General features: G+C 37.2%; 50 protein-coding genes, 2 pseudogenes and 2 riboswitches (2 of these 54 running past the window's edge). Of the genes and pseudogenes, 32 read left to right on the top strand and 20 right to left on the bottom strand.

Annotated features, from left to right (window positions below; genetic code table 11):
- The 4 genes from thiE to AB3I42_RS09420 form a co-directional block, all read right to left on the bottom strand.
- Window positions 1-31, bottom strand: the 5' portion of a protein-coding gene (thiE, locus tag AB3I42_RS09435; protein WP_081125480.1) for a thiamine phosphate synthase. 608 nt of this gene lie to the left of the window's left edge; the window shows 31 of its 639 coding nt (coding positions 1-31); its start codon is at window positions 29-31; its stop codon lies beyond the left edge, outside the window.
- Window positions 15-836, bottom strand: a complete 822-nt coding sequence (gene thiM, locus AB3I42_RS09430; RefSeq protein ID WP_010737298.1) for a hydroxyethylthiazole kinase — start codon at window positions 834-836, stop codon at window positions 15-17. The genes thiE and thiM overlap by 17 nt, the downstream gene beginning before the upstream one ends.
- A 4-nt stretch (window positions 837-840) precedes the next feature.
- The gene (thiD, locus tag AB3I42_RS09425) at window positions 841-1,644 is read right to left on the bottom strand and encodes a bifunctional hydroxymethylpyrimidine kinase/phosphomethylpyrimidine kinase (protein ID WP_010737299.1); all 804 of its coding nucleotides are present in this window, start codon (window positions 1,642-1,644) and stop codon (window positions 841-843) included.
- A gap of 75 nt (window positions 1,645-1,719) precedes the next feature.
- Window positions 1,720-1,818: riboswitch (TPP riboswitch) on the bottom strand.
- A gap of 113 nt (window positions 1,819-1,931) precedes the next feature.
- A complete protein-coding gene (locus tag AB3I42_RS09420) occupies window positions 1,932-2,879 on the bottom strand; it encodes a sugar-binding transcriptional regulator (RefSeq protein ID WP_010737300.1) in 948 nt (315 codons plus the stop codon).
- A gap of 246 nt (window positions 2,880-3,125) precedes the next feature.
- Between AB3I42_RS09420 and AB3I42_RS09415 the strand changes: the two genes are divergently transcribed.
- The 6 genes and pseudogenes from AB3I42_RS09415 (at window position 3,126) to AB3I42_RS09390 (ending at window position 8,468) form a co-directional block, all read left to right on the top strand.
- Window positions 3,126-3,659 (top strand): PTS glucitol/sorbitol transporter subunit IIC, encoded by a 534-nt coding sequence (locus tag AB3I42_RS09415; RefSeq protein WP_010737301.1) that lies wholly within the window; start codon window positions 3,126-3,128, stop codon window positions 3,657-3,659.
- Between the two features lie 24 nt (window positions 3,660-3,683).
- A complete protein-coding gene (locus AB3I42_RS09410; RefSeq protein ID WP_010737302.1) occupies window positions 3,684-4,721 on the top strand; it encodes a PTS glucitol/sorbitol transporter subunit IIB in 1,038 nt (345 codons plus the stop codon).
- A 15-nt stretch (window positions 4,722-4,736) separates the two neighbouring features.
- Window positions 4,737-5,810: a zinc-binding dehydrogenase gene (locus AB3I42_RS09405; protein ID WP_010737303.1), complete on the top strand. Its 1,074-nt coding sequence runs from the start codon at window positions 4,737-4,739 to the stop codon at window positions 5,808-5,810.
- Window positions 5,807-6,802 carry a 2-hydroxyacid dehydrogenase gene (locus tag AB3I42_RS09400; protein ID WP_181933662.1) on the top strand — a complete coding sequence of 332 codons (996 nt, stop codon included), beginning with the start codon at window positions 5,807-5,809 and terminating at the stop codon, window positions 6,800-6,802. The genes AB3I42_RS09405 and AB3I42_RS09400 overlap by 4 nt, the downstream gene beginning before the upstream one ends.
- 40 nt (window positions 6,803-6,842) lie before the next feature.
- Window positions 6,843-8,090: pseudogene (locus tag AB3I42_RS09395) on the top strand (NAD(P)H-dependent oxidoreductase).
- 15 nt (window positions 8,091-8,105) lie between these two features.
- On the top strand, window positions 8,106-8,468 hold the full coding sequence (locus AB3I42_RS09390) for a PTS glucitol/sorbitol transporter subunit IIA (RefSeq protein WP_368022459.1): 363 nt from the start codon (window positions 8,106-8,108) through the stop codon (window positions 8,466-8,468).
- A 155-nt stretch (window positions 8,469-8,623) separates the two neighbouring features.
- On the opposite strand, the gene AB3I42_RS09385 is transcribed toward AB3I42_RS09390, so the two are convergent.
- The 8 genes from AB3I42_RS09385 to celB all read right to left on the bottom strand — a co-directional run bounded on the left by AB3I42_RS09385 (window position 8,624) and on the right by celB (window position 16,091).
- Window positions 8,624-9,625 carry a DUF916 and DUF3324 domain-containing protein gene (locus AB3I42_RS09385; protein ID WP_202605293.1) on the bottom strand — a complete coding sequence of 334 codons (1,002 nt, stop codon included), beginning with the start codon at window positions 9,623-9,625 and terminating at the stop codon, window positions 8,624-8,626.
- Between the two features lie 10 nt (window positions 9,626-9,635).
- The gene (locus AB3I42_RS09380) at window positions 9,636-10,049 is read right to left on the bottom strand and encodes a WxL domain-containing protein (RefSeq protein WP_256870114.1); all 414 of its coding nucleotides are present in this window, start codon (window positions 10,047-10,049) and stop codon (window positions 9,636-9,638) included.
- Window positions 10,050-10,289: a hypothetical protein gene (locus AB3I42_RS09375; RefSeq protein WP_368022458.1), complete on the bottom strand. Its 240-nt coding sequence runs from the start codon at window positions 10,287-10,289 to the stop codon at window positions 10,050-10,052.
- Window positions 10,265-11,623 (bottom strand): adhesive domain-containing protein, encoded by a 1,359-nt coding sequence (locus tag AB3I42_RS09370; protein ID WP_306690486.1) that lies wholly within the window; start codon window positions 11,621-11,623, stop codon window positions 10,265-10,267. The genes AB3I42_RS09375 and AB3I42_RS09370 overlap by 25 nt, the downstream gene beginning before the upstream one ends.
- 458 nt (window positions 11,624-12,081) lie before the next feature.
- Window positions 12,082-12,690, bottom strand: coding sequence for an alpha/beta hydrolase (locus AB3I42_RS09365; RefSeq protein ID WP_193797468.1), 609 nt, complete (start codon window positions 12,688-12,690; stop codon window positions 12,082-12,084).
- Between the two features lie 63 nt (window positions 12,691-12,753).
- The gene (locus AB3I42_RS09360; protein ID WP_034867486.1) at window positions 12,754-13,728 is read right to left on the bottom strand and encodes a VOC family protein; all 975 of its coding nucleotides are present in this window, start codon (window positions 13,726-13,728) and stop codon (window positions 12,754-12,756) included.
- 157 nt (window positions 13,729-13,885) lie between these two features.
- Complete coding sequence (locus AB3I42_RS09355; RefSeq protein ID WP_010719615.1) at window positions 13,886-14,605, bottom strand: GntR family transcriptional regulator; 720 nt, start codon at window positions 14,603-14,605, stop codon at window positions 13,886-13,888.
- Window positions 14,606-14,819: 214 nt separating this feature from the next.
- Window positions 14,820-16,091 carry a PTS cellobiose transporter subunit IIC gene (celB, locus tag AB3I42_RS09350; protein WP_368022457.1) on the bottom strand — a complete coding sequence of 424 codons (1,272 nt, stop codon included), beginning with the start codon at window positions 16,089-16,091 and terminating at the stop codon, window positions 14,820-14,822.
- Window positions 16,092-16,244: 153 nt separating this feature from the next.
- On the opposite strand from celB, the gene AB3I42_RS09345 reads away from it, so the two are divergent.
- From AB3I42_RS09345 to thiD (AB3I42_RS09330), 4 genes are all read left to right on the top strand, one after another.
- A complete protein-coding gene (locus AB3I42_RS09345) occupies window positions 16,245-17,642 on the top strand; it encodes a glycoside hydrolase family 1 protein (RefSeq protein WP_368022456.1) in 1,398 nt (465 codons plus the stop codon).
- Window positions 17,643-18,114: 472 nt separating this feature from the next.
- Complete coding sequence (locus AB3I42_RS09340; protein ID WP_258924857.1) at window positions 18,115-18,702, top strand: hypothetical protein; 588 nt, start codon at window positions 18,115-18,117, stop codon at window positions 18,700-18,702.
- A 75-nt stretch (window positions 18,703-18,777) separates the two neighbouring features.
- Window positions 18,778-19,218: a universal stress protein gene (locus AB3I42_RS09335; protein ID WP_010719609.1), complete on the top strand. Its 441-nt coding sequence runs from the start codon at window positions 18,778-18,780 to the stop codon at window positions 19,216-19,218.
- A gap of 280 nt (window positions 19,219-19,498) precedes the next feature.
- On the top strand, window positions 19,499-20,347 hold the full coding sequence (gene thiD / locus AB3I42_RS09330; RefSeq protein WP_010737316.1) for a bifunctional hydroxymethylpyrimidine kinase/phosphomethylpyrimidine kinase: 849 nt from the start codon (window positions 19,499-19,501) through the stop codon (window positions 20,345-20,347).
- Window positions 20,348-20,541: 194 nt separating this feature from the next.
- Here thiD (AB3I42_RS09330) and AB3I42_RS09325 read toward each other — a convergent pair.
- Window positions 20,542-21,288, bottom strand: a pseudogene (locus AB3I42_RS09325) (MurR/RpiR family transcriptional regulator).
- Window positions 21,289-21,465: 177 nt separating this feature from the next.
- Between AB3I42_RS09325 and pfkB the strand changes: the two are divergent.
- The 9 genes from pfkB (at window position 21,466) to AB3I42_RS09280 (ending at window position 30,128) form a co-directional block, all read left to right on the top strand.
- Window positions 21,466-22,404: a 1-phosphofructokinase gene (gene pfkB, locus AB3I42_RS09320; protein ID WP_010737318.1), complete on the top strand. Its 939-nt coding sequence runs from the start codon at window positions 21,466-21,468 to the stop codon at window positions 22,402-22,404.
- A complete protein-coding gene (locus tag AB3I42_RS09315) occupies window positions 22,401-23,825 on the top strand; it encodes a PTS fructose transporter subunit IIC (RefSeq protein ID WP_010737319.1) in 1,425 nt (474 codons plus the stop codon). Before pfkB ends, AB3I42_RS09315 begins: the two co-directional genes overlap by 4 nt.
- Window positions 23,826-23,836: 11 nt before the next feature.
- Window positions 23,837-24,295, top strand: a complete 459-nt coding sequence (locus tag AB3I42_RS09310) for a fructose PTS transporter subunit IIA (RefSeq protein WP_010737320.1) — start codon at window positions 23,837-23,839, stop codon at window positions 24,293-24,295.
- A complete protein-coding gene (lacD, locus tag AB3I42_RS09305) occupies window positions 24,296-25,273 on the top strand; it encodes a tagatose-bisphosphate aldolase (RefSeq protein ID WP_010737321.1) in 978 nt (325 codons plus the stop codon).
- Between the two features lie 359 nt (window positions 25,274-25,632).
- Entirely contained in the window at window positions 25,633-25,944 is a 312-nt protein-coding gene (locus AB3I42_RS09300; RefSeq protein ID WP_010737322.1) for an LPXTG cell wall anchor domain-containing protein, read from the top strand.
- A complete protein-coding gene (locus tag AB3I42_RS09295) occupies window positions 25,941-26,600 on the top strand; it encodes a WxL domain-containing protein (protein WP_306690482.1) in 660 nt (219 codons plus the stop codon). The genes AB3I42_RS09300 and AB3I42_RS09295 overlap by 4 nt, the downstream gene beginning before the upstream one ends.
- A 28-nt stretch (window positions 26,601-26,628) precedes the next feature.
- Window positions 26,629-27,339 carry a WxL domain-containing protein gene (locus AB3I42_RS09290; RefSeq protein ID WP_010737324.1) on the top strand — a complete coding sequence of 237 codons (711 nt, stop codon included), beginning with the start codon at window positions 26,629-26,631 and terminating at the stop codon, window positions 27,337-27,339.
- A 13-nt stretch (window positions 27,340-27,352) separates the two neighbouring features.
- A complete protein-coding gene (locus tag AB3I42_RS09285) occupies window positions 27,353-28,366 on the top strand; it encodes a DUF916 and DUF3324 domain-containing protein (RefSeq protein WP_010737325.1) in 1,014 nt (337 codons plus the stop codon).
- A gap of 13 nt (window positions 28,367-28,379) precedes the next feature.
- Entirely contained in the window at window positions 28,380-30,128 is a 1,749-nt protein-coding gene (locus AB3I42_RS09280) for a hypothetical protein (RefSeq protein WP_368022455.1), read from the top strand.
- A gap of 197 nt (window positions 30,129-30,325) precedes the next feature.
- On the opposite strand, the gene cls is transcribed toward AB3I42_RS09280, so the two are convergent.
- Window positions 30,326-31,777 carry a cardiolipin synthase gene (cls, locus tag AB3I42_RS09275; protein ID WP_368022454.1) on the bottom strand — a complete coding sequence of 484 codons (1,452 nt, stop codon included), beginning with the start codon at window positions 31,775-31,777 and terminating at the stop codon, window positions 30,326-30,328.
- A 350-nt stretch (window positions 31,778-32,127) separates the two neighbouring features.
- Between cls and AB3I42_RS09270 the strand changes: the two genes are divergently transcribed.
- The 3 genes from AB3I42_RS09270 to AB3I42_RS09260 all read left to right on the top strand — a co-directional run bounded on the left by AB3I42_RS09270 (window position 32,128) and on the right by AB3I42_RS09260 (window position 38,772).
- A complete protein-coding gene (locus AB3I42_RS09270; protein ID WP_010719606.1) occupies window positions 32,128-34,794 on the top strand; it encodes a cation-translocating P-type ATPase in 2,667 nt (888 codons plus the stop codon).
- A 384-nt stretch (window positions 34,795-35,178) separates the two neighbouring features.
- The gene (locus AB3I42_RS09265) at window positions 35,179-35,907 is read left to right on the top strand and encodes a class I SAM-dependent methyltransferase (protein WP_034867499.1); all 729 of its coding nucleotides are present in this window, start codon (window positions 35,179-35,181) and stop codon (window positions 35,905-35,907) included.
- 639 nt (window positions 35,908-36,546) lie between these two features.
- Complete coding sequence (locus AB3I42_RS09260; protein ID WP_228012152.1) at window positions 36,547-38,772, top strand: putative mucin/carbohydrate-binding domain-containing protein; 2,226 nt, start codon at window positions 36,547-36,549, stop codon at window positions 38,770-38,772.
- A gap of 207 nt (window positions 38,773-38,979) precedes the next feature.
- Here AB3I42_RS09260 and AB3I42_RS09255 read toward each other — a convergent pair whose 3' ends face one another.
- The gene (locus AB3I42_RS09255) at window positions 38,980-40,131 is read right to left on the bottom strand and encodes a hydroxymethylglutaryl-CoA synthase (protein WP_010737331.1); all 1,152 of its coding nucleotides are present in this window, start codon (window positions 40,129-40,131) and stop codon (window positions 38,980-38,982) included.
- Window positions 40,132-40,316: 185 nt separating this feature from the next.
- Here AB3I42_RS09255 and AB3I42_RS09250 point away from each other — a divergent pair, with 185 nt between their 5' ends.
- The 3 genes from AB3I42_RS09250 (at window position 40,317) to AB3I42_RS09240 (ending at window position 45,388) form a co-directional block, all read left to right on the top strand.
- Entirely contained in the window at window positions 40,317-42,758 is a 2,442-nt protein-coding gene (locus tag AB3I42_RS09250) for a hydroxymethylglutaryl-CoA reductase, degradative (RefSeq protein WP_010737332.1), read from the top strand.
- A gap of 219 nt (window positions 42,759-42,977) precedes the next feature.
- Window positions 42,978-43,145: riboswitch (M-box (ykoK) riboswitch) on the top strand.
- Window positions 43,146-43,426: 281 nt separating this feature from the next.
- The gene (locus tag AB3I42_RS09245; protein ID WP_368022453.1) at window positions 43,427-44,566 is read left to right on the top strand and encodes an FtsW/RodA/SpoVE family cell cycle protein; all 1,140 of its coding nucleotides are present in this window, start codon (window positions 43,427-43,429) and stop codon (window positions 44,564-44,566) included.
- A gap of 45 nt (window positions 44,567-44,611) precedes the next feature.
- Complete coding sequence (locus tag AB3I42_RS09240; RefSeq protein ID WP_010737334.1) at window positions 44,612-45,388, top strand: phosphatase PAP2 family protein; 777 nt, start codon at window positions 44,612-44,614, stop codon at window positions 45,386-45,388.
- A 249-nt stretch (window positions 45,389-45,637) separates the two neighbouring features.
- Here AB3I42_RS09240 and AB3I42_RS09235 read toward each other — a convergent pair whose 3' ends face one another.
- The 3 genes from AB3I42_RS09235 to AB3I42_RS09225 all read right to left on the bottom strand — a co-directional run bounded on the left by AB3I42_RS09235 (window position 45,638) and on the right by AB3I42_RS09225 (window position 47,712).
- Window positions 45,638-46,354 carry a hypothetical protein gene (locus tag AB3I42_RS09235; RefSeq protein ID WP_081122892.1) on the bottom strand — a complete coding sequence of 239 codons (717 nt, stop codon included), beginning with the start codon at window positions 46,352-46,354 and terminating at the stop codon, window positions 45,638-45,640.
- Window positions 46,355-46,585: 231 nt separating this feature from the next.
- The gene (locus tag AB3I42_RS09230) at window positions 46,586-46,840 is read right to left on the bottom strand and encodes a hypothetical protein (RefSeq protein WP_010719598.1); all 255 of its coding nucleotides are present in this window, start codon (window positions 46,838-46,840) and stop codon (window positions 46,586-46,588) included.
- A 20-nt stretch (window positions 46,841-46,860) separates the two neighbouring features.
- Window positions 46,861-47,712 carry an aldo/keto reductase gene (locus AB3I42_RS09225; protein WP_034700247.1) on the bottom strand — a complete coding sequence of 284 codons (852 nt, stop codon included), beginning with the start codon at window positions 47,710-47,712 and terminating at the stop codon, window positions 46,861-46,863.
- A gap of 171 nt (window positions 47,713-47,883) precedes the next feature.
- Between AB3I42_RS09225 and AB3I42_RS09220 the strand changes: the two genes are divergently transcribed.
- From AB3I42_RS09220 to tuf, 4 genes are all read left to right on the top strand, one after another.
- Window positions 47,884-48,888, top strand: a complete 1,005-nt coding sequence (locus AB3I42_RS09220) for a nucleoid-associated protein (RefSeq protein WP_368022452.1) — start codon at window positions 47,884-47,886, stop codon at window positions 48,886-48,888.
- Window positions 48,889-49,229: 341 nt separating this feature from the next.
- Window positions 49,230-49,610 carry a VOC family protein gene (locus tag AB3I42_RS09215; RefSeq protein ID WP_010737337.1) on the top strand — a complete coding sequence of 127 codons (381 nt, stop codon included), beginning with the start codon at window positions 49,230-49,232 and terminating at the stop codon, window positions 49,608-49,610.
- Between the two features lie 44 nt (window positions 49,611-49,654).
- Entirely contained in the window at window positions 49,655-50,059 is a 405-nt protein-coding gene (locus AB3I42_RS09210) for a GNAT family N-acetyltransferase (protein ID WP_010737338.1), read from the top strand.
- Window positions 50,060-50,322: 263 nt separating this feature from the next.
- Window positions 50,323-51,510, top strand: coding sequence for an elongation factor Tu (tuf, locus tag AB3I42_RS09205; protein ID WP_010719593.1), 1,188 nt, complete (start codon window positions 50,323-50,325; stop codon window positions 51,508-51,510).
- Between the two features lie 105 nt (window positions 51,511-51,615).
- Here tuf and mprF read toward each other — a convergent pair whose 3' ends face one another.
- Both mprF and AB3I42_RS09195 read right to left on the bottom strand, forming a co-directional pair.
- Window positions 51,616-54,201: a bifunctional lysylphosphatidylglycerol flippase/synthetase MprF gene (gene mprF, locus AB3I42_RS09200; protein ID WP_131773189.1), complete on the bottom strand. Its 2,586-nt coding sequence runs from the start codon at window positions 54,199-54,201 to the stop codon at window positions 51,616-51,618.
- A 21-nt stretch (window positions 54,202-54,222) separates the two neighbouring features.
- Window positions 54,223-54,939: an alpha/beta fold hydrolase gene (locus tag AB3I42_RS09195; RefSeq protein WP_010737340.1), complete on the bottom strand. Its 717-nt coding sequence runs from the start codon at window positions 54,937-54,939 to the stop codon at window positions 54,223-54,225.
- 211 nt (window positions 54,940-55,150) lie between these two features.
- Here AB3I42_RS09195 and AB3I42_RS09190 point away from each other — a divergent pair, with 211 nt between their 5' ends.
- The 3 genes from AB3I42_RS09190 to AB3I42_RS09180 form a co-directional block, all read left to right on the top strand.
- Complete coding sequence (locus AB3I42_RS09190) at window positions 55,151-55,783, top strand: lysozyme family protein (protein ID WP_010737341.1); 633 nt, start codon at window positions 55,151-55,153, stop codon at window positions 55,781-55,783.
- 144 nt (window positions 55,784-55,927) lie between these two features.
- The gene (locus tag AB3I42_RS09185) at window positions 55,928-56,710 is read left to right on the top strand and encodes a DUF368 domain-containing protein (protein WP_223603424.1); all 783 of its coding nucleotides are present in this window, start codon (window positions 55,928-55,930) and stop codon (window positions 56,708-56,710) included.
- A 167-nt stretch (window positions 56,711-56,877) separates the two neighbouring features.
- Window positions 56,878-57,671: the 5' end (the start) of a cation-translocating P-type ATPase gene (locus tag AB3I42_RS09180; protein WP_010737343.1), read on the top strand. The gene runs 1,528 nt beyond the window's last position; the window shows 794 of its 2,322 coding nt (coding positions 1-794); it begins with the start codon at window positions 56,878-56,880; its stop codon lies beyond the right edge, outside the window.

Below are 57,671 nucleotides of genomic sequence, written 5' to 3'. Positions count from 1 at the left end.
GGTAGAGCCGGTAATCAATCATCGAATGCAATATAGTCACCTCGTTCTGATAAGGTTTGATCAGTTAGTTTACTTATTTCATCTATTAAATGAGTACGTAAACTACCTGTTCCGTTGGTTTTTGCCTTTTCAAAAGCTAATTCACCAGCAACACCCATTGCAATCACGCTACTTACGGTTGCTTCAAAAAAATCATCGGAATAACCACCACAAAAAGTAGCAATTAGGGAATCTAACATACAACCAGTACCAGTAACATGGCGCATTGCAGCACAACCATTTTTTACCTGCATCGTTCGAACACCATCTGAAACGATATCGATTGCGCCGGTTATGACGATGATACAGTGAAAAGAAGAAGCTAGTGTTCGTGCAATATTGATGACTTCAGTTTCTTTTTTTTGATTCACAAGCGAAGTGTCTACTCCTTTAGCTGAAGTTTGAATACCTGCTAGACAAAGGATTTCTGAATAATTTCCACGAATGACTGTAAAATGGATACTGTTTAATAACTTTTTAGTCACATCCATACGAAATTGAGAAATACCCACACCGACTGGATCGAATATGACCGGAATTCCATGCTTGTTCGCTTCTTTGCCAGCAAGAATCATCGAATCAACGGTTTGTTCATTCAAGGTTCCTATATTGAGAACGAGTGCATCCGTTTTAGCTGTTATTTCTGCTACTTCTTGAATCGCATCAGCCATTATCGGAGAACCACCAATAGCTAAAGTAATATTGGCACAATCATTGACTGTTACATAGTTCGTTAGATGGTGAACCAACGGATTGCATGCACGAATTTGTTGGATAATAGTTTCGAATGATGACATAAAATTACTCCTCTTCAACGGTATTTTGGTAAAGCGAGTAGAAATGATTCGTAGGACCATGTCCTTGACCGATCGCCAACGAATGTTGGATTGCAAGTGTAACGTATTTCTTTGCTTCACAGACAGCCTGCTCTAAGGATTTTCCTAGAGCTAATTCAGAAGCAATAGCAGAAGATAACGTACACCCTGTCCCATGAGTATTTTTGGTTTCGATTCGTTCTGCAGTAAAATGATAGACTTTCTTTCCATCAAAGAGCACATCGGTAGCTTCACCAGATTTATGCCCACCTTTGATTAAAACAGCTGTTCCACTATTTTCGTAGATGGTTCGTCCGACTTGTTCCATATCTGCTATTGATGAGATCGTACATTGTGCAATTTTTTCTGCTTCTGGGATATTAGGTGTAATCAAGTTAGCTAAGGGAAGAACTGTCTGGATCAGTGTATCAATCGCAGTTGGCTCCATCAACGCATTGCCGTTTTTAGCGTACATCACTGGGTCTAAAACAATATTTTGTGGTTGCCATTTTTTTAAACTTTCGGTCACTGCAAGCATTGTTTCTTGGCTAGAAAGCATCCCAATTTTTACAGCGTCGGGAAAAATGTCTTCAAAAACCGCATCCATTTGATCTTTGATGATTTGAGGGGAAATATCTTGGTAGGTCAATACACGAACCGTATTTTCAGCTACGACTGAGGTGATAACCGACATTCCATACACTCGATGAGCAGAAAAAGTCTTTAAATCGGCTTGTATACCCGCACCACCACTACAATCTGATCCTGCAATACTAAGCACTTTTTTCATCTGTGATCCTCCTTAAAATAGAAAAAGACATTCCCCTAGAAAGAAGAATGTCTTGTTTGTTTTGATTTCGCATCAACAAAAAGGACATTTGCTCCCTACGCTGGTATCAACCAAACAGGTTCAAAGGGTCAGGTTTTACCTTCTCAACGCAACAGCGTCCCCCTGCAAACAAAATCATATTTTATTACTTTTTAATCATAGCGGAAATAGTTAGGAGATTCAAGAGCAGATAAAGGAAACAGGTGAGAAGCGGAACTGCTCTTACGTAACTTCCGTTTTTGTCATTGCTAAATATCCATATGAATCAAGTGATCCGCAATGGTGTCGGTAGTAATGATGGAGTCAACCAGTTGATTTTTACAAGCATAATAGATTCCTTGCCATTTCGCATCATCATAAGCAATAGCGATGGTTTCAGGAATCGCTTTAAGCTCTTCAAGACTTAGGCCAACCACATGCTTATTGATTGGATGATTTACTTCTTGCCCATCTTTATCATAAAAACGGGAGTTGATGTCCCCAACTGCACCAATCCCTCTTAATTGTGCCATTTCTTTTTTATTAGTATACCCGATTTCTTCCATCGTGTTGAAATGATCAGGGGAGGAGATACCGACAAGTGCTAATTCGACTTTTTTGGCTTCAGAGAGAATTTTATCAATGTAGATATTACCTTCAAATTCTTGACGGATTATCTCATTAGAAACCAGTGCTGGAGTGTAAAGATATTTTGAAGAACCACGCGTCTTTCGAGCAAATTCATGGCAAAGTTGATTGGAGTGGATATCAAAATGATCATATCCCATGCCGCCAATTAATGGAATGAATGTTGTATCAGGATAATTCTCAAATGGAAATTGAGTAACTAAGCTTTTGATTGACTTTCCCCATGAAATCCCGATTGTTTTCGCAGCTGCAATCTTATCTTTTAAAGAAATTGCTGCAATTTGTCCAACCATTTTCTCGATTTCTGGATAAGATAGATTCGTTGTGTCCACCACTTTAACAAAAGATAAGGCAAATTTTTTCTCTAGTTCGGTTTCTAATTCAATGGCATAGATATTTTCACTATTAATAAAAAATTCAATGAAACCTGCTTTTCGAGCATCAATTAACCATTTAGAAATGAGTGAACGAGAGACTCCCATTTTCTTAGCAATCTGTGCTTGTGTCAGACCTTCTTTATAATATAAAGTTGCTACTTTCACCATGTTTCTTTCTTCAGACTTACTCATTTTTTCCTCCAATTGATCGTTTCACTCCAGTTATTCACTTCACTTAAATAGATCAAGTCGATCGGGTAATCATAACTGTCATACATTTAATAAAAAACATTTCCATTTTTAGTGTACTTTATTTTTTCAAAAAAATCAATTGACATTAATTTTGTCAAATGATATATTCTTGGTGTGGTATCATATGACAAATGAATTGTCTTTTGATAAAAGCGCGCAATTTGATCTTAAAAGGAGGAATGGGATTTGAATTTTCTGGTGAAGTTGTCAGATGGCTTTATGGGAATGTTTCAAGCTGGAGCAGATACTTTTGTTGGATTTTTAACGACGATCGTTCCGCTGTTGATTTCTTTGATTCTTTTTGTAAACGCTCTAATAAAAATTATCGGAGAAAAAAGAGTATTTGGATTCATGCAACGATGTACGAAATTCACGTTATTACGTTATACATTGATTCCGTTTTTAGCGTGTTTCTTTTTAACAAATCCAATGTGTTATACATTTGGACGATTTTTAAAAGAAGAACACAAGGCAGCTTACTATGATGCAACGGTGTCAATGCTTCATCCCATCGTGGGATTATTTCCTCATGCAAATTCAGCTGAACTATTTGTTTATCTTGGTGTAGCAGCTGGCTTTGGTAAAGTGGGAAATCAAAGTGAATTAGGTCTAAGGTATTTATTGGCTGCTTTTATGATTATCTTAGTACGAGGAATCATTACAGAAAAAATTGCTCGTTTCTTAACACAAAGAGAAGCAAAAAAAACAACAGAGGCATAGACGAAACTGAGAATGGAGGTAGAGATGGAAGCGAAAAAACTAATTATCCATAAAGGAAATGGAGGCTGGGGAGGACCATTAACCATTCCGTTAAATGATGAACGTAAGAAGTACGTTATCAGTGTAACCGGTGGTGGTATTCATCCCGTCGCTGAAAAGATTGCGGAATTAGCTGGGGTAACAGCGGTTGATGCATTTAAAAATCCAGTGGAAAAAGAAGAAACCTTGTGTGCAGTCATTGATTGTGGCGGAACAGCACGCTGTGGAACGTATCCAAGAATGAAGATCCCAACAATCAACGTAAAATTGCAAGCGCCTTCTGGGCCGTTGGCGAAATTTATGACAGAAGATATTTTTGTTTCAGGAACAACGATTACAAACATAGAAATTATTAGTGAAAGCGAAGCTGCACAAGTACATAATAAAGAAGATAAGAATGAAAAAACATCAAATATCAACACAAATAAACCGGAAACAACTACAGAAATAACAAAAGAAACCACTGAAAAGAAAAATCATAGCAATAAAAAAGGTGGGATTTTTGGCTTGATCGATACCATCGGACGTGGTGCGGGGAGCTTTATCAATATCATGTATCAAGCAGGGCGTGAAACGATCGATACCGTGCTAACAAATATTATTCCATTTATGGCTTTTGTTGCAACTTTGATTGGTATTATCAACTATACAGGAATTGGGGATATTATTGCGAAGTTTTTGTCACCTTTAGGCGGTAGCTTACTTGGCTTAGTTCTATTAGGTGCTATTACTAGTTTGCCGTTTTTATCTCCTTTATTAGCACCAGGGGCGGTGATTGCTTCGGTGATTGGTTTATTGATCGGAACAGAGATCGCTAATGGTACAATTCCGCCACATTACGCTCTACCAGCACTGTTTGCTATCAATTCACAAGTTGGCTGTGATTTTGCACCCGTAGGAATGACTTTGGGAGAAGCAAAACCAGAAACGATTTCTAATGGTGTGCCAGCTGTGTTGTTTTCGCGAATTTTAACTGGGCCGATCGCAGTTATCATTGCGTATGCCTTTTCAATTGGATTATAGAATAGGAGTGAAAAAATGCAACCTAAAAACATAACGTTTGGCTATTTAGCTGAGAAGAAGAATGCAAAGATCAAGGAAATACCGATGCCTGAATTGGCAGAAGATGAATTGTTAGTAAAACAAGAAGCTTGTAACATTTGTACAACTGACTATCAACAATGGTTAGGACTTAGAGAACATCAAGGCTATCCTATGGCTGGCGGACATGAATGTTCAGGAATTGTCATAGCAAAAGGCAAAGCTGTCGGCGATACCTACCAGATCGGCGATCGAGTCAGTGTACTTTATGATTATTGTGGTTACTGTGATGAGTGTAAATTTGGTGAAATTACGAATTGTGAAAACAAACGGCAATTTGGAAAGAATTATTCAAAAGAGTTTTATGGGATTTTTGGATTTGCGAATTATTTTGTTCGTAAAGCCAAGAGCTTCGTCAAGATGAGACCAACTTTATCTGCCTCAGAAGCTGCTTTTGTCGAACCCTTATCCTCCGTCGTTCAAAATATGAAAAAATTACGAATAGTGCCTGGGAAAGAAACGATCGTGATCATCGGTGGAGGAACAATGGGACTTCTTAATGGACTAACAGCACGAGCAATGGGCGCAAGGGTCATTATTTCTGAGGTCATGCCTAAAAAGTTAGCTCTGATCAAGGAATTAGGGTTTGAAGCGATTGATGCAAGTCAAAACGATCCAGTCCAAAAAGTCAAAGAACTCACAAATGGGAGAGGGGCTGACAGCGTCATTGTCGCAGTTGGATCAACTTTGGCGATGAATCAATCCCTTGAGATGGTGAAAGAAAAAGATGGGAAAATCTCGATTTATGCTGCGGGTTATCCTGCGCCTGAAATGGCTATCCAGCCAAATACGATTCATTATATGCGTCTCGAAGTGATCGGTACGTATGCTTCCACATTAGAAGATTTTTATGACGCAGCTACACTCCTAAATGAAGGGCGTGTCGATGTATCAAAATTGATCGAAACCAAAATTCCATTAATGGATATTCAAAAAGCATTCGAGATCGCTAGTACCCCAGGAAGCTACCGGGTATCAGTTGTATTAAATGAGGAGGGGAATAAAGAATGATCAAATGTTTAGCAATCGCAGATTTATTTATTGATCGAGAAATGATGGAAGAAGGCTTAAAAGATTTAGCGACAAAAGGAATTTCTGTAGACATCAAAGAATGGCGGCATTCTGATTTAGATAGTCTGCAAAAAGGTAATATCAAGATTGAAAAACATGGGTGTGATGCAGTCGAATTACCAGAGTATCTCTTAGAAAATATTGAAGAGTATCAGTGGATCATTACTCAATTTGCACCGATTGGTAAAAAAGTGATCGAACGGGCGGAAAATTTGGAATTAGTTGGCGTACTGCGAGCAGGTACAGAAAATGTCGCTGTTAGCTATGCCGAAGAAAAAGGAATTGCTGTTTATAATACTCCTGGCAGAAGTAAGACTAGTGTGTCGGAATTTACTGTTGGTTTGATTTTGACAGAAATTCGAAATATCGCACGAGGAAATCAAAAATTAAGAGAGCATCAGTGGCAAAAGTACTATCCTAATGGGCTATTAGCACCTGAATTAAAAGAGTCAACGATTGGGTTAATTAGTTATGGCGAAATTGGCCAACGAGTTGCTCATTTGTTGCGACCTTTTGGATGTAACATTCTTTTCTTTGATGATTATTTTGATGGTACGTCCCCTGATACTCAAGTTAGCTTAGAGGAACTGGTGGAAAAAGCAGATATCTTTTCGATGCATTATCGATTGACTCCTCAAACAAAACATATGATCAATGAGTCGCATTTCAAGAAAATGAAACCTTCTGCTGTTTTCATCAATAGTGCCCGTGCTGGATTAGTCAATGAGCAAGATTTGATTCAAGCATTAAGAAACAAAGAGATTACGGGAGCGGCAGTGGATGTTTTTGAACAGGAACCATTACCCGCAGACCATCCTTATCTAACATTAGATAATCTCACGATCACTCCTCATATTGCGGGCTCGACAATTGGTAATTTTGCCAATTCGCCTAAAATATTAGTGAACCGAATCTTTAGAGAATATTTATAAAAAAACATAAAAAATTGAATGAGTGGAGGAAATACATAAGATGACTTTATATGGTGAATTACAATTAAGAGAAAAAACAGGAAATCCAATCAAAGTGGGTGTAATTGGTGCAGGACAAATGGGCAGGGGAATGATTGCACAAATAGCGTCAATTCCAGGGATGATCGTAACAGGGATCAGTGACTTGTCCCTTGATTATGCACAAAAAGCGAAAGAAGCGTATCTAGCTTCGGCAAAAGTTAAAAATGATGTCCTTATTTCAACAGATGCTAAAGAAATTATTCACTCTGATTGGAATGAAGTAATCGTAGATGCTACTGGTGTACCTGAAGCAGGAGCAAAAATTGCGCTTGAAGCGTTATTAGCAAAAAAACATCTTGTCTTATTAAATGTTGAAATCGATATCACTATTGGACCTTTGATGCATAAACTCTATGATTCAGCAGGGTTGATCTATACAGGATCAGATGGCGATGAACCTGCAGCAACCACCGAATTATTTGAATTTGCTTCGTCTATGGGGATGGAAGTCTTAGTTGCGGGAAAAGGCAAAAATAATCAATTGAATATTTCCGCAAATCCGGCAACTGCTGAAAAAGAAGCTCAGAAATAACAAATGGCTCCTCACATGCTAGCTGCTTTCCAAGATGGAACAAAAACAATGGCTGAAATGAATCTTTTATCAAATGCGATTGGCTATATCCCTGACAAGGTAGGTATGCATGGTTTGAAAGGGGATCTAGATTCTGTCATTACTTCGTTAGATTTAAAAGAAAATGGTGGTGTCTTATCTCAATTTGGTGTAGTGGAATATGTGGATGGTTTAGCGCCAGGCGTCTTTGTTATCGTTAAGGGGCAAAATAGCGAAGTAGCTGAAGAAATGAATTACTTGATGAAGAAAGGGGAACGGGATCATCATATCTTATATCGCCCGTATCATTTAGCAAGTTTAGAAACACCAATTACGATTGCAAAAGCTGTCTTACAACAAGATCATGCCATTGTTCCATTAGGCGCCCCAATTTCAGAAACCGTTGCGGTAGCGAAAAAAGATATTCAACCTGGGGATCATTTAGATGGAATCGGTGGTTTTTGTGTCCGAGGAGTACTTGAGACCCACGAAGAAATGAAGCGAGAGGGACATATCCCGATCGGACTGATCTCTGGAGAAGTAGTAGCAAAACGTTTTATACGGGCGGGTTCTTTCTTAACTGAAGATGACGTTGAACTAGATGCCAGTACCACTGTTTGGCAGTTACGTCATTTACAAGATACGACGTTATCATAGAAGGAGGAGAAAACCATGCACACAACAAAGATTGTTGAGGTTGGTTCTTTAGTGGAAGAATTTGCGGCAGAGTACTTAATGATTCTTTTCGGACAACAGGTACCACCTGAATTAAAAGACATCTGTGTGGTCCATGACAATCATGAAACGGCTAAAAATGTCATCAAAACAGGGGATATACTGACCATCGGCAACCAAGAATATGAAATCAAAGAAGTTGGCAGTGAAGCCAATCATAACTTTGAAACCCTCGGTCATATCTCCATTTATTTCCGCACAGGAGAAAACGAAGTCTTGTCAGGAGCAATCGTTGTAGAGCCTCAAATCTTTCCAGAGTTTGCGATTGGGGATACCATCCGATTTGGAGAACCACAATAAGGAGCCGCTAGTTGTTGAAGAACGGCTGGGATTGTTCCTGATCGTAGTAAAGAACTAATGTGTTTGATAGTATATCAATAACTGCTAGATCAGAAGAAAAAAACTAACTCTGCCTCGTGAAAATTTAGGTAGAGTTAGTTTTTGTTTGATAACAGTTATCGTTTTTTCTTTTTTACAATATACAGTAAAAAGACAATAATGAGGACGAGAGCGAAAATAATACCTCCAGCTAGCCAAAGGAGCCAATTGTTTTGCGGCTCATCCTTTGTAGTAGATATATTTTGTTCATTATAAGTTGCAGCTGTTTTTTGCGAAATAGTAAAATTTATCTTTTGCTGCCAATTGATTTCCTTGTTTTTGACATTCGTCATTAGCTGATAGGTTCCTGGTTCGAATTCTTTTCCTTCTAAAAAAATCAAATAGTCCGTGCCGCTGTTAGGGGCGAACGAAATGGGTTGAGTCCCAGTTAGTACTGGGGTTTGTTGTTGTTCTTTTTTGATCTCATAGTGTATACGAGCACTAGATAGATAAGCAGCATTAGTATTTTCCAAAGTTGCTTTGATGGCATTTCTCTGGTTGATTTGGGTAGGTGCTGCTTTTTTTAGTTCTAAGTTCGGTTGGATTTTGTTTAGTTGTGTTTTAAGTAAGACAGCAATCTCCCGAGAAAAGACATGTTGGATATTTCCTTGTATATCTTTTTTTGGTTCTTCTTGGAGATAGAGCCCACCCGCAATTACTCCATCAAAATCTTTTTCTGGCATTTTGATGGTTAAAGGAATCTTTTTTTGTTCATGTCCCGCAAGAGTAAACTTTTGCTTATCAACAGAAACAATTTTCTCGATATCGATGGGCAAATTATTAGGACGATCTTGATTTCTACCAGAATATTCAACAACGCCTAGTTGATTGGTCTTTGCACGATTAAAGGACGGAATGATCGTGATCTCAGTTTCTTTTAGATTCGTGACTAAGACATTCAAAGTCGATTCCTGTCCAGGTTTTAGTTGTAGATCAAAATAATTGTCGTTTGTTGATGGTGTTGATTCATTGACTTGTATTTGTGCATCAAAACTTTGTAAGGATTCGCCGTAGATGTTAAGATTTCCCATCAGTAGAAAGAAGAAGGGTAGTATCCAAAACCACTTTTTCACGATCATTCCTCCTTTCTTAGTTGGTTGGACTGAATGAGAAAGTCCAATTTAATATAGTAGTATATTGTTCGGCTACTTTATTTGTATTCGCTGGAACAGATAAGCTGAATTGATTGATCGCTAGTGCAGTATCACCCGAGTTTTGACCTGCGGTTGCATCTAAAATCGTAGCATCTTGATTGAATACTTGGATCGCTAATTCATCGTTTTCATAGGCACTGGTAGGGGCTAATCCTAAGTTATTTGTAAGTGCGCCAAAAGATAAATTGAGCTGTGCACCTGATAGCTCAACATCATCCGCTGTTTTGAACTGGTCAGTTTGAGATAACTTAACTGTCCATGTAGCTGCAGGATTTCCTCGGTTGTCTCGAACAGCTACGGTTCCAGTAGTAGGTGTAGAGCCGGTTTGTTCACCTGTAGCAGTAGCAATCTAGTTTTCAGCAGCTGCAGTTTGCAAGGGATGATCCCCAAAGTCTAAATTAGTTGGTATACCGCCAGCATAGTCAAATTCAAGTGCGCCTTCCACATAGGCCACTTCTCCTTGGGTTTGTGAATCAGCAAAAACGAGAGAACTTGAAAACAAGCTGATCCCCAAGACAAAAAAGATAACGTTTTCTTTTTCATTTCTTCTTCCTCCTAAATAAATTACGGTGTATCCGATAAGAGCCATTCCACCATTGTTTGGTAGGTTCCCTTTGTTTTCAGACTTTCTTTGGGAACCGCTAATGAGAACTGATTGATTGCCAATTGGACTTGACCAGGATCAGTTACACCATTTAATTTGAGTAATGTTTGTTGCGTACCTATAGATAGAGGGACCATTTGATTAGCAGTACTTGTGATCCCAGTGATAGGAAAGGTAGTTGTTAAATCTGCTGTTGAGATTTGTAATTGGGACGTTAATTGATTGGTTCCGTTTTGCCAAGGACTAAGTTGTTGGACTTTTATTTGCCAATTTTTTACAACTGTCCGTGTATCAGTAATCGAAATCGATCCGGTAGTTACTTGATTGTTATTGGTGGCTACTAAGTGCTCATCCTGTTGGGTCTGGATCAAGTGCTGACCAAAGTTCAAGTGAGTCGGCAAGCTTGTGGTCTGCCAAGTGAGTGCTCCAGCTGAAAAATAAACAGGTGTTGTACCAGTAGTAGGTCCTAACTGAATCGTCGACTGATCTGTTTGAATAAAACCGCCCTTAAAATTAGCTGTTAGATCTTGGGTCAATTTGGGCGAAGATAAAAGAAATGGTAGCGAAACACTCGTATTACCTAAAATCGAAGCAGCAACCAAATTTTTACTATTATCAGAAGTTGGTGAATTTAAACTCGTAATAAATTGAGACAAAGCTGTGACAAAGGGGGACAATAATGTTCCTAAAACAGTACCAATCAGCGGTAAAGCTTGGACGATCGTTAATAAATTTTGAATCCGATTTTTTAATGTCATTGTCAGGATGGGTAATAGCCCTTGACTAATCGCTACGCCATACTGAGTGCTTGAGCGTGGGACGATAGCTAGAGTAAGATTCTGGGCACCAAAAGTTTCCGAACGTAATTCTGACAATGCCTGATTAACCGCTGTTTTATTTTGTGTGGAAACTAAAGGTGAGTTGACGATCAACGAAATCACAGAGGTTATGGTCGGCAAAATCAATTGTAAAGGGGACTGACTAAGTGGCACAGTAACAGTAGTTTGAACAGTCGCATTCCCATTAGGTTGGATATACCCGACCATTTCAGTCGGTGCTTCTAAAATGGCATATTTATCGCCAGTTGTGATAACACCAGCGCTGATGCCATTTTTTCCTTCAATGAGAAAAGTGACAGGGACATTTACTCGGTTTAAAAAAAGCGCATTTGGACTGGTTTGACTGTTATTAGTTGCGGTAGTCGTACCAAATAAATTTAACGAAACTGCTTGAACAACATTTGTTTGTGCAAGGACTGACAGAAGTGTCAATAACAGAAAGATTACTTGTTGAATCTGTTTTCTTTTTTTGTGAAGCATCGTGCCCCCTCCCTAATGAGTGAACCATATTAACTCGACAAAAAATTGGCGAACGCTAAAATGATTGCAACTCTGATTAATTAAACTATAGCAATTTTTCGGAAATCTAGCTAATCAAAAACTCATTTTTTTCTAATTTTTATAATAGAAATCCATATTCTACAGTTTTTTCAAATGAGGAATGTTTCTATTTATCTTTAATATGATGCGTTTAAAATGAGGGGGAGCCAAGAAGGATTTTCCAAAATGAAAATTAAAAGAGATGATTTGAGAAAAATGGATAGTTGGATCTAGCACTTACATCCATTTTTCTGTTTCGTGCGTAAAGGTCGAAACAAAAAAATACGCCCTAAAAATTGTCGTTTTCACGTACAACTTTTGGAGCGTACCTCATTATAGAGTCTTTGAAAAAGAGACTTTGAAAAAATAATCCGATGCATCACAACCTTCGTCCAATATTAGTTAACCGAAAGCGAAGAAAGCCAACTTTTTGCGGCAATTAATTCAGCCTTTGTTAATTGATGACCAGTAAACGTTTCTTGCAATGTGAGGTGAGCTTTTTGCATTTCAAAATCTTTGATCAGATTCGTAATCGCTATAGAGGAGACGATTGGATCGGTCTTGCTGTAAGAAAGCCAGATCTGAGTATCAGTCATTATTTTTGCTGGATAATTGACGTTTAAAGACATTGGATGAAAAAGGATTCCTTTTCGCAGCTCAGTATTTCTCGATAATAGCAAGTGAGCAGCGATATTCGCTCCATTGGAATAGCCTACGATCACCCAGTCATGTAACGAGATGTTTTCTTTTTGGCTAACTGCTGAGATTTCATGGTATAGAAGCGCTGTTTCTTCTGCTAAGCTCTGGTAATCGAATTGATTCAACCCATTCCGACGAAAGAAGCGATTCATTCCGTCTTCTTTGATTGAACCACGAAAAGAAAGAATCGTAGCATCCGGTTTAAGGAACTGGGCGGTTTCAAGTAAAGAATATTCATCGCCACCTGTACCATGAAGAAGGAGTAAATTTCTACTTGTTTGTTTTCCCGCTTGAAAAAAATATTCCATGATTTGACCTCTTTTTCTTGAAAGTTATGTTTCTTGAAAACGACTGTCTGGATAGAAAGAAGATCATTCTCGTTGTTGGTTGGCATCCTGAGTATCGAAGGGACGAATGTACGCTTCGATTTCTTCTCTTTTACTTTCGAGTTGTGGTGGGAGTGATAGTTTTTCGCCAGCTGTATCTGCTGATTCATCTCCAAAAAAACCAGGTCCATCTGTTGCTAATTCAAAGAGAACGTGGGTGGCAGCTAAGAAGTATTCTGATTGGAAGTAGAAGCGATCCACAAACCCTGAACTTGGTACGTTTATCTGATTGATCACATGGATCCAGTGACGTAAGGCTTCTTCATCAGCGACACGCAAGGCAAGGTGATGGATATTGCCGAATCCTTCGATTGCTTTTGGTAAATCTGCTCGCTGTTCAACAATGATGCTTGCTCCATTACCGCCTTGACCGACTTCAAAGAGCGAAAAAGCTCCTGTTTGATCAGTAAGTTTAAACTCTAAAGTCTGTTCTAATAGTAACTGTAATGGTTCCATTTGACTCACTCGGACAAAAACTGGACCCAAGCCTGTAATTGCATATTCTGATGGAATATTGCTGTTCTTCCAAGGAGTACCACCAGCAACACCTGTATTGTTTTCATCAGAAATCAATTGATAGAATTGATGGTCAAAGTCTTCAAACTCCAGATATTTTTTAGAAAAACGTTCCTTGATCGCAGAGTGAAGAACATTCTTTTCTTCAAAGCGTTTGAACCAATAAGTCAATGCTTCATCAGTTGGTACTCGAAAGGACACTCTAGAAATCGTATCCGTTCCTTTACTTCCTTGAGGTTGATTAGGAAAAGCGAAAAAAGTCATGTCAGTTCCAGGGGAGCCGTATTCATCTGTAAAATAAAGGTGATACGTTTCGATATCATCTTGGTTGATCGTTTTTTTTACTAAGCGCATTCCTAAAATATCCGTAAAAAAACGATAAATTTTAGTGGGACTTGAAGTCATAGCGGTAACATGGTGGATGCCTTTGATTTGAGTATCCATGGGAGTTCCTCCTTTGAACTTACAAAAAGTAAGTATTGTGTTAGTTACAGTATAGTGAGTGGAAACGTTTCTGGCAATTATTCTGTTTGACTCTGCTCTTTTGTAAACACCAAAAAATCCGTTTCACAATAGTTTCCTATTTTTGAAACGGATTTTTTTAGTTTGAACGGACATCAAGTAAGGAATAGTTGCGGACATCAAACCGATTTCTACTAGATGAATATTCGATGGGCTGACCATCTTTTAGATAAACGACTTGTTGCACATCCAAAACAGGATCTATTTCCGAACAATTCAAGTATTCCTGATCAAAGTGCGTACTTTTATCTGCTGAAATTGCTCGATAGGCGCCTGCAAAATGAAGATTTAGATCTTGGTGCAAGTAATCATAGATAGAAGAAAGCAGATGTTCTTTTTTTAGACCTGGAACTAAATGTACAGGCATAAATGTATGTTCCAAAATATAAGGTTCGTTGTCTAAAATTCGTAGACGGTGAATATTATAAACCGGTTGTTCGGCACCAATCATTAGTTTTTCTTGAATAAATGGGTTCGGAAACTCGACATCAAATTGAATGATTTGACTCGTCAGTGAACGATGACGACGCTTCATTTGATGACTGAGTCCCTCATACTCATTGGCAGGGGAGGTATCTTTCTCGATAAAAGGATGATCTAAAATTTTGGTTCCAGCCCCTCTTTGCGAATAAACTAATCCTTCCATAGCCAGAATATTGATGGCTTTTTTGATGGTCATTCGACTTGCGCCAAATTCTTCGACTAAAGTGATCTGATTAGGTAAAAAACTGTTTGGTGGATATTCTTTTGAACGGATTCTTTCCCTTAAAACATTTGCGATTTCTTCATATTTTGGCACGTTATTCACCTCGTATTGAGTATAACGAAAGTTATTTCGTTCGACAAGAAAGAAATAACGAAGTTTAGTTGTTGAATCACTCATTTCAATGAAACAAGCATGAACAAATCAATTCACATCATTCCATGTTTTGACTGTTCATGCTAGATTATAAAATTTACTTAATCTCTATTAGAAAGAAGATGATTTGCTTCACAGGTGAGTAGATAAGGCTTTACACAACGTCTAAATCAGGTTGTTTATCTAATACTTTTAAGAATGGGTACCAAATAAAAGCGACGATCACAAAATCGACTACTTGTAAGAGACCGCCTAGCCATGAATTGGTAGCTAAAACACCACTAGCAATGATCGGCACAGTCCACGGAACTGAAACACCAGTAGGCGGAGGAACGATGCCAGCTGCCATCATCAAGTAGTTGAACGTCGTCACGACCAAAGGAGCAACGACCCAAGGAATCAAAATGGTTGCGTTCAATACGATTGGTAGACCAAAAATTGCAGGTTCATTGACATTGAAGATTCCAGGTGCTAGCGCTAAACGACCAACATCACGGTATTGTTTTTTCTTCAAGACAAAAGCCATCAATAATACTACTGCTAACGTCATTCCAGAGCCACCGATACCAACGGTAAAGGTTTCCATAAATGGTTTTGTGATGATATGTGGTAGTTCTTTCCCATGCTGATAAGCTTCTAAATTATCAAGCATCAATGTATTCCAGATAGGGTCCATAACAGAATTAACAATAATTTGACCGTGAAGACCAAAGAACCACAAAAATTGAACAAAGAATAAGGCAATCAACGTGGCAGGTAAACTACTACCTAAACCAGTTAGAGGTTTTTGGATAACTTCATAGACTAAGTCATGAAGGTTCGCATTGAATACGCCAGTCATGACAGCGTTGATGATCAAGAAAACAGTCAATGTGACTACAGCTGGAATCAAAGCGGCAAAAGATTTCGTTACTGCAGGTGGTACGCCATCAGGCATTTTAATTTGCCAACCACGTTTGGTGATTCGACAGTAGATTTCCGCAGCTAAAAAGGCAGCAATCATTCCAATGAACATTCCTTTAGCACCTAGACGATCAAGTGATAGGACACCCGAAACTTCTTCACCACCAGCTGTTGTCATCACAAAAGGTGTGAGAATCAAAAAGCTTGCGAATGAAACAGCGCCACCAAAAATACCTTCTACATCATATGATTTTGATAAATAATAGCCGATACCAAATGTAACAAAAACGGACATGATACTCATCGTCGCATTTTGACCATTACCAAAAAGGGTGCTTAAAGTGCCTTTGGTACCATCACTGAAAAACGGTAGATTATTCACAACGACCACAATTGATCCAAACATTGTTAGCGGAAATGACAACATAAATGCATCCCGTAACACAGTTAAGTAACGGTTTTGCCCTAAAAGATTGGCTAAGAGCATAATTTTTTGAGAAAGTTTATCCATAAAACCATTCATTTTTTTCACCTCAAATTTATTTTGCAATCGATTACAAACGTAGTATAACGTCTGTCTGTTTAAATGTCTAGTCATTTTTATAAAAAGTATTGATTTATTTTCGGTGATTGTTTATGATTACGGTAATTACTAAAAGAATTGAGGGATTATGAAATGAAACACTACGATTTTCCAAAGAATTTTTGGTGGGGAACTGCCGCAAGTGGACCACAAACAGAAGGCAGAATCAAAGGAGATGGGAAAGGAGAAAACATTTGGGACTATTGGTATGATCTAGAGCCAGAAAAATTTTTCAATCAAGTTGGTCCTGAGAAAACCTCTCAAGTTTACACGAAATATCGAGAAGACGTTCAATTGATGAAAGAGACAGGTCATAATACTTTCCGAACATCCATTCAATGGAGTCGTCTATTCCCTAAAGGAAAAGGAGAAGTGAATCAACAGGCTGTATCATTTTACCGCTCATATTTTACAGAATTACTGGAGCAGGGAATTGAACCATTTGTCAATTTATATCATTTTGATATGCCTTTAGAATTACAACAAACGGGTGGCTGGTTGTCTCGTGATACGGTTGACGCCTATGTGGCCTATGCAAAAACCTCTTTTGAGTTATTTGGGGATTTAGTAAAGAAATGGTTTACCCATAATGAACCGATTGTTCCAGTAGAAGGCGGTTATCTCTATCAGTTCCATTATCCTAACCATATCAATCTAAAAGAGGCTATTCAAGTTGGTTTCCACGAAAATTTGGCAAGTGCCAAAGCAATTGAAGCCTATCATAAGATGGGACAAAAAGGAGAAATTGGAATCATTTTGAATTTAACTCCTAGCTACCCGCGAGACGAAACAAACCCTGAGGATGTCAAGGCTGCTAGAGTCGCTGATGCTTTTTTCAATCGTTCTTTTCTTGATCCTGCAGTAAAAGGAGAGTTTCCATCAGAGTTGGTTGCTATTGTGAAAGAATTAGCGATAATGCCAGAGATGGGGCCCGATGACTTAACGATTATCAAAGAAAATACGATTGATCTATTAGGAATCAATTATTATCAACCTCGGAGAATCAAGGCAAAAGAAACACCGCTTGATCATCAGAATGGACCAATGCCAGAAGATTATTTTGATTATTATGATATGCCTAATAAAAAAATGAATATCTATCGTGGTTGGGAAATTTATGAAAAAGGGATCTATGATATCTTGACGAATACGAGAGAGAACTATGGCAATATCAAATGTTATATCTCTGAAAATGGTATGGGTGTAGAAGGGGAAGAACGTTTCGTTAACTCGGAAGGCGTGATTGAAGATGATTATCGGATCACTTTTGTCACAGACCATCTGAAATATGTGCATCAGGCAATCCAAGAAGGAACGAATTGTGTGGGTTACCACATGTGGACTTGCATGGATAACTGGTCTTGGACGAACGCTTATAAAAATCGTTATGGACTGATTGCTGTCGATCTAAACCAAGACGGTAAACGGACGATTAAAAAGTCGGGCCATTGGTTTAAAACCGTAGCCATGAAAAATGGGTTTGAAGCCTAAAAAGTTTTGTAAATAGTTTTTAGAATAAAAACGAATGAAACTGGGACAAAAAGTTGTGAAGTACAAAGGTCATAATCGCAATAAACGATTTTATTATTTTTACCAATCTTCAGAAATTTCGGCTTATCTGCTCATTTCTTGAAAATAAAAACTTTTTGTCTCAATTTCATTGGTTTATTACATAAAAAATGGTAGGAAACAATACTAAAAAGCAGTGTGAACCGACACAGTTATCCAAACTAGTAAGAACATGGATACGAGTGATTAAAATTTGTTGCAATTTACAAAAACTGTCGATAAAGAAAAGGAGATCGAATGGAAAAAAACGAAGGTTTATTTAATGTATATTTTAAAGCAGATCGAGTGGACTATGGAAAAAATGGTTATGAATCTATCAATTTAAAGAATAACCCGAATTTGATGTCAGATAGTATTTATTTATATAATCTTTTATTCATGAATAAGCCGGCATTTGTTCCAAGGAATTGGGAACAACACCAAGTTAAGAAACCAAACGACAGTAGAAAAACAAATCTATGATTTGTATCAAGAAAGTCCAGCTTGGTGCTGTGAAAATTTACGAGCGATCCTCGTCGATTATGCTGGGTTCAAGAATATAAATTTAAACCCAATATATAGACCTGAATTATACTCTTTTCAAGCGGATGGGGATTCTGATAAATGGAGATTACTGGGTAAAACACAAAAAATAACGGATTTTTATACAGGTATCGCTTCAGATTTAAAAAAAATATTACCTAAAGAACTTCAACAAAAAGAATCAGTGGATAAGGAAAGCCAGACTGAAATATTAACAGAATCAACAGTGAGCGAGCATAAGAAGTTAAATAATAATATGATGGATTTAAAAGAGAGAGACGGAAAGAAAAGGTTATTTCCTACCACGGATCATTTTGAACCGAAAAGTAATTTAGGACAAATGAAGCCGCTAGAAAAAAAACTGCGTATGACTCAGATAAAAGAAAAAGCAAGCCAAGAAGGTCACAGCTCTAATGAAAGAAAACCGCATGAACAAGTTCAAAGACAAGCGAATCGCTAAGTTTGGTCAGTGCTAGTAAATTAGTTGTTCCCTTAAAATAATCGTGCTACACTGATTGTAAAGGAGGTGGTTTCAATGGCAGACACCTATAAAAATATATTAGTAGCAATTGATGGATCAGAAAAAGCAGAAAAAGCCTTTTCTGAAGCAGTTACAATTGCAAAAAGAAATCAGGCAAAGCTACACATTTTGTACGTAAACGAAGTAACGGGTAACTATTTCGGTGATTTTGCATTTGTTACAACGAACTTACAAGAGGAATTAGATGAAGTTGCAGAAAACCAAATGAAAGAGCATCGCAACTTAGCAATTGAAAAGGGACTAACTGATATCGAGACGTATATTTTGTATGGATATCCGAAAACATTGATTGCAAATTTCAATGAATCAAAGGAAAAAATTGATTTGATTGTTATGGGGGCTACAGGATTGAATGCCGTGGAACGTGTCTTAGTTGGGTCAACTACTTCTTATGTAGTCACACATGCACCGTGCAATGTGTTGGTAGTAAAATAACGTCACTCGCTAGTTAGTGAGAGGATGCTAGAACTGAGCAGTACACTGAAGAAGCAAATAAAAAAGTAAGCCGAAGAAGCTGAGCATCATCTCTTTTATGTCAGTATTCTTCGGTTTTTTGTCATGCTTTTTTCTTTTTGCTTTCCCTTTTTTACTAATCAGCAAATGATTAGTGGATGGAAATGCCTATTTATATACGATTTGATTCCTTAAAGTAAGAAGTGGTATAGTTGTGTAGAATAGGGAATGAGTTGGAAAAATAAAAAAGGGAATGAAGCGTATGAACGACCAATATGTACAAGTCATGACGATCGCGGGATCAGACAGTGATGGAAGTGCAGGAATGCAAGCAGATATGCATACTTTCTTTACCCGTGGCGTCTATGGTGTATCAGTTATGACGGCTTGTGTGGCAGGAAATTCTTATGGGATCGGAGCAAGTGTGACCTTACCAAGTGCGTTCATTGATAAAGAATTTTCTTTGATCGCTGAAGACTACCAAATAAGAGCGGCTAAAACAGGTATGTTAGCTGATGCAGAATTGATTGAAACAGTAGTTAAAAATTATCAACAGTATAACTTCGGTCCTTTAGTGGTCGACCCGGTAATCGTGACGAAGCATGGAAATCTATTATTAGAAGAGGCTGCTTTAAGTAGTCTGAAAGAAAAACTAGTACCGTTAGCGACTGTCTTGACGCCGAATTTCTATGAAGCAGAGAAATTAACTGGAAGAACCTTAACGACAGATGAAGATTATGTTCAGGCCGCTGTTGACTTACAGGCAATGGGTGCCAAAAATGTGATGATCAAAGGATTTCATACGAAAGAAAGTAATCAAGAAGAAGTAAGAGATTATGTGTTGCTGGAATCTGGACGATCATTTTGGTTAAGTGCAGTCTTTTATCCGACAGATCGAATCAACGGTACAGGAGACACATTGTCGGCTTGCATTGCTGCAGAATTAGCGAAAGGAAAAACAGTAGAAGAAGCAATCCGAACGGCAAAAGACTATGTCAATATTGCAATTGGTGAAGAAATCATTGTCGGTCACAAGTATGGTCCCATCAATCACTGGGCAGCAGAAAAGCAACTCTCAGCAAAAAACTGTTCTTCAAAGAAGAATCAATAGCTATCTAAAAGAATCGTTTTTTTTGCTTTTATAATTTTTCAAAAAAGTATAAGTTAATCATATAAATAGCTGGTTAAAGTAACCGAGAAAGACAGAGGAGGATCATTCATTGATGATCACTCCACTGTCTTTCGTTTGTTTTATTCAAAAAAATAAGTTCATAGAGTATGAAAGTAAACGATCCATGTTCTCTTTTACTCGCTTGTTCTCAATGCGTATGCATCTAATAATATACGCGCTAGTATCGACAATGGGAGTCTGGATCTTACCTCGTAATCAGGAAAAAATGAACCCTCTGATTTAAACCCAACGAAAGCGATTTCAATAATTTACATCATACTAGAGTATTGATTCGCGGTTAAGAGTACCGTCCCAATCTCTGCGTTATAACAATTTTGAGCAGCAACTACTAATTCGCTTGTTTCGCCATTTAAAGAAACAAAAATAGCAATGTCTTCTTTATGTAACGTTTTACTGATATTTTTGATGATTTCAGGATCAGTGTGAAGTTCACAGTATTTGCCTGCAAGTTGAAATTTAACCATCATTTCTTGGGCGATTAATTCTGAAAAGCCACGAGCAAAAATAATGATCCGACGTGCAACTTTGATTTTTTGGATGGCATCCTCAATGTTGCCGATTTCAATCATATTGATCGTACGAGTTACTTCTTCTTCATTTTTTAAAATAGCTTTCCGAATCCCTCGATCCACTTTTTCTAAAGTAGAAAAGTTGATCGTTTGATTTCCCTTTTCTTTTAAATGGTGTTTGAAAGAAGTAAAACCTTCATAACCTTTCTTTTTCATAGTTCGAACGATGGTTGCCGTTGACACATTAGCTAATTCACTCAGTTTGATGATCGAATAATCAGGAATATCTAAAATATGTGCCTCAATAAAACGCCACAAAAATTGTTCAGACTCACTTAGCTTGTTTTCCATGTATGATCCCCCGCTTGATGTATAGAATAGAAAGAAATTGCGGCACTTCTTCTGTAAAAAAGAATAAAAATATTTGTTTTTTTGTTGTTTGTAAAACTTTTCATTGAATATGAGTGATTATGAAAACATTTACAATAGGCTCTGCTTCATAATAAAGGAAAGAAGGGAGGGAGTCAATTGGCCGTTTATACATGTACGCTAAATCTAGCAATTGATTTATTTATTGAAACGGATCAATTAAATCCTTTTGTTGTAAATCGTACAAATCAAGATGATATTCAAGCGAATGGTAAAGGTGTCAATGTGTCGATGATTTTAAAAATGTTAGGTATCGAAAGTACAGCAATGGGGATTAAAGCAGGTTTTACTGGACAATATATCGAAGATTTTTTAAAAGAAAGAAGCATTAAAACGGACTTTTTAGAAGTTCCTGGGATGACTAGGATCAATGTATTTACTCAGGTAAAAAAAGAAAAAGCAGAATACAAACTGGTAAATAAAGGCCCAGAATTAACTAAAAACCAAGTGATGCAATTTTTAAAGAAAATTGAGAATCTTAAAATGGGCGATTATCTTTGTGTTTCAGGAAGCTTGCCTCAAGGTGTTTCTCCAGCAGTTTTAGTCGAAATCAGTCGCATTTGTCAAAAGAATAAAGTCTTTTTGATCATTGACAGCAGCTACTACGAAATATTGGATTGTTTACCATACCAACCGTTTTTGTTAAAGCCAAACGAAGAAGAATTGCGAATATGGTTCCAGACAGAGAGGAATACCAAAGAAGCGTATATTTTTTATGGAAAAGAGTTGTTAAAACAAGGAGCTCAAAATGTGTTAATTTCACTCGGCAGTGAAGGCGCTTTATTTCTGAATAAAGAACAAGTATTATTCGGTAATTCGCCAAAAGGAATAGTAGTGAATACCGCATGTGCGGGTGACAGTTTACTGGGGGCATTTTTAGCTGGGTGGTTGAAACAAAAAACAATTCAAGAGTCATTGAAAGAAGGGCTCGCAGCTGGGAGTTCTACGGCTTTTCGTAAAGGGTTAACCGATTTTTCGGATGTTGAGGAATTAATGACACAAATCAATGTGATTCAAGAAGAGGGGGAGAAAGTATGACGAAGTATCAACTGATTGCAGCCACTGGTTGCCCAACAGGAATTGCCCATACGTATATGGCACAAGAAGCATTAGAACAAGCAGCCAAACGAAAAGGTATTACGATCAAGGTTGAAACGCACGGACAAATAGGAGTAGAGAATGAACTGTCACATGAAGAGATTCAAGAAGCTGATGCGGTAATTGTTGCAGCAGATAAAGATGTTCAGCCAGAACGATTTGCGGGGAAACGAATCATTGATGTTTCTGTTAGTGTGGGGATTAAAGAAGCAGATCGTTTGATTGAAGAGGCGCTAGCTGGTAAAGGCTCAATTGTAACAAAAGATCAAGTAGCCGATACGATTGAAGATGTGGACCAGCGTTCCGCTAATTCACTGGGACACAGTGTCTATAAGAATTTAATGAATGGTGTTTCACATATGCTGCCATTTGTTGTAGCCGGTGGTGTTTTAATTGCTATCTCTTTTGCTGTGTGGGGCATTTATTCCTTTGATCCGACAAATGCCCAATACAATGCAACTGCTGCAATGCTGAAAAGTGTCGGAGATGCAGCGATGGGGATGATGGTTCCTATCTTATCAGCTTATATTGCAGAAGGAATTGCCAAACGACCAGGTTTAGTAGTCGGTTTAGTAGGTGGCTTGGTAGCAAATGCAGGAGGAACAGGCTTTTTAGGGGGGATTTTATCAGGCTTTTTAGCAGGTTACTTTATTCTACTTTTGCAAAAACTATTAAAAAACTTGCCAAAGTCATTAGATGGATTGAAAGCAATTTTTCTTTATCCCGTGATTGGTGTAGCGACGATTGGGACAATTATGGCCCTTTTAGCAGAACCAATGAAAATGATCAATGAAGGAATGATGAATTGGTTAGCTAGTTTTCAACATTCTAGTCCACTTGTTTTAGGAATCATTGTGGGATGTATGTGTGCATTTGATATGGGCGGACCAATCAACAAAGCGGCGTATGTCACTGGGACCGCTTTGCTAGCGCAAGGAAATACAACCTTTATGGCAGGAGTTTCTGCTGCTTGTATTGCCCCACCGTTAATTACCGGTTTTGCGACATTGTTTTTTGGTAAATATTTTGCGACAAATGATCGAAACGCTGGTTTAGTGAACTTTATTCTAGGTTCGACACATATTACCGAAGGCGCTATTCCTTTTGCTGCCAAAGACCCATTGAAGGTTTTGCCAATCATGATGTTTGGATCCTCGATTGCTGCAGTTTTAACCTATATTTTCGGGGTACAAGTCCCTGCTCCTCATGGTGGATTTTTAGTATTACCTGTTGTTACACATGGGGTGAAATGGCTGATCGCTATTTTAATTGGCTCTTTAATTGGCGGCTTTTTATTAGGATTTTTGCAAAAAAGAACTGTAACTATGAAAAATAAAATCATGGTTAAATCAATAGACTAGGAGATAATAAAATGGGCTTTATCCAAGAGCAAAATATATTTTTGAATCAAATAGGTCAAACTCAAAATGATATTTTTGAGTTTTTAGCTAAGAAAACCGTTGATTTGACTATTGCAGACAATCAAAAAGAAGTATTGGAAAAGTTAATTGAAAGAGAAAATGAAGGTACTACTGGAATGATGGACGGTTTTGCGATTCCTCATGCGAAAGCTTCAGCGATTCATCACCCGGCAGCGATTATTTTAAAACTAAAAGAAAAAGTAGTATGGCAAAGTTTGGATGGTCAGCCAATCCAATTTATTATTGCTTTGTTTGTTCCCGATACACAAGCTGATGACGCGCATTTAAAGTTATTGTCAACAGTGGCACGTTTATTGATGCGTGATGATATAAGAGCTAGTTTAAAAGAAGCCAGTTCAGCAGATGAAATAGCCAAATTACTAAATAATCAGATAGACGAGGTAGCTTAAATGAAAAAGATCAGTCAAGGGAAACGAAACCATTTAAAAAATATAGTTGATGAAAATGGAAGGATCGGTGCCTTAGCAATTGATCAACGGGGCGCATTGAAGAAACTAATTGGTCAATACAGAGAAACAAACGATCGCGATATAGTTGGTTTTAAAGAAATTGTTTCAAAGGAATTAACACCTTATGCCTCAGCTATTTTGTTAGATCCGGAGTATGGATTACCAGCAGCGAAAGATCGTGCCCATAATACAGGACTATTATTAGCTTATGAAAAAACCGGTTATGATAGTTCGCTGCCAGGACGGTTACCAGATAGTTTGAATACTTGGTCTGTAAAAAGATTAAAAGAGGTGGGGGCAGATGCCTGCAAATTTTTATTGTATTACGATGTGGATGAAAACGAAGAAATCAATGAACAAAAGAAAGCCTATATCGAAAGAATCGGCTCAGAATGTCTTGCAGAAGAACTACCATTTTTTTTAGAAATCATTTCGTACGATGCAATTCACTCTGATACAACGACAAAAGAATATGCAAAAATAAAACCGCGAAAAGTAATTGAAGCGATGCAGGAATTTTCAAAAGAGCGATATCATGTAGATGTATTAAAAGTAGAAGTTCCTGTCAATATGAACTTTGTCGAAGGCTTTGGGAAAGAAGCTGTGTATTCAAGAGAAGAAGCTAAAACATTCTTTCTAGCACAAAGCGCTGCAACTGAACGTCCGTTTATCTTTTTGAGTGCAGGAGTTAGCACAGAATTATTTCAGCAAACATTACGATTTGCTCATGAAGCAGGTTCTGATTTCAATGGAGTATTATGTGGACGAGCTACTTGGGCAGAAGGAGTGTCACCATTTGTGAAAGAAGGCAACGAAGCTGCAGTAGATTGGTTTCAAACCATTGGAAAAGAAAAGTTACATTCGTTAAACAACGTATTAGAGCAAACTGCTTCTTCCATATTCAATAAAATTCAATAAATCTTCATTTCATAATTTTTATACTGAAAGAAAAGTATCTATATTTGAGAAGAAAGTCGAAGAGCCAAAAGTAGTTTAACTTTGGGGCTCTTCGGCTTATTTTGTTTCATGAATGACCTAGTCTCAGCTAGTTTAGTTTAACTAGTTAAAAAAAAATTCAAAAACCTCAAAAAACTCTCATTGAAAATTGTATGGCATACATTTATTACGTTGCTGGGAAAAGAGGAAGCGTGTATGATTCTGGTTTGAAAAGATATAGACCTATTTTTTGTTTTTGAGTGTTCTAACTAGTCATGAACGAAAAATCGATCCTATCTGACATTTAATAACTATTTAAAAAGGGGAGATGCAAAATACATGTGAAGACATTTCAAAAGATTGTTTTGTATGTTTTGATTTTTTTATCGGTCCAATTATCCGTTTTAAATGATGAAGTATTTGCTTCAAGTGAAAAAAGTCAGGTGGGGATCACCTTTAAAGGGGAGCTTCCGAAAGACCCAAGTACTCTATTTTCTGCATCTGAAAAAAATCAGGTAACAAAAAAAGAAGAAAAAACACGATTTCCACAGACAAATGACCGATCCTCGTTCTTTTTAGAATGGCTGGGTTTTCTTACTTTAGTGATAGGTCTATGGCAACTGTTCAGGAAAAGAAAGAAGGAACAACAGTGAAAAAAATAATCTTAACGACTGTATTACTCAGTACAAGTTTTTTAATGGGGGCTTTAACCGTACATGCCGATGATTTAAGTGGAAAAAGTACAGCAAAAATCGGCTTGACGAAACAAGATCCTGATCATCCAGTAGGGCCGATTGACCCTCTTGATCCAGATGATAACCCATCATCGAATCAACCTACTGGTAACACAGGTGATTTGCGTATTGATTATATCTCAAATATTGATTTTGGGACTCAAATGATTTCTGGGAAGACAGAGACTTACCAAGCAACAGCACCAGCTAACATGGTCGAAGCTCAAATCTCAGATTTACGAGGAACAGGGGCTGGTTGGAATCTGAAAGTAAACTATGATCCAGCACAATCTGGTTTTTCTTCAGCTGATCAAACATTAAAAGGGGCAGAACTCACGCTACCAGTTGGGCAAACTAAAACTGTCGCAGATAGTCAATCCGCTGCGCCTGCTACAAATGAAATCACCGTCAATGATGATGCCCAAAATATCATGTCAGCAGTGAAAGATACTGGTCTGGGTACTTGGGCAGATGAAATGACAACGTCTCAAGTGAAGTTAAAAGTTCCTTCAGGGAATTTGGCAGGAGCCTACACGGCCACTTTAGTTTGGACATTAACTGATGCACCAGCATAGTTTTAATTAAAGGAGAAATGGAATAACAATGAAAAAACAAGTACTTTATACGCTAGCAACGGCCTCATTATTTTCTACTATCTTATTATCTACGATGGTGAAAGCAGACGAAACGATTGATGATTCAACTACTTCTACTGCAAAGATCACTTTTGATGGAACCAATACCGATCCGGTCACACCAGTCAATCCTAACGATCCGGATACGCCAGTTGATCCAAATAATCCGATTGATCCAGATGATCCAGATAACCATGGGACAGGAGACAATGGTCCATTATCGATCGATTATGTTTCGAATATTACATTTGGTACCAAAGATATTGCTACGACTGGACAAGTATATCATGCAGTCAATGCTTCCCCTTATGTCCAAGTAACGGATAAGCGTGGTGTAGAAGGTGGTTGGGTTTTGACAGCCTCAGCCTCAAAATTTACAGCTAGTGACAACTCAGAATTAAAAGGAGCCATTCTTTCATTTAAAAATGGTGAAGCAGCTACTAATTCAGATAATATCAGTAAAAAGCCAGTGACGAATGATGTCGTTTTTGCCAATACAGAAGCACAAACGGTCATGACAGCAGATAGTTTAGCTGGAGAAGGCACTTGGGTAGATGTCTTTAATGGAACACAAGGAGACAATGCAAATGTGCAGTTAGCGGTTCCTTCAGGATCGGCACAAGCAAAAGAATATACGGCTACGATTACCTGGACATTGACGGCAGGCCCAACGGAATAGAAAGAGGAGTAAGATGAATAAACTACGAGCATTGATTGTTTTGGTTCTTGGATTATGGGTGACTATGTTGCCAATGTCCGTCTATGCTGATTCAAATGAATCAGCATATAGCGTTAGCGCGGATATTCCAGATTTCCAAGTTGACAAGAATCTTTCGTATTTTGATTTACACCTTCAGCCCAATCAACAAAAAACAATTAAGATCCATCTAGCGAATACTGGGAAAGAAAAAGCTGCTTTTCTTGTGAACGTGAATAATGCTGCAACCAATAGCAATGGTGTGATCGATTATGGAAAAAATGAATTTAAAAAAGATCCGTCAGCCAAATACGAGTTGAATCAACTAGTAAAACCCAAAACACAAGAAGTAGAATTACCTGCGGGAAAAGCTGAGGATGTTCAATTCCAGATCACCATGCCAAAAACTGCTTTTAAGGGGATCGTTCTTGGCGGGATTCACGTTAGTAAGAAGGATGACATTAGCCAAAAAGCAAAAGGAACGGCGATCCGTAATAAATATGCCTATGTCATTGGCGTTAAATTACAAAATAGTTTGGTTAAAGTGACTCCTGACTTAAAATTAAAAAAAGTCAACGTAGGATTACAAAACTCGTATACGACAATCTTTGCAAATATCCAAAATCCGACAGCTACGATCATTAGTAAGGTGGCATTTGATGCTAAAGTGACGAAAAAAGACAGTAATGAGATACTGTATGAAACGAAAAAGGAGAATTTGTCGATCGCACCCAATACAAATTTTGATTTTCCGATCGGTTTGAACAAAGACAAAATCGCTGCAGGTAACTATACAGTGACCATTGATGCAAAAGAGCAAGGAACCACTCATCGCTGGCATATGACCTCTGATTTGACAATTAAAGCTGATAAAGCAAATAAACTAAATCATGATGCTGTGACAAATGAAAAGGGAATCCCTTATTTATCCCTCATTATCGGAATTGGACTATTTCTTGTACTGATCATTTTATTTTTAAGTTGGAAATTACTGAAAGCAAAAAGGTAGGTGAGCTAGTCAAATGGATGCAAAAAAACAATTAAGACAAGAGCTCTTTATCTTTTTATTCTTTTTTTGTTTTTTGATCACTCTTTTCTTTTCTACTACTTCGGTGTTAGCGGATGTTACTTATCCAGAAAAGACGGAAGGACTCATTTTTGATGGGCATGTAAAAGCAACCATTTCTTATACAAAAGATCATGCACCTAATTACACAGCTGTAGGCGATAAAATTACTGTCACGACGACTTTAGAAAAACAGGACGAAGGAATTCTGCCAGATGTGTACAAGCAGTCTTCTGTCGTGATTTTATATCCCGAAGAAACTCAAGGGCTAAAATTATTCGGGGATCCAGCCTTTACTTATCAGCCAATAAATGGGGAAAATCAAACAGGTGCCTTTATTGATAGCAATACACAGTTGCAATCAACGATGTTGTGGTATTTTAATACGAATGTAAAAATATTATATTCAGACGATATCACATATAACGGTAGGATGACCCAAATCTCTGACTCAGGTTTTACAGATGGAAACTACGACGATCAATATTCCTTACAAAAATTATTGCTTCATCAAGGGGATAAAGTGTCATTATCTTACCAAGGGGATAAAGTGTCATTATCTTACCAAGCGGAGATCACAAAAGAAGCACTAACGAAAAGTAAATTTACTTTTCATACAGCTATTTTCGATAGTCAGACAGCTACGATTGACTGGGATAATTTCCTAACAGTATCAGCGCCAAAGATTCAAGAACTAGGCCTTTCTTTTGATGAAGCAACAAAAAATAAGCAAATCACTGTTTCAGATGAGCAGTCCTACCAAACAACATTGACAGGAAATTGGGTGGGCGATCAAAGCAATCTTTCTCCTGACTTGACGATCAATGGGCAAACGATCCCAGTATCAGTAACAGATTTTAAGGAAGACGGGACGTTTTCAATTCCTGTTGATTTGAAAAATCATGGGAAATTAGGAGATAATGCAGTTCATCTTAAGATCACTAACGGCACGCAAGTAGCTGAAGATGATGCAGTGCTATCACTTGTTCAAGCAGACACACCACCAGAGGTCAAACTATTAGAACCCACAAGTGAAGTCACGGTTTCACCGACCGATCAGTCACTAGTGATCAAAGGTCAATGGAAAGATAAAGAAAGTGAGAGTATTCGTCTTTTCTATCAATTAAGTGGTACGGAAAATGTTTTAGTAAATTCTATTAGTAATGAAAAGAAAGATACGTGGACAGATTTTTGTCAAAAACTCCCACTAGATCAGCTCCAATTAGGAGAAAACCACGTAGAAATTTATGGAAAAGATGCGGAAGGACAGGTTTCTGAAAAGGAGAAATTGATTATCCAATTGGTTCAAGGAACGATTTCATTTAAACAGATTGATCCAGAGATGTTATTTCAAGATTTAGTGATCACAGGACAAACGAGCCAATCAACGACACAAAAAGCAGTGAATGTGATAGTAGAGGATACAACAGGCAAGCCAAAGGATTGGGATTTAACCGTTAAACAAGTTCAACCGTTTAGTAATGGAGATCAAAAGTTAGCGGCTCAGTTAGCCTATCAAAATGACTCGGTCCGTTCAGTGATTTCAACGACACCTGTCAATCTTTCATTAAGACAGATCAATGATAGGGAGTATTCTTTACCTCAAGACCAAGCTCATCAATTCCAACTAACAGTTGCTCCAGGAGGGAAAAGTGGGGTATATCAATCTGAATTAGAATGGACTATCGTAAAAGCTCCTGGATAGAGTCATTTTTTGATAAGAGACTTACTTCATTTTTCCGCTAGCAATTTTCGACGTTTCCTAATAAGCAATAGTTAAACATAAAGAAATAAGCCGAGAAATCCAGAAACAAAAAATGTTTCTGAAGCTCTTGGCTTTTTTTGTGGCTCAAGGAAAAAACACTAGTTTCTCATGTTTTGTAAGTCTTTCCTGCGTATGATTTATAAGATAGGTGAAAACAAACGAGAAATTTGTTGTTTGAATAACAACCAGCCAGACATTTCTTTGACTGTTTCTGTGGTCATCGGTGTACATTGTTTTTCATCTTGTAAAAATTGATCTGCTAACTGGGTTAAAAAGGCTGGATCATAAATGACAGCACTGGTTTCGAAGTTCAACCGATAACTTCGAACATCTTGATTGGCAGAGCCGACCATACAAATTTCATCATCCATGATCAATGTTTTCGCATGTAAAAAACCATTCTCATAAACCAAGATTTGAACGTTTTCTTTGATCAATTGACGTGCATAATATTGGGTTGCTCGGTAAATAAACGGATGATCAGGTTTATTAGGAATCATGATCTTGACTTCTACGCCAGAAGAAGCGGCAATTTTTAAGGCAGCGATCACACTTTCATCTGGAACCAGGTAAGGTGTTTGAATCCATACCCGTTTTTTAGCAGCTGTGATCAATTTAATAAAGGATAATTTAATTTGTTCACGTTCGTTGTTAGGACCACTTGATACTAGTTGAATCGAAGTATTTTCATGCTTGTCGTCTTTCCCAAGTTCTTTTTGAAAAAAGTAATCAAGATGATAGGCAACCTTCTTTTGTCCGGGTACTGAAACATTCCAATCCGTTAGAAAACGTAGCTGTAATAATGAAGCAGCAGCGCCATAGATTCGAATATGAGTATCACGCCAATAACCAAACTTTTTGGTTGGATTGACATATTGATTGGCGATGTTAAAGCCACCGGTATAGCCGATTTTACCATCGATCACGACGATTTTACGATGGTCGTGATAATTTAAGCGGAATCGAAGTAATGCTCTTTGTGACGTGACGAATGTGTGGACGTGACCACCATTTTGGATCAAACGGTTAAAGTCTTTCGGTTTAGTGCCGTGTGAGCCAAACGCATCATATAATAAGCGGACTTCAACCCCTTCAGCAGCTTTTTCTTCAAGTAATGTCAAGATTTGTTGTCCGATGTTGTCCGTGACGAATGCATAATATTCGATATGAATCGAATGCTTTGCCTGCCGAATATCACTTAATAGAGAAGTTAATTTTTGTTGACCATCTGTTAATAAAGTGACGGAATTACGTCGGGTTAATGGCATGCGATTCAAAGAAGAGAATAAGTCAACAAATTGTTGATGCTCTTCATTATCCATGACGGGATCATAGTGATCGATAGTATCTCCTTTGAAATCTTGAAAATTTTCTAGTTCTTTCAAGTCGCTTTGTCTCAAATAAAATTTTTTCTTATCAGTCAATCCGCGACCGAAGAAGAGATATAGAATAAATCCAAGACCTGGAAGAGCAAATAGTACGAGCAACCACGCCCAGATTGCAGCTACGTCACGAGGTTTGATTAAAATAGTTACTAAAGCAATTAGTGCATTGATGAAATAAAGGATCGTGAGAATAGTGATAACCAAAATAGCTTCCTCCTTATTTAGAATAACAAACAGTATTATATCATGAGAATCCTTAGAATCCTAAATTTGAAGTTGCAGAGATTATAAAGTGGTTTGAAAAAATAAAGAACCACAAGGCAAAGTGGTTGCAATTTTCTATTCATTCATGTAGGATAAGAATATAGTTGAATATCTCCTTAGGGGAGTAACCGACAACGTTTGTTGTGATAATATCAACAGTAAGTTAACCATTTGGTTTTCTGGTATTGTATGAAATGGTGAGACCTAAGACAAATCCGCATTTGTCTTAGGTCTCTTTTTTTTCAGTCAGAAAACTTTTTGGTAACGAAAAACAAAATGGGGGATGGAATTTGGAAAACAAAGAACAGGCTCAGCAAGTTGTCTATAAAGAACCAATTGACTCGCTGATGCAAAAAACACAGAGCTCAATCGATGGTTTGAGTACATCACAAGCAAAAGAAAAGTTAGAAAGAGACGGATTGAATCAGTTAAAAGAAGCACCTAAGAAGCCAACGTGGAAATTGTTTTTAGAAACTTTTAAAGATGCAATGGTTATTGTCTTATTGATTGTCGCTTTGATTCAAATGGTCATGGGAGATTATATCGAATTTTTCGTTATTTTTGCCGTATTGATGTTGAACTCCGTGATTAGTGTGATCCAAACGAAGAAAGCAGAAGGTTCTTTAGAGGCATTGAAAAATCTTTCTGCACCTGATGCACGTGTGATTCGTGATGGAAAAGAAAAAACGATCCCTGCGAATGAACTGGTTGTAGGAGATATCGTTTTATTGGAAGCGGGAGATTATGTCCCTGCCGATGGTCGGTTGTTAGAAGCTGGATCATTGAAAGTGGATGAAGGGATGCTAACTGGTGAATCGACAGCATCGGAAAAAGAAGTAACTGATATTAGTCAGACAGTGCCGATTGGTGATCGTATCAACATGGTATTTAGTGGAACAATCATTACTTATGGTCGTGGGAAATTCTTAGTTACCGCTACTGGAAATAACACAGAAATCGGTGAGGTGGCAGGGTTACTTGAATCAACAACTGAACAAGTAACACCACTACAGCGTGGATTAGATAAATTTAGTAAGAAGTTAAGTTTAGCGATTTTAGCTTTATCGTTAGTTATTTTAGGTATCCAATTGTTCCGAATCTATCTTGGCGGAGGCACAGGTGATTTAACTGCTGATATCGTTAGTGCAGTAATGTTTGCAGTCGCTGTTGCGGTTGCTGCCATCCCAGAAGCATTACAATCAATCGTAACGATCGTTTTATCCTTGGGAACCAATAAAATGGCGAAGCGACATGCCATTATCCGAAAATTACCAGCAGTGGAAACACTGGGTTCGACTAGTATTATTTGTACAGATAAAACTGGGACATTGACCCAAAATAAGATGACGGTAGTTGATTATTATCTAGCGAATGGTTCGACTGGAGATTTTACCGATGATCCAAAAAAATGGACAGACGATGAAAGACGCTTGATTGAAATCAGTGTATTAGCCAATGATGCTTCCATCAGTGAAGATGGTACGAAACTTGGAGATCCGACAGAGGTAGCGTTTATTGATTTTAGTGAAAAATTGAATCAACCGTATCAAGAAATCCGTAACAACTATCCAAGAAAAGCTGAATTACCATTTGATTCTGACCGAAAATTAATGTCGACTGCTCATAACATTGATCAGGGACACTATCTTTTTGTTAAAGGTGGACCAGATATCGTGTTTGCTCGCAGTAAAAAGGTCTTGCTAAATGGTGAAGTTGTACCAATGACAGAGGAATTGATGAAACAATTCAAAGAACAAAATGAAGCTTTCTCAAACAAGGCATTGCGTGTTTTAGCCTTTGCTTATCGCCCAATTGAAAGTCCAGAGTTGTCATTTGAAGATGAAAATGACTTGATTCTAGTTGGATTACTTGCCATGATCGATCCTCCAAGAGCAGAAGTCACACAAGCAGTTAAAGAAGCTCGAAGCGCTGGAATTAAAACAATTATGATCACTGGAGACCACAAAACGACTGCTGTTGCGATCGCGAAAGAAATTGGGATCTTTGCAGAAGGAGATCAAGCACTTACAGGGACAGAGTTAGATGAATTGACCGAAGATCAATTAAACGAAGTCTTGGAAAAAGTGACTGTATACGCACGTGTATCTCCTGAAAACAAGATCCGAATCGTACGTGCATGGCAAACAAAAGGACACATTTCTGCGATGACAGGCGATGGTGTTAATGATGCTCCGGCCCTGAAACAAGCGGATATCGGTATTGCCATGGGTACGGGTACGGATGTATCGAAAGATGCGGCAGCGATGGTCTTGACCGATGATAACTTTGCTTCAATCGTTAGTGCCGTAGAAGTAGGACGTAATGTTTTTGATAATATCAAAAAGGCGATTGCCTATTTATTCTCTGGAAACTTAGGTGCGATCATTGCGATTGTCTTCGCTTTAGTTGCTGATTGGTCCAATCCATTTACAGCATTACAATTATTGTTTATCAACTTAGTCAACGACTCATTACCAGCGATTGCTTTAGGAACAGAAAAAGCCGAACCAGCTACAATGAAACGTCCACCAAGAGATCCAAATTCAGGAATCTTTACCGATAAAACATTGATCTCGGTTACTTATCGAGGCGTATTAATCGGTATCGCAGTCATTTTTGCGCAATGGTTAGGAATGCAACATTCACCAGAATTTGGCGTAGCAATGTCGTTTTCTACATTGATCTGGTGTCGAACATTACAAACATTCCCTGCGCGTTCTAACACACAAACAGCGATCCAAGCAGGTTTCTTCGCAAATCGAAGCGTATTGTTAGCTGTTGTAGTATGTAGTGCATTGTATTGCTTGACGATGATCCCAGGCTTGAAAGAAGTCTTTTCAATTCCAGCAGCATTTGGTTTGACAGAAGTCTTTACGTCAATCGGGATTGCCTTAGTAACAATCATTTTAATGGAAATCACAAAACTGATCCTTGTACACGTACAAAAAGAGAAATAAAAAGGAATACCTGGGATAATTTTTTGATGTGCTATTCAAAAGTTAATAGCAGAGTATTTCACCAACTGGCTGGTATGGCTTCGGGATTCAACCGAATGTATACCAGCCAGTTTTTTGTTCAATGACATCTTTATTCTTTACTTGATGATAGCTGTCTAATATACATAGTGAAGAACTATATCGGTAATTTAAAAATTTGGCTCTGATGAGATAGAAAGAAAGGAAAACACATGTGAATCATGTATAATGAAAGGACAGAAATTTTAAAAATAATTATTTCGATAAGCCTAAGAGCAGGTAGGTTTTGGTTATGAATTAGTCAGTATATTATTTATTCCGAAAAGTGAAAAAGCGATATAAAAATAGAGAAATAGAGGAATGAAAATGAACGAAGAAGAATGGGACGCCTTTGCAAGCGATTACTACATGAATCAAAAAGAATCAGACAAAACAATTGTCCGAGATGTCATTGAATATCTAAAAAAAGAAGCTGCATTACCAACTGAGAAAATAGTGGATGTAGCAGGTGGCGCTGGACGCTATCTAGCGATGTCAAAAGAAGCAACTACATATGAATTGATAGATTTTTCGGATGAAATGTTGAAGTTTGCTACTGAAGAAGCAGCTAGATTGGGGAGGGAAAACATTCATCTAACGAAACAGACTTTTTCTGAATTTCTGGAAAATGGAAAAACGTATGATTTTATTTTCTCTGCTTCTAATCCGGCTTTAGACGATTCCGTAAAGTTAAGTAGAATGTTAACAAAGATGAAAAAATATTGTGTCATCCTAAGAGTTGTCTCTTCTAAAGAAGATCTGTTTACATCGTTGGAAAAAAAATTAGGAATTTTCGAAGAAGATGCTGTGACTTCACCAGTAATAATGGATCAATTGGAAACTTATTTAAAAGATGAAGAATGGTCCTATAAAAGAAAAGAATTTACGTATACGTTTAAAGAAGAAATTACGGAAGATTTTATGAGAGCTTATTATCAAGAATATCTAGAAGAAACAATTTTTAAAGAGTATATTCAAAAATATTTTGACCCAAAAGAAAAAATTGTTAGTACAACGATGTTGACCTATCGGCTACTACTAATCAAGAAGGAGTGACCCCAAATGGGCATGACTAGTTTTGTTTACTCTAAGAATATAGAGAAAAACGATTTATCTCTTAGGACGGATTGACGAGGAATGACTTTTTGAACACCGTTTATCCGTCTTTAGAGATATGATGAGAAGAGACTGAGCCAATCTGATATGCTCCCCCCTATATAGGACACTGAAATATAAAAGTCCTGTATAGGGAGAGCATATCACAACTTGCCTCAGTCTTTTTTTGTTGTGGCTAATGGAGTAATCGAAAATCAACGTAAAAGAAAAAACACTTATATTTGCTTGTGTCTTAACAATTCACTCTAAGAAATCGACCTAAAACTATTTTTTGACTATTGGTTATCTTTCTAAAATAATAAACGAAGAAAAATGAGTTGTCAGATATATTGGCCTTATGTTTTCTTAACTGTTTTAAATCATTTTTATTATTTTATAAAATAACAAATCGTTGAAATGTTTGTTTTAGAAAATTATAGCTTGCATCTTAATTATTTCTTTAAAAAAATAGTTTAATTGAAGTGAAAGTATAATTTTTATTGTGATTGTTGACTATTTTATTTATACTTAAATGTATACGATTGCTTTGTTTGATTAAATGGCAATTTGTATAAAATTACATAACAGGAGGTTTTTTGTTTGAAAAAGATTTTTTTGATATGGTTATCAGTGTTGTTTTTTGGTTGTTTGTTTTCTACGAATGTTCAGGCGCAAGAGGTAATTAAAAAAGAGATTTTTAGTATTCCTGAACCAACTTGGATCTTCAATGCAGGGATGGATAAAGGAAAAAATCATGATCGCCAGGATTTAGGATTTATCTTGTCCGAAAATGTTGAATTGAGGATTAGACAAACAAATAAACAATTCAAAAATAAATTAAGATTGAGATTGTTAGGTAATGCTTCAAGTATCGAAAAAAGTATCTTAGTTGGTTCAGAATGGGTAAGTATAAGTGCAGATGATCCTTTGGTTCCGTTTATTGATACGCCATATGGAGAAGAAGCTGCTCAGATTGAATATGAAATCGTCACTTCTGAAAATATTAAACCATTACCAGTTTATAATTATCATGGAGACGATACTATGTTTCTTTCAATGTGGGACAAGTTCGATGCTGAATATGCTTTGATTAAAGGACCAGATTTTCAATTGCTTGTTCCTAAAAATGATAAAGAAAAAGTAAGAAACTTGAAAGATTACCGTTCCTTAGATGAATTGATCGAACACTACATCGAATTGTTTGGTTACTATAATCAAATCGCTGGTTTTGATAACTCGTCTAAAGAAAATCAAAATGGAGTGAACCGTTTTTTCTTTAAAGCAGATAAAAACGGACGTGGCGGTGCTTATTATTCCTCAGAATGGGCAGCAAATAGCTATAGCACAGTCGAGTGCTGGTTAACTGAAGACAGTTGGAAAGTGTTGCATGAAATTGGTCATGGCTATCAAGCTGGTTTTGATGGAGTTGGAATGTATACGGGAGAAATATCAAATAATTTGTTTGGTGTTCAGTATGAGTACAATATCCTATTTGGAAAAGAAGCAGATAAAAAAGGCGGGCTATTTGAAGGGAAAAAAGATACAGTAGAAAGAAGTATGTATGAACATATGATCTACGAAAAACGTACATATGCTGAGGCTAAAGCCAACGAAAAACTAATTTTATTAGCGATGTTGAAACAAAAAGCTGGAGATGAGGCTTTTGCTAAAATGTACCAAGAATATCGTAAAATAGCTAATCAATCAGATTTCGTCCGTGAAGATCATACCTTACCTGATTTAATGAATCGTATCTATAGTGAAAATAGTCAACTAGATTTTTCAGGTGTTTTAGAGAAATGGGGATTGACGCTTGATCAAGTACAAGTTCAAAAAAATCGTGAGCATGGTTATCCGGCAGTCGCTTCTTTAGCTGATGTCGTACCAGAAAGTGAGTTGGCACGTGCGCGTGAATTAGTCGACCCATCTTATTTGATCAATTCTAATTTTGAGATGGTGCAAAATAAGGAGATTGCTGCGCTAAATCTAAAAGGTGATCTTACGATTGAATTAAGTTTGAAAGATTTAAACCTATTAAAAGGTACCAAAATAACTTTAAAAGATGGAGCGAAAGAAATAGCTACTCAAGAAATCACTGGAGGAGTAGTCACTTTTAAAAACATTCCTAATGGCATCTATTGTGCAGAATTCTCTGGAAATCAAATGATGTATTTCATCCCACAGAATAGTTATGTTTACGTGAAAGAAGTAACAAATCATGCGGTTATTACGTTGGACGAAGTAAAAGATAGCCAAGTCATTGATTTTCATGGAGTGAATGACAGGAAGTTTGGCTCATTTACATTTAGAACAAACAAGAACAGTGATACTCAAGAAGCAATTGTTTCAGTTACGCATTCGAGACCTCATTATCGTTATGAGAATGAAACTTATGTAAAAGTAATGGTCAAAAGTAGTACAGGAGAACTGAAATACGAAAAAACGATCGAAGGCATAGAGTCTGTTACTGGTGAAGAAAATGTATCATTGAAAATAGGTGATATCGTTGAAATTTATCATGCAGAACCTAAAAACCGCTTCATTTCTTCAGAAGGGATCGTTGATACTACGCAATCGACCAATCGTTGGGTAGTAACCCAATTTGGATTAGAAAACCTAGCTTTGAAAAATGATGCCAAAGAGGATCTCAAAAAAAGAATTACGTCATTAGCCACTCAACTTTGGGATAAAGAGTTAGTCAATCCGGTTCCAAGTGACCGATCACCAGAAAAGAAATTGTTATGGGTGATGATGGATCAAACAACATTAAAAGAAAAATCAGAATATCAAATTTTATATTATATACTATTCAAAAAATGGTTCTAAATATCAAGAAGCATCATATAGTTTATGAAATAGGATAGAAAATCAAATAGCGACTTACAGTTATTTATTGTCACAACAATGTTGACAAAAGTAATTGCAAGCCGCTATTTTTTGTTTTACTGCTTTTTGTAGCTATATGTCAAAAGTTGCTTTTTTGCAAACATTTTTGATTACCTATTAAATCAATCAGGCAGTTGTCTCATAGGATTACTTGTAGTAACGAATATCATTTTCAACTTTATAGATTGAAAATGGTACATCGGAAGAATATTCGGCTGTTTCCCCATGTTCAGGTAATTTTTCCTTGAAGATTGTTTCATATTGATCGACTGTGACAGCTTCTCTACCTTCTAACATTTCTTGATGTAGTTCAGTCAATAGGAAATCTTGATAGCCGTCTTGTAAGTAACCTGTGAAAAATTCACTGACAGCACCCGAACCATAGCTGAATAAGCCAATTCGATCACCTGATTTTAACACTTGTGAGTTTTCTAAAAGAGAAATCAATCCTAGATAAAGAGAACCAGTATAAAGGTTACCAATTCGCCGACTATAACGAATACTTTCTTCATAGCGAGTCAATAAGCGATTTTGTGTTTTTTCATCTGTCTGATCCAAGACACTTTGTAAGGCTTTTTTCCCCATTTTTGTGTAAGGAATGTGAAAACTTAGCGCATCATAGTCTTCTAAAGTAAATCCTGTTACCTCTTTATGTCGATTCCAAACTTTTTGAAAAGATTCGATATAAGTGGAGTTGGATAAAGGACCATCAACCACTGGGTATTGCGCATAATCAGGACGCCAAAAATCATAAATATCTTCGGTTAAGAAAGTACTATCGTCTTCGATAGTGATGATTCGTGGATCTTTGGTAACCATCATAGCGACAGCACCCACACCTTGTGTCACTTCTCCACCACTAGCTAGACCATAACGGGCGATGTCACTAGCGATCACTAAAACTTTTCGATCTGGATGATTTTTTACATATTCTTTTGCCATGTGGAGAGCAGCAGTTCCACCATAACAAGCTTCTTTTACTTCAAACGAACGAGCAAAAGGTTGGACTTTCAATAAATGATGGATAATTACAGCACTCGCCTTTGAATGATCGATGCCAGATTCCGTTCCTACGATAACCATATCGATCAGCTCGCGATCTTCATTTGTGACGATCCTAGTAGCTGCATTTGCTCCTAAAGTCACGATATCTTCTGACACTCGGTTGATGGCCATTTGATCTTGGCCAATACCGATATGGTATTTAGCAGGATCATCTCCCCGACGTTCAGCTAACTCTGTCATATCTAAATATAAATTTGGAATAAAAAAGGAAAGACGATCAATCCCTACTTTCATTTCAACACCTCTTTACTCATGATAAAAAAACTTACTTTACTAAAGTATCATAAAAAGATTAAAAGAAATATAAAAAAGCGAATATTTAAGGATTTGTAAAATTTATTCCTAGATTTTTTTGAAGCTGTAGTGAGGTATTTGTTTTTAGCATAAACAATGGTATATTTTTCTAGGAGGTGACTGACTTGAAGGAAGTCGTTATTATAGATGCTGCGAGAACGCCAATTGGAAAGTATCGTGGCAGTTTAAGCAGTTTTTCTGCTGTAGAATTAGGAACAATCATTACAAAAGAACTGTTAGAAAAAACAGGTATCCATAAAGAAAACATCAATCAAGTAATATTTGGAAATGTATTACAAGCGGGGAATGGTCAGAATGTTGCCAGACAAATTTCTGTCAATAGTGGGATCCCTGTTCAGGTTCCTGCCATGACAGTCAACGAAGTATGTGGCTCAGGAATGAAGGCGGTTATTTTGGCTCGCCAATTGATTCAGTTAGGTGAAGCTGATCTAGTAGTCGCAGGAGGCACTGAAAGCATGTCACGTGCGCCACTGCTTCAGCAATATGAAGCAGAAAATGCAACTTATGAAGAGCCGATCTCAAGTATGGTCAATGATGGGCTGACAGATGCGTTCTCAAATGCACATATGGGCTTAACTGCTGAAAAAGTAGCGAACGAATTTTCCGTTACGAGAACAGAACAAGATCAATATGCGCTCAACTCACAAAAAAAAGCAGCTCAAGCTAGTGAAAACGGGGTATTTGAAGCAGAAATTATTCCCGTTACTTTACCTGATCAAAGAATCATGGATAAAGACGAAGCCATCCGAGGGAATAGTACACTGGAAAAATTAGGGACTTTGAAAACTGTTTTTTCCGAAAATGGGACTGTGACAGCAGGGAATGCTTCTCCGTTAAATGATGGAGCATCGGTATTGATTTTAGCTTCAAAAGAATATGCGATCAAACATGGGCTTCCTTATCTTGCAACGATCAAGGCTGTTTCTGAAATTGGGATTGATCCGAGCATTATGGGAATTGCACCTATCTCAGCAATCCAAACATTATTGAAAAAAGCAGAAATTTCTATTGATCAAATCGATCGTTTTGAGATCAACGAAGCATTTGCGGCTTCATCGATCGTGGTCAATCGCAACTTAAAACTAGCTGAAGAAAAAGTCAATGTAGATGGTGGTGCCATCGCACTCGGTCATCCGATTGGTGCAAGTGGTGCTCGTATTTTGACAACATTAAGTTATGGCTTGAAACGAATGAACCAACAATATGGTGTGGCTTCTTTATGTATTGGTGGAGGCTTAGGACTAGCCATGTTACTTGAAGCAAATCTAGAAACGGAACAATCAAGTGACCAAAAAAAAAAGTTTTATCAACTGACGCCTGAACAACGTCGGAGTCAGTTGGTTAGTGAAGGAATCATCAGTCAATCACAAGCTGATGAATTAAAAGTAGGAACACTCTCTGAAGAAGTAGCCAATCATTTGATTGAAAATCAAATCAGTCAAGTTGAGATTCCTCTAGGGATTGCACCTAATTTTCAAATCAATGGAATCAAAAGGCAAGTACCGATGGCGACAGAAGAACCGTCTGTAATTGCTGCAGCCAGTAACGGTGCAAAAATATGTGGAGACATTACAGCAATTACACCACAACGCCTGATGCGTGGTCAGATTGTACTATCAGGGGAACTGGATAATCGAGGTATAACTGATGCTGTCATCGCCAGACAAGATGAACTACTAGCATGTGCGAATGCAAGTTATCCCTCGATCGTGAGACGTGGTGGTGGAGTGCAGGAAATCGCAACAAGAAACTTTAAGGGTAATAATTTGGATTACTTATCGATCGATTTCTTGGTTGATGTAAAAGATGCGATGGGAGCTAATATCATCAACGCTATCTTAGAAGGTGTTGCCCAGAAAATACGTTCCTGGTTTCCTAAAGAAGAGATTTTATTTAGTATTTTAAGCAATTTCGCAACAGAATCATTAGTAACAGCTAGTTGTGAGATTCCCTTCGAGCGATTGGGAAAAACGATTGAAGCAGGAAAGAGAATTGCTGAAAAAATCCAACAAGCTTCCGAGTATGCTAAATTAGATGTTTATCGGGCAGCAACACATAATAAAGGGATCATGAATGGCATCGAAGCTGTCATTCTTGCTACTGGAAACGATACGAGAGCTTGTGCAGCTGCCGTTCATGCGTATGCTGCGAAAGATGGTGCTTACCAAGGCCTGTCAGACTGGCAAATGATTGGAGATAAGTTAATTGGACAATTAACGGTACCTTTGGCAGTGGCAACAGTTGGAGGAGCTTCTAGGATTCTTCCAAAAGCAAAGATTGCACTAGACATGTTGAAGATTGAATCAGCAAAAGAATTAGCTCAAATCATTGCTGCCGTCGGTTTAGCACAAAATTTAGCTGCTTTGCGGGCATTAGTGACAGACGGTATCCAAAAGGGGCATATGTCGCTTCAAGCTAGAGCCTTAGCGATCACAGTCGGGGCACAAGGAACTGAAATTGAACAAGTCGCTGAATTTCTAAGAAAAGCCGAAGGAATGAATCAGGACGTAGCTAGAAAATTTTTGATGCAATTACGTAAAAAATAAGTATTTATAAAAAAGAGAGACTGATTGGGATAACAGCAGAATGGATAAAAAGCTACTATATATTTATTATATTTATTCATATTATTCCTAGTCAAAAGCTCTCTTTTTTTGCTAATTGCCGGTAAAATTAAGGAAAAGGTTAAATATGACTAAATTTTTGCGAACTTTCTACGGGATGCTATTGTGAAATTGTTCGTTAAAAGATATACTTTTTTCAAATTTAATACTTGTTAGGCGAGGCTCCTAAACAAACATAGGCTATTGCGCAGAAACGTCGAAAGACGCCAATGTGTAAAACAGGAATTGTCGAATTAAGGCTCTTCATAAGATAGCTAAGAGAAATCTTTACGTTGTTTAGTGTCAAAACTCACACGATGAGATAGTTGTTGATGTACGCAACTTTAACAAATAAGCCGAAACTTCTAAAAATCTTTGCTGATTTTTGTGAATTTTCGGCTTATTTTTTGGAGTTGGATATTTACACCACTTACTTGAAAATAAATCACAGCACATTTTGATCACGCTACTTTTATTTTTCCTCATGTGAAAGTGACTCCTTTTGCCTAATAGAAAGGATGGCAAAATGGATACTAGTTGATAACGGATGTTTTGATAAGAAGATTAGAGAAATTCTGGTTACGAAAACTTTCGTTTAAGAGGTGTTGTGTGTGAAATCAAAATCATTTGAGTTTAATTATGCGTTATTTTTGCCGATTTTTCTCTTTTATTTATTAAGTATCGGTGTGCAATATGGAGCAGCAGTCTACGACCAAGTGCCTTATAAAACTATTGTTTTAAAACAAGTGATCTTTTGCATTGCTTCATTAGGACTTTTGTTACTGACACAAAAAATCAAGACAGCGTTATTGTTACGATTGTCTCCTTATTTTTATGCCATTTCATTAGCAATTATGAGTTTGCTCTACAAATTTTATGATCCGGTGATGTACCAATTAACCGATACGAAACGTTGGCTGAGGATGGGTAGTTTTACTTTTCAACCTTCTGAATTGGTTAAATTGACTTTTGCATTAGTTCTCGTTTATTTCACCTTGCTTTATGAAAAGAAAGTCAGTGAACGTACCGTGAAAACGGATCTGATCTATGTCTTTCAAGTTCTGTTGATCAGTTTACCAACTTTCTTGTTGATGTATATGCAAAAAGATTTTGGGACAAGTTTGGTATTTATTATTTGTTTGGGGGCTCTGTTCATAATTGCAGGGGTCCATTGGAAGATCTTGGCCGTATGTGCTAGTTTTTTATTTATTATTGGGGTCATATTGATTTGTCTAGTTTTTACGAAATACGGTAATGAGATCCTTTATAGTCTGAACTTTAAGACGTATCAATTAGACCGGGTGAGAGCTTGGATCGATCCTTTTGCTTACAGTCAATCGATCGGATACCAACAATCACAAAGCTTATTGTCTGTTAGTGCAGGTGGATTTAGTGGACGACCAGCTGAAATACCACCAATCTATGTACCGGTACGTGAATCAGATATGGTATTTACTGTAATTGCCGAAACGTTTGGTTTTTTAGGTAGCGTGACCGTCGTTTTTCTATATTTCTATCTTTTCTACCAAGTTATTTACACTGCGATACAGACAAACAATAAAGGAAATCTATATCTAGCGGTAGTACTCGTATTTGGACTATTATTTCAAATCGTAGAAAATATCGGCGCTTCGATTGGTTTACTGCCTTTAACAGGAATTCCTTTGCCTTTTCTAAGTCAAGGAGGAACCTCCTTGTTGATCATGGGAGGCGGATTAGGTATGATTTTAGGTTTTAAAAAAGTAGAATAAGTCATTTGTTTAGTCAGATGAAGTTAGAAAGTAAGTGAAAGTTTTATGAGTGATTATCAACAAAAAGCACTGAAATTATCAATCGTTCCATTATGTCTTTTGATTGGATTGATTTTATGCGTAAAAATCAATCCTCCATGGTTCGAAACACTAGATTTAGCGGTTTATACAAAGATCGATTTACCTAATTTTCCACAACTAACAACGATTGTTCGTTTGTTTGCTAAGTTAGCAACGATTGGTCCGACCTTATGTTTCGCCTTTCTTTTTGCTTTTTATATTTGGAAAAAGAATTACCATTTGTTAGCGATTTGGAATATCTGTAATATCTTTGCGGTTAGTTTTTTTGGGTATATTCTAAAAAAGCTCATTGCACGAATCAGACCTGCCGTTTCACAATTGGAAATACGTACGAGTTACTCGTTTCCTAGTGGACATTCTTTATTATCCTTTGCGCTTTTCCTAACAATTATCTTATCGTTAAGTATTATTTGGAGTCGTCAGGATACCAGAAGAGTTGCTTGGTATTTTATCAGCTATCCATTGCTGATTGCAGCAACTCGATTATATCTAAGAGTCCATTATCCAAGTGATATTTTAGCTGGATTTTCGTTAAGTGCAGTAGTAGTTTTATTGTCTTATGTTGTTTGTTTCTCTTTTATCTCCACAGATTCAATATTGAAAACAAGGCAATTAGAGAAGAAAAAAACGCTTTTTTCTAAAAAGCAAAAAGTAGTTTTAGGTCTTTTAGTCCTTTTACTAGCAGTAATTATTTCTGGTGTCGCTTATGAACTGAATGTCTTTTATCATGCGCATGGGTAAGCTGGGAAAACATAACCAATAAACTAAGGGAAAGAGACCGCTTGGTTTTTTGGTTCTATCTTTTTTAAGATTGGTGAAGATTATTGACAACTTTTGGTGATTCAAAGTAATAGAAAAAATATTTTACTATAAAAAAATGAGCAGAGGGCAATTGCCTTTCTGCTCATTTAACATTTTATGATTTCTCATTACCGGCATCATTTGACAAAAATCCGTTTTTTGATGCGGTGGATAGATTTGTGAAACTGGTTATCTTTCTGAAATAGCTGTTGCAGCAAACTGTTCGATCAATGGGATCAATGTCAGTTTCACTTTGTATTTGCGTTCTAACGCTTTTTCAATTGTAAATTGGTTTTCTGCTGTCATTGAAATTTCAGCTAATTTACGTGGTTCATCTGAGGTTTTTTCATAGATGACTGCTGCATCCGCTTCTTTTTCTACATAAAATTTTGGATATTCCGCTACTGCGCTTGAAAAATCAGCGAAATTCAAAGCGGCAGTTTCAGTTGAGCGTTGTTTTTCAGTTGTTTCCGCTTTTGATACTTCAGCTGTTTTAGGTGATTCCACAGGTTTTGAGTCAGCAACTTTTGTTTCAGCAACAGGTGTAGAAATCTCTTGAGCAGTTGGTTCATCATTTTTAAGACGTTGATCATTCCAATAAGAAACGATTTCAATCAATAAGTTGTCACGGAAGCGTTCAAAGATGTCTTTTTCTCCTGAACGGATTCGTTTTAAGACAGTTGTGAAATTATCATCAATCGGTACATTGATGCGAGTATCTTCATTTGTTTTTCCTGCAAGTCCAATCGTTAAGATGTGGCGGTCTTTCGGATCAAGCATGACTTGTAAAGGTAAGCCGTAACGACGTAGACTTTCATCCTCTAAAGAATGAAATAATTGACTTCTGATTCCATCTAAAGAAGGACGGAATTGATTGAGTAATTTTTGTTTTTGTTTTTTCTTCATATGTTCTCTCCTTCGCTCATACCCTTTCGATTATAAGAAAAAAAAGATGAAATGAAAAGGATTATACGAAAAAAACTTAGATATGTATGTATTTATACGCATTTTTTTAGGAAAATATTTGTTTTTAACAGAAATGTTTCCTCTTTTTAGGTGTATATCAAAAGATAAGCCGATACGACACCGGCAAGAAAAACTCAGTGTGTATCGGCTTATCACGATCATTGAAGTCAGCTACGTTGTTTTGGAACAAGGAATCAAAGCAAAGACAGACAGTTCAGGTGAATAGATCACTTCATGTCCTTGCCAAGTCGTAACCATTAGCGAATGATCGAAACGGTTGGTTAGCTCTTGAATTTTTTGATCATGGGACCAGTTACGTGCTGGGAAGTGTTGGATCTTGTCTGGTCCGATCAAAAAGATAAAATCAGGATGAAAAGTACGAGTGATTTCTTCTGAGAGCCTTTCTAAACGTTCAATCGGAGTCATTGTTATCAAACATCCTTAAATTAAAATTGGGTAGTATCTGGATCTTTTGCTTTACCAACTACGCCATCTAATTGATCGATTTGTTGCATTTCTTCTTCTGACAGTTCAAAGTCAAAAAGTTCAGCATTTTCTTTGATCCGACTAGGAGTTACGGATTTTGGCAGAGGCAAGAAACCATGTTGTAAGGACCAGCGTAAAGCAACCTGAGCAATACTCTTTTGATGGGCTTTGGCAATTTCCTGCATCTCTGGTACATCGAAAATTTTCCCTGTGCCAAGTGGGCTGTAAGCTTCCAGGATCATTTCGTGTTTTTTGGCATAGTCAACGACTGCTGGTTGTAATTCACCAGGAGCTAAGAAAATTTGGTTGACCATTGGCATGATCTTGGCTGTTTTTTGTAACGCATCTAGATGATGGGGCAAGAAGTTGCTGACGCCAATGGCTTTGATTTTTCCAGCTTCATACAGCTCTTCAAAAGCTCGCCAAGTTTGGGCGTTTGCTTCTTCCCAATTGTCACGGAAAGCCACAGGATTAGGCCAGTGGATCAAGAAAAGATCAATATAATCTGTTTGTAATTTTTGTAGTGATTCTTCAAACGAAGACATCACTAAGTCATAACTGTGATTGGCATTCCAAAGTTTTGTTGTTAGAAAAATCTCTTCTCTGGGAATCCCACTTTCTTTGATCGCTTGACCGACGCTTTCCTCATTTTTGTAACCTTGTGCTGTATCAATGTGGCGATAACCAGCAGCTAGCGCTTCTTTGACTGAAGAAACTGCGACATCGCCATCCGGTGTTTGCCAAGTACCAAAACCAACAATCGGAATTTCATAACCATTTGATAAACGATACGTATTTGTTAATGAATCCATATTCTCAACTCCTTAATTTTTAGTTCACTTTTAAGTGTAGCGTATTTTCTCAAAAAAGGAATCCATTTTGTTTAGGAGACAATTATTTTTTTCAAAAAAAGGAAAATAATGATTTTCGTTCTGGTATTTTGTATTGATTTTCCGTAAACTAAATCAGAAGGGAATGAGAACATGGATATTTATTTAAAAAAAGCAATTATGCATATTATTGATCGTGAAACGGGATCACCCGTATTTTCTCAACAAGAATTGGATCTGACTAAAGAGTTTATTCGAGATTTTTTACAAAAGAAAATCCAAAAAATTTCTTCTGCACAAACGAAAACAGGACAGCTGTCACCTGAAAGTATGATGGCGAAACAAGTCCAGGACTGTCAAGAAAACTTTGTAGCAGCAAGTGAAGGGATCGTTCAACGCTGGTTTGAGATCTATCAAGAAAGCGAAGAAGCGCCAAGCGCTGATGTCTTTGTTGTTTTGTATGAAGTAGATACGGTGATGTATGTGGCTTTGTTAAAAGTCAATTACCGAGAATCCTATACACATTTTGTAGAGGCAGACGAAACAGGAATCGCCAATCAATTGATTTTGAATCGAGCGATATTGGGGGCAAAATCCCAAAAGGCAGATGAAGCGTTTGCGGTAGCATTAACTTATTTAACCTATGAATTGATTGAAAAAAAATATGAGTTTTCTGGAAAAAAAGAACTCTATTTTTCGGGGAGAGTCATCGAAAGTGTTCCTGCGCCTTCATTAGAAGAGAATGTCAAAGTGATCCAAAAAGTAGCTAAAAGTTTAGGGAAAAAATTTGAAACTGAAGAATTTGATCTAGTGGCTGATTTAAAAGAGGCTGTTTATGATACGATCGAGGAAAAGGGCAGACTAGACCATGAAATGATTGCGGAAAAAGTCTTCAAAGAAAATATCACAGCGAAATTAGCTTTTCAAGAAGAAGTCCAAGAACAGGGATTTGTTGCTGAAGCTTTGCCAGTCAGAGAAGTCCAAGAAATTTCTGAGAAAAAATTTGGTAAACAAAAATTCAAGTTATCCAATGGAATCGAATTGATCGTCCCTGTAGACGTCTACCGAAATCCAGATTTGATCGAATTTGTTAATAACCCAGATGGAACAATCTCAGTCATGATCAAAAATGTAGACGAAGTATTAAATCGTTTATAATTATTAAAAGAATGCTTATTCAGAGAATACAATAAAATGTAGCAGACAAGAAAAGAGCCAAGAGAAACTATAGTGACCGAAAAAAGTTGGATTAAAAAGTTAACTTTTTTCGGTCAGTATAAAGTTTTTCTTGGTTTTTTTGCAGGTGTAAACTATATAAGTAGTGCATATCTTTAGATGTTTCAGAATGACAGCTTTCTTTTTACCAGATAACACCATTTCTTTTATGAACTGATCACTAAGAGCAAAAGCCAAAATAATCACATCATTCTTTATCAAATAAAGAGAAAATGGTATAAAGGATAGGAAGAGATAACGAAAATATAAAGGATTGTTACAAAATGAAAGTTGAACATATTGCTATTTGGGTTAATGATTTAGAAAAAATGAGAGCGTTTTATGAGAATTATTTTGCTGCAGAAAGTTCAGAGAAATACACGAATCCTAAAACCCGGTTTCAATCTTACTTCCTGAATTTCACCTCAGGAAGTCGGATTGAATTGATTACAAAGCCTTTTTTATCAGATCGTGCAGTCGATACTTTTGGTTATGCTCATTTAGCAATTTCAGTGGGAACAAAAACAGAGGTGGATTCATTTGCTGAAACATTTGTAAAAGATGGCTATCCATTGATCAGTGGTCCAAGAACTACGGGCGACGGTTATTATGAAGCGGTTATCCAAGATCCTGAAGGAAATCTGATTGAGTTAACGACAGATTGAGACAGATTACATCATACAAAAATATAGCAAAGGATAGGAAGCACATGGAATTCAGCGAAGAGAAAAAAATTGACCTTGATGCATTGTTCGCGCTCTATACAGCTGTAGGATGGTCAGCCTATACGAAGGACATCCAACAATTAGCTCTGGGAATCCAGCAGTCACTCGAAGTAATAACGGTATGGCACGAACAACAATTGATTGGGTTGATCCGTAGTGTCGGAGATGGCGAAACAATTCTTTATATTCAAGATTTGCTTGTTCATCCTGCTTATCAAAACAAGGGGATCGGGACACAATTAATCGAAAAAATGGTACAAGCTTATCCAAAAGTCAGACAAAAAGTTTTATTGACAGAAAATGAACAACGAACCCGTCGATTTTATGAAAAATGCCAATTTCAGTCGGTAGCGACACAAGAAATGATTTGTTTTTATCGCGAATATTGATAGTTACGAAAGAGCCCATTGTAGTGAAAACAAGGAGATAGTCACAACAATTACGCATGGTTGGCTGATGAAAAATTAGTCATTAATCAGCATAAGTGTTCTTGGTTGACTTTGACCAAGTTTGACGTATAATACAAATTGTTCGATACTTACAAAAAGTAAGGCGGACAGATTCTTTTTGGATTTTTCCAAAGAAGTCTATAATGGACAACAGATGAGAGCAAAACTTTAAAGCTCTAAATTAATTAGGAGGTTTGTTAATTATGGCAAAAGAACATTATGATAGAAGTAAACCACACGTAAATATTGGAACCATTGGACACGTCGACCATGGGAAAACTACTTTAACTGCTGCGATCACTACAGTACTAGGTAAAAAAGGCTTAGCAAATCCTCAAGACTATGCTAGTATCGACGCAGCACCAGAAGAACGTGAACGTGGAATCACGATCAATACTGCTCATGTGGAATACGAAACAGACAAACGCCACTATGCACATATCGATGCACCAGGGCATGCGGATTACGTGAAAAACATGATCACTGGGGCAGCTCAAATGGACGGAGCAATCTTGGTTGTTTCTGCTACGGATGGCCCAATGCCTCAAACTCGTGAACACATTTTACTTTCTCGCCAAGTAGGCGTGAAATATTTGATTGTTTTCTTGAACAAAACAGATTTAGTCGATGATGAAGAATTAATTGATCTAGTAGAAATGGAAGTTCGTGAACTATTAAGCGAATATGGATTTCCAGGTGATGATACACCTGTTATCAAAGGATCAGCATTAAAAGCATTACAAGGTGATCCTGATGCAGAAGCAGCTATCATGGAATTGATGGACACAGTCGATGAATACATCCCAACACCAGAACGTGATACGGACAAACCATTATTGTTACCCGTCGAAGATGTATTTTCAATTACTGGACGTGGAACAGTAGCATCTGGTCGGATTGACCGTGGGGCTGTTAGAGTCGGTGACGAAATCGAAATCGTAGGGATCAAACCAGAAACGCAAAAAGCCGTAGTAACAGGAGTTGAAATGTTCCGCAAAACGCTTGATTACGGTGAAGCAGGGGATAACGTAGGTGTGTTATTACGTGGGATTCAAAGAGAAGACATCGAACGTGGCCAAGTGATTGCCAAACCTGGTTCAATTACACCTCATACTAAATTCAAAGCAGAAGTTTATGTTTTGACTAAAGAAGAAGGCGGACGTCATACACCATTCTTCAATAATTATCGACCACAATTTTATTTCCGCACAACTGACGTAACAGGAACAATTGTTTTGCCAGAAGGAACGGAAATGGTCATGCCTGGCGACAACGTAACGATCGATGTAGAATTGATTCATCCTGTTGCTATTGAAAACGGGACGACTTTCTCCATTCGTGAAGGTGGTCGTACAGTAGGTTCAGGTATCGTAACAGAAATCGAAGCCTAAGAACAAAGGATAGATAAATAAAAAAGACGCACGATTCAACAAGTCAGATGACTTTTAGAATCATGCGTCTTTTTTTCATCCATCATTAGATATAAGTTGTCATATTCAGCGTTTTTGTAACCATTTCTTTAAACCTACTAATCGCTTTTTATGGTCAACTGGTGCATTATCAATGATCAATAATGCGATCATGACATAGGCAATCCAACTGTCACGTGAATAGGAAGTATAGCGGGAAGTCCAATGAGTCGCATATTTATCTTTATACTCACGCAAGCCGTGGAAAGAGTAAAAATGTGAACCAAATTCATAAACTAAGTAAGCGATTCGTTCTTGAATAAAACTTTTTCTTGAGGTTCCAACGTTGGATAATGGCGCCATCCCCAAGTTGAAAAACTCAATCTGTTCCTCTTTCATATACTCAAATAAATGAAGGAAAAGATAATCCATACTTCCAGCTGGTGCTTTCTCAGGATCATAACGCATCAAATCAATCGTGCCGATTTTGTTATCTGTGTAGGTTGGCATGATCGAAGCAAATGCTACTAAGTCTTGTTGCGTGTCTTTTAAAACAGCGATCGGTGCCCGCTGTAGATAATCTTCTGAGAAGAACCCCAGTGAAAAACCTTTTTCTTTTCGGCTTCCTAACCATTGATCAGAAATTTGTTTGAGTTCAGTCATCTGTGTCGCAGAAAAAGGTGGCTGAATAATCTCAAAAGTAAAACCTTCTCGGTCAATCCGATTCAAGATCGCACGTGACCCTTTCATTTTCTTTCCAGAAGTAGTGAAATTGGCTAATTCAACATGTGCTTCTTCGCCCATTTTGATGAAATCATAGCCAAATTCATGTAAAATCATCACGATTTCTTCACTCGTTTCATAAAAGACGGGTAGGTAACACAAACGATCAGTTTCTTCAATAAACGCTTCGATAGCAGCAGGAAAATCTTCTTTTTTACCCGAAGGATCACCCATCACGATACATTTATTATTGTAACAAGCAAACTGTAATAAAACCGTTCCAACTTGGTCTTTTTCGTAAATAAACATGCGCTTGTCTTTTAAGAAAATCAATTGACTGTCAGAATTTCCGCCAAAGGTATGGAGGATATTTAACGCTTTTTCTTCATCCAACGGTTCGCCGACTTGCTGTTTCTTTCCTTGTAGGAAGTGGACGAAAAGAATGATGATAAAGCTTACTGCAATAATAGCAAATAATCCAGATAACCAAATCTTTTCTGACGGGAACAAAAAGAACGAAATAAAATGATGCTTACGATGAGGAAATGTTGGCAGATTATAAACACCAATAATGATGTAAAGCAACGCTAAAGCACCAATAATCACACCATCAATCGTCAACCATTCCCATGAATAAATGATTTGTTCTCTAAATAATTCATTTTTCGAAGCAATTACGATCAACAACAGTAACAATAGGAAAATAGCTGCAGTAAAGCTAAAGTCAATAATCGTCACATAAGATGCTGCTAAAAAGATCAGTGCAATAGTTGGCCAATAGGCTCTTTTGACTCTTGCAGCAATCCCACGCCCCATGATGACAAAGAGAAATCCTAACAACATACTTGGGAATTGAATAATAAAATGCAACCTTAACGGATTGATACTATGCAGCCAACGAAACTCGGTAAAAGCTTGTGGGATCGTTGCTGAAAGAACCATCATGATACCAGAAAAATATAAAAGGACGACGACGGCTTTATGAGCAATCTCTGTTGCCAGCTGCTTAGGAATACCAGAATAACGTTGATCAAAAGTTGAGCCAATATTCTTAAAGAAAAAGACGATCCCGATCAAAAAAGGAATAATGTAATAAAAAATTCGGTACAGTAAGATCCAAACGACTACAGTTGCCTTTGGCACACCTATGGCAGAAAGACCGATAATCATCATGATATCAAAACTACCGATTTCACCAGGAATCATCGAGACGATTCCGATAACTGAAGCTGCGATAAAGAGCGGTATCGTTTGCCACAAATCGACTTTGATATCCATAAGTGCCCCAACTGCTAGAAAGGTGAACAAGACACCAGACCACTCTAAGATCGAGACAAGCAGCAATTGTCCTTGTGTTTTTAATGAAAGTCCTCCGAGGTAGCCCTCTTTTTTTAAGGTAGTGACTACAAAAACAAGTGGGAAGTATAACCCACCACCGATCAACCAAATCCAATACTGCTTAATAAAAGGCGCAACCGGTGCAAAAAAGACCATAAAAAAAGAAATCAAACTATAAATAGACAGTCCAGCCATTAGAAATAAAAAGATCTTCGACAAAGCTTGCATCAACTGCTTACTGTCTTTTTTATGACCGTATAATTCGGAGCGTAATCCGATGCTGACAAAGCCGCCAAAACCGGCAACATTGTTGATGGTATTGATCAACCAACTTGTTTCAAATAAATAACTCTTTTTTAATTTTTGTCCCAACAAGCGGTTAAGGATGATGTCATACCCAATCATCGGTGCAACAGATAGTAATCCAACAATGAGCATCAACCCCGTCTTCCAAAGTGGGATTGTTGCAAATGTTTCGGCTAATTGAGCGATCGATAGTGTTTTGCCAATATTGATCAATTCACTAACGATAATGACAACCACAGAAATTAAAAAGATTGTTTTAAAGAGACCTAAATGGTTTTTGAACCATTGTAAGGCTTGTTTTAACAAAAAAATCACCTACTATTCTTATTATTCAGACAAAAAATCTAATACTTCTTGATTGAAACGTTGAGGATCTTTTCTAGCTAACTGATGTCCTTGTTCGTTCACTAAAACAAAAGAAGCATTTGGGATTGTTTTTGCTAGGTAAAGGGAGTGTTGCAGTCTGATCACATCTTTTTTTCCAACAATAATCAATGTTTTACATTTAATTTTCTCTAAATCTGCTGTTGAAAGACCGATATCTTTTAACAACAATTTGATCACCAACAAATTTTTTCTAAGCGATGGGCAAACTAAAGAAAGCAACCACATACCAATATAATGACAGTAGCTAAGCAGTCTCGCTGAGAATAAAACCCCTTTAACTAAAGTATTTCCTGAATTTAATATTAATCGATGTACTTTCTCTGGATAATAACTTGAAAAGACCAATCCAAGATTAGCTCCATCACTAAAACCTAGTATATTTGCTTTTGTAATTCCTTCAAGTAGCATGATGGTATAAAGATCTTCTGCCATCAAACGAAAAGACAAGGTATTTGCTTGATTCGTTGAACGTCCGTGACCTCGACTATCAATGAGATAAACGGTATAAAACTGACTAAAGACAGGAACTTGCTCTGAGAAGAAACGACCACTGCCATCATTACCATGGAGTAAAAACAGAGGCATGCCATTTCCGCTTTTCTCATAATAGATCTCTGTTCCATCAGTCATTTTTGCATATTTCTTTTCTTTTTTCACATAATCACCTACTGGTTAAAGTATAACGACAATTCTCCTATAAGAGCAATTGTTTTCCTAAAAAAACAACGATCATTTTCGTAAGATAGTAAAAAATTCCGAAAATTTCAGTTTTTATTAAGGAAAGGAACAAATGATTAGTAAGAAATAGCCAAGAACGATAATAAATAGTAAGATAAAAAAAGATGTCAAAATAACTAGGTGAATGTTTATGAAAAAAAAGAAAAAATCAATCTTTCGAAGAATCGTCTCTTTTTTAGTGATTGTCTTGGTCATAGGAGTATTGATCATCTTAGGAAAAACCTATCAATCAATTAAAAGAGTAGAAAAGTACGAACCAGAAATAACAACAGCAATCAAAAAGTACCATATGGAAGAGTACGAGTCTTTGGTCAAGGGGATCATTTTAACAGAATCAAAAGGCAAGGGGATTGATTTGATGCAAAGTTCGGAAAGCGCCTATGGTAAAGCCAATTTGATCGATAATCAAAAAGAAAGTATCGATCAAGGAGTCAGCTACTTAGCAGAAATGATCAATGAGGCAAAAAAACAAGGATGTGATCTTGATACAGCTATACAAGCCTATAACTTCGGTAAGGATTATATTGTCTACGTAAAAAAACGAGGTGGGGAAAATACTATGGAGATAGCAGAAGAATATTCCAAAAATGTCTTGAGTCCACTTTTAGGTAATGAGAAAAAAACCAAGTATCGCTATTGGCGAGTCCCCTCATTGCTTTACAATGGCGGTTATCTTTATCATAATGGAGGGAACATGTTTTACACAAAAGTTGTCAAGATGAATGAAGACCTCATTGAGTTATATGACAAAGTTTTTAACTAATTGAGTGTAATGCTGAGATTTTTTGCTAGATCTTTATCTTATCAGAAAGAAGGAGTGCTCAAAAAAGTGGAAAAAGAACAAATCATAACAGAAAAGGTAGCGAAAGATTCAGGGAAAGACTGGCTATTGCGCTTTGTAAAGGGAATGTTTATCGGTTCGGGTTTTATTTTACCGGGGGTAAGCGGAGGCGCTTTAGCAGCTGTTTTTGGGATGTACGAACGATTGATCTCTTTTTTAGCTCATCTAACCAGAAATTTTAAAGAAAACGTGCTTTTCTTTTTGCCTGTCGGATTAGGAGGCATCAGCGGAGTCTTTTTGCTTTCCTTTTTGGTGAGTTTCTTATTAGGGACATATGAAACGACGATTTTATGGTTTTTTGTTGGGTGTATTGTAGGTACTGTTCCAGCGTTGTGGAAAGAAGCTGGAAAGAAAGGGCGGCAATCAGGTGATATCATCCTGATGATCGTCACATTGATCGTGGCTTATTTCTTTTTACTTTACGGATCACAACTATTTGATGGTCAAGTTGAACAAAACACAGTAACTTGGATCATCGCTGGTGGTCTAATCGGCTTAGGGATGATTGTTCCTGGACTGAGTCCCTCGAATTTTTTAGTCTATATGGGGTTATACAAGGCGATGGCTGATGGTTTCAAAGAAGCTCGCTTAGACGTGATCTTACCGATCGGTTTAGGCGCGGTATTCTGCGTGTTGACGTTATCAAAGTTATTTGATTTTATATTTTCTAAGGCATATAGTAAATTGTTCCATTTTATTTTAGGAGTTGTTTTTGCTTCGACGGTAATGATTGTTCCTACAGATTACACAAATTTAAGTTTACTAGGAATCATCTTTTGTCCCATTTTATTTTTTGCTGGTATCGCATTAGGTTGGTGGATGAGTCGTTTAGAAGAACAATATAAATAAAGGTTGAATGGCGCATGATTTTTGCTGGGATTTCTCAACGGCATAGAATCATGTGTTCTTATTTTGTATAAATTTGTAAAAAATAAGTTGTTTTTAATAATAGAACAAGCTAGACTTAAATATATTGATTATTTTTTGAAAGTTGGCGAAAAATGGAAACGAAAGAAATGAACGGTCTTACTCAGGAAGAAGTGAGACAAAAAATTTCCTCTGGGCAGCAAAATGATTACCAAGAGGATGCATCAAAAAGTACTAAGCAGATTCTTAGTGACAATATACTAACGCTGTTCAATTTTTTAAATTTTGGTATTGGGATTTGCTTACTATTGGTCGGTGCCTATTCCAATATGGCTTACTTGGCAATCATTGTGGTGAATATCATTATTGGTATCTATCAAGAAATCCATGCTAGAAATCTAGTAAGAAAGTTATCGATTGTTTCGCAATCAGAGGTACGAGTTGTCCGCGAAGGAAAAGAGCAGTCGATTTCAACGAAAGAATTAGTTTTAGGAGATGTCGTAAAGATTGGTGCAGGGGAACAGATTCCTTCTGATTTAAGAGTGATCTCAGGACGCGCAGAAGCCAATGAGGCACTATTGACAGGGGAGTCAGACCTGATTGTCAAAACCGAAGGAGATGAATTGCTTTCAGGTAGTTTCTTAACCAGTGGTTCTGTTTTAGCTCAAACGATTCGTGTGGGTGCAGACAACTATGCAGTTCGCCTAACGAGTGAGGCAAAAACCCATAAAGCGATTCATTCTGAACTTGTCGATTCTATTCGAAAAGTATCGAAATTTACTAGCTTCATTATCATTCCATTAGGTATTATTTTATTTTTAGAAGCGTTATTTATCCGTGATGCTTCCATTAAGATTTCTGTTATTGCTTCGGCAGCAGCATTACTAGGGATGTTGCCTAAAGGCTTAGTCCTTTTGATTAGTATTGCACTGACTACTGGTGT

Origin of the sequence: Enterococcus sp. C53, from assembly GCF_040887425.1 — a bacterium.
Taxonomy (GTDB): domain Bacteria; phylum Bacillota; class Bacilli; order Lactobacillales; family Enterococcaceae; genus Enterococcus_B; species Enterococcus_B hirae.
This window is presented reverse-complemented; position numbering and strand designations above follow the sequence as displayed.

Coding starts and splice junctions, on each gene's coding strand:
- AB3I42_RS09335 (WP_010719609.1), top strand. CDS start 18,778: ATGGCAGACACCTATAAAAATATATTAGTAGCAATTGATGGATCAGAA.
- AB3I42_RS09410 (WP_010737302.1), top strand. CDS start 3,684: ATGGAAGCGAAAAAACTAATTATCCATAAAGGAAATGGAGGCTGGGGA.
- AB3I42_RS09405 (WP_010737303.1), top strand. CDS start 4,737: ATGCAACCTAAAAACATAACGTTTGGCTATTTAGCTGAGAAGAAGAAT.
- AB3I42_RS09235 (WP_081122892.1), bottom strand. CDS start 46,354: ATGAAGAAAAAACAAAAACAAAAATTACTCAATCAATTCCGTCCTTCT.
- AB3I42_RS09265 (WP_034867499.1), top strand. CDS start 35,179: ATGAACGAAGAAGAATGGGACGCCTTTGCAAGCGATTACTACATGAAT.
- AB3I42_RS09345 (WP_368022456.1), top strand. CDS start 16,245: ATGAAACACTACGATTTTCCAAAGAATTTTTGGTGGGGAACTGCCGCA.
- AB3I42_RS09390 (WP_368022459.1), top strand. CDS start 8,106: ATGCACACAACAAAGATTGTTGAGGTTGGTTCTTTAGTGGAAGAATTT.
- AB3I42_RS09365 (WP_193797468.1), bottom strand. CDS start 12,690: ATGGAATATTTTTTTCAAGCGGGAAAACAAACAAGTAGAAATTTACTC.
- AB3I42_RS09190 (WP_010737341.1), top strand. CDS start 55,151: ATGAAAAAAAAGAAAAAATCAATCTTTCGAAGAATCGTCTCTTTTTTA.
- AB3I42_RS09280 (WP_368022455.1), top strand. CDS start 28,380: ATGGATGCAAAAAAACAATTAAGACAAGAGCTCTTTATCTTTTTATTC.
- thiD (WP_010737316.1), top strand. CDS start 19,499: ATGAACGACCAATATGTACAAGTCATGACGATCGCGGGATCAGACAGT.
- AB3I42_RS09215 (WP_010737337.1), top strand. CDS start 49,230: ATGAAAGTTGAACATATTGCTATTTGGGTTAATGATTTAGAAAAAATG.
- AB3I42_RS09185 (WP_223603424.1), top strand. CDS start 55,928: ATGTTTATCGGTTCGGGTTTTATTTTACCGGGGGTAAGCGGAGGCGCT.
- lacD (WP_010737321.1), top strand. CDS start 24,296: ATGAAAAAGATCAGTCAAGGGAAACGAAACCATTTAAAAAATATAGTT.
- AB3I42_RS09220 (WP_368022452.1), top strand. CDS start 47,884: ATGGATATTTATTTAAAAAAAGCAATTATGCATATTATTGATCGTGAA.
- AB3I42_RS09385 (WP_202605293.1), bottom strand. CDS start 9,625: ATGATCGTGAAAAAGTGGTTTTGGATACTACCCTTCTTCTTTCTACTG.
- AB3I42_RS09315 (WP_010737319.1), top strand. CDS start 22,401: ATGACGAAGTATCAACTGATTGCAGCCACTGGTTGCCCAACAGGAATT.
- AB3I42_RS09375 (WP_368022458.1), bottom strand. CDS start 10,289: ATGGCTCTTATCGGATACACCGTAATTTATTTAGGAGGAAGAAGAAAT.
- AB3I42_RS09370 (WP_306690486.1), bottom strand. CDS start 11,623: ATGCTTCACAAAAAAAGAAAACAGATTCAACAAGTAATCTTTCTGTTA.
- AB3I42_RS09210 (WP_010737338.1), top strand. CDS start 49,655: ATGGAATTCAGCGAAGAGAAAAAAATTGACCTTGATGCATTGTTCGCG.
- AB3I42_RS09420 (WP_010737300.1), bottom strand. CDS start 2,879: ATGAGTAAGTCTGAAGAAAGAAACATGGTGAAAGTAGCAACTTTATAT.
- AB3I42_RS09285 (WP_010737325.1), top strand. CDS start 27,353: ATGAATAAACTACGAGCATTGATTGTTTTGGTTCTTGGATTATGGGTG.
- AB3I42_RS09255 (WP_010737331.1), bottom strand. CDS start 40,131: ATGAAAGTAGGGATTGATCGTCTTTCCTTTTTTATTCCAAATTTATAT.
- celB (WP_368022457.1), bottom strand. CDS start 16,091: ATGAATGGTTTTATGGATAAACTTTCTCAAAAAATTATGCTCTTAGCC.
- tuf (WP_010719593.1), top strand. CDS start 50,323: ATGGCAAAAGAACATTATGATAGAAGTAAACCACACGTAAATATTGGA.
- AB3I42_RS09240 (WP_010737334.1), top strand. CDS start 44,612: ATGAGTGATTATCAACAAAAAGCACTGAAATTATCAATCGTTCCATTA.
- AB3I42_RS09310 (WP_010737320.1), top strand. CDS start 23,837: ATGGGCTTTATCCAAGAGCAAAATATATTTTTGAATCAAATAGGTCAA.
- AB3I42_RS09230 (WP_010719598.1), bottom strand. CDS start 46,840: ATGACTCCGATTGAACGTTTAGAAAGGCTCTCAGAAGAAATCACTCGT.
- AB3I42_RS09360 (WP_034867486.1), bottom strand. CDS start 13,728: ATGGATACTCAAATCAAAGGCATCCACCATGTTACCGCTATGACTTCA.
- thiM (WP_010737298.1), bottom strand. CDS start 836: ATGTCATCATTCGAAACTATTATCCAACAAATTCGTGCATGCAATCCG.
- AB3I42_RS09290 (WP_010737324.1), top strand. CDS start 26,629: ATGAAAAAACAAGTACTTTATACGCTAGCAACGGCCTCATTATTTTCT.
- AB3I42_RS09225 (WP_034700247.1), bottom strand. CDS start 47,712: ATGGATTCATTAACAAATACGTATCGTTTATCAAATGGTTATGAAATT.
- AB3I42_RS09400 (WP_181933662.1), top strand. CDS start 5,807: ATGATCAAATGTTTAGCAATCGCAGATTTATTTATTGATCGAGAAATG.
- thiD (WP_010737299.1), bottom strand. CDS start 1,644: ATGAAAAAAGTGCTTAGTATTGCAGGATCAGATTGTAGTGGTGGTGCG.